55 protein-coding genes (2 of these 55 cut by a window edge) are annotated in these 57,671 nt (G+C 34.4%); 32 read left to right on the top strand and 23 right to left on the bottom strand.

Features of this window, described 5'->3' with window-relative positions:
* On the bottom strand, positions 1-458 hold the 5' portion of the coding sequence (gene yaaA, locus Q1W72_RS02785) for a peroxide stress protein YaaA (protein WP_099715823.1). It extends 301 nt beyond the left edge of the window; only the first 458 of its 759 coding nucleotides appear in the window; it begins with the start codon at positions 456-458; the stop codon falls past the left edge of the window.
* A 171-nt stretch (positions 459-629) separates the two neighbouring features.
* Between yaaA and Q1W72_RS02790 the strand changes: the two genes are divergently transcribed.
* From Q1W72_RS02790 to Q1W72_RS02805, 4 genes are all read left to right on the top strand, one after another.
* Positions 630-1,151, top strand: a complete 522-nt coding sequence (locus tag Q1W72_RS02790; protein WP_099715824.1) for a GNAT family N-acetyltransferase — start codon at positions 630-632, stop codon at positions 1,149-1,151.
* Complete coding sequence (locus Q1W72_RS02795) at positions 1,151-2,431, top strand: MFS transporter (protein ID WP_302137275.1); 1,281 nt, start codon at positions 1,151-1,153, stop codon at positions 2,429-2,431. The genes Q1W72_RS02790 and Q1W72_RS02795 overlap by 1 nt, the downstream gene beginning before the upstream one ends.
* A 26-nt stretch (positions 2,432-2,457) precedes the next feature.
* Complete coding sequence (locus Q1W72_RS02800; protein ID WP_302137276.1) at positions 2,458-3,231, top strand: sulfite exporter TauE/SafE family protein; 774 nt, start codon at positions 2,458-2,460, stop codon at positions 3,229-3,231.
* Positions 3,232-3,294: 63 nt separating this feature from the next.
* Positions 3,295-3,675: an iron chaperone gene (locus Q1W72_RS02805; protein ID WP_302137278.1), complete on the top strand. Its 381-nt coding sequence runs from the start codon at positions 3,295-3,297 to the stop codon at positions 3,673-3,675.
* Positions 3,676-3,699: 24 nt separating this feature from the next.
* Here the strand turns inward: Q1W72_RS02805 and Q1W72_RS02810 are convergent, their stop codons facing one another.
* Positions 3,700-5,232, bottom strand: a complete 1,533-nt coding sequence (locus Q1W72_RS02810; protein ID WP_302137280.1) for a SulP family inorganic anion transporter — start codon at positions 5,230-5,232, stop codon at positions 3,700-3,702.
* A 395-nt stretch (positions 5,233-5,627) separates the two neighbouring features.
* On the opposite strand from Q1W72_RS02810, the gene Q1W72_RS02815 reads away from it, so the two are divergent.
* Both Q1W72_RS02815 and Q1W72_RS02820 read left to right on the top strand, forming a co-directional pair.
* On the top strand, positions 5,628-7,046 hold the full coding sequence (locus Q1W72_RS02815) for an adenosine deaminase (protein ID WP_302137281.1): 1,419 nt from the start codon (positions 5,628-5,630) through the stop codon (positions 7,044-7,046).
* 199 nt (positions 7,047-7,245) lie between these two features.
* Positions 7,246-8,034, top strand: coding sequence for a hypothetical protein (locus Q1W72_RS02820; RefSeq protein ID WP_302137283.1), 789 nt, complete (start codon positions 7,246-7,248; stop codon positions 8,032-8,034).
* Positions 8,035-8,124: 90 nt separating this feature from the next.
* Here the strand turns inward: Q1W72_RS02820 and Q1W72_RS02825 are convergent, their stop codons facing one another.
* Complete coding sequence (locus Q1W72_RS02825; RefSeq protein WP_302137285.1) at positions 8,125-10,593, bottom strand: zinc-dependent metalloprotease; 2,469 nt, start codon at positions 10,591-10,593, stop codon at positions 8,125-8,127.
* 732 nt (positions 10,594-11,325) lie between these two features.
* On the opposite strand from Q1W72_RS02825, the gene Q1W72_RS02830 reads away from it, so the two are divergent.
* On the top strand, positions 11,326-11,925 hold the full coding sequence (locus Q1W72_RS02830; protein ID WP_099715833.1) for a hypothetical protein: 600 nt from the start codon (positions 11,326-11,328) through the stop codon (positions 11,923-11,925).
* Positions 11,926-12,057: 132 nt separating this feature from the next.
* Here the strand turns inward: Q1W72_RS02830 and Q1W72_RS02835 are convergent, their stop codons facing one another.
* Both Q1W72_RS02835 and Q1W72_RS02840 read right to left on the bottom strand, forming a co-directional pair.
* Entirely contained in the window at positions 12,058-13,101 is a 1,044-nt protein-coding gene (locus Q1W72_RS02835) for an RluA family pseudouridine synthase (RefSeq protein WP_099715834.1), read from the bottom strand.
* Positions 13,091-13,714, bottom strand: a complete 624-nt coding sequence (locus Q1W72_RS02840) for a PASTA domain-containing protein (RefSeq protein WP_099715835.1) — start codon at positions 13,712-13,714, stop codon at positions 13,091-13,093. The genes Q1W72_RS02835 and Q1W72_RS02840 overlap by 11 nt, the downstream gene beginning before the upstream one ends.
* A gap of 228 nt (positions 13,715-13,942) precedes the next feature.
* Between Q1W72_RS02840 and Q1W72_RS02845 the strand changes: the two genes are divergently transcribed.
* The 5 genes from Q1W72_RS02845 to Q1W72_RS02865 all read left to right on the top strand — a co-directional run bounded on the left by Q1W72_RS02845 (position 13,943) and on the right by Q1W72_RS02865 (position 17,361).
* Complete coding sequence (locus Q1W72_RS02845; RefSeq protein WP_302137288.1) at positions 13,943-14,917, top strand: D-alanine--D-alanine ligase; 975 nt, start codon at positions 13,943-13,945, stop codon at positions 14,915-14,917.
* A gap of 9 nt (positions 14,918-14,926) precedes the next feature.
* The gene (locus Q1W72_RS02850) at positions 14,927-15,619 is read left to right on the top strand and encodes a DUF421 domain-containing protein (protein WP_099715837.1); all 693 of its coding nucleotides are present in this window, start codon (positions 14,927-14,929) and stop codon (positions 15,617-15,619) included.
* 12 nt (positions 15,620-15,631) lie between these two features.
* Positions 15,632-16,246 carry a zinc-ribbon domain-containing protein gene (locus Q1W72_RS02855; RefSeq protein WP_302137291.1) on the top strand — a complete coding sequence of 205 codons (615 nt, stop codon included), beginning with the start codon at positions 15,632-15,634 and terminating at the stop codon, positions 16,244-16,246.
* The gene (gene coaD, locus Q1W72_RS02860; protein ID WP_099715839.1) at positions 16,247-16,702 is read left to right on the top strand and encodes a pantetheine-phosphate adenylyltransferase; all 456 of its coding nucleotides are present in this window, start codon (positions 16,247-16,249) and stop codon (positions 16,700-16,702) included.
* An 80-nt stretch (positions 16,703-16,782) separates the two neighbouring features.
* Positions 16,783-17,361: an alkylphosphonate utilization protein gene (locus tag Q1W72_RS02865; RefSeq protein ID WP_099715840.1), complete on the top strand. Its 579-nt coding sequence runs from the start codon at positions 16,783-16,785 to the stop codon at positions 17,359-17,361.
* Between the two features lie 174 nt (positions 17,362-17,535).
* Here the strand turns inward: Q1W72_RS02865 and Q1W72_RS02870 are convergent, their stop codons facing one another.
* A complete protein-coding gene (locus Q1W72_RS02870) occupies positions 17,536-18,882 on the bottom strand; it encodes a DEAD/DEAH box helicase (protein WP_282743842.1) in 1,347 nt (448 codons plus the stop codon).
* A gap of 145 nt (positions 18,883-19,027) precedes the next feature.
* Here Q1W72_RS02870 and Q1W72_RS02875 point away from each other — a divergent pair, with 145 nt between their 5' ends.
* Positions 19,028-20,758 carry a M14 family metallopeptidase gene (locus Q1W72_RS02875; protein ID WP_302137294.1) on the top strand — a complete coding sequence of 577 codons (1,731 nt, stop codon included), beginning with the start codon at positions 19,028-19,030 and terminating at the stop codon, positions 20,756-20,758.
* Positions 20,759-20,768: 10 nt separating this feature from the next.
* On the opposite strand, the gene Q1W72_RS02880 is transcribed toward Q1W72_RS02875, so the two are convergent.
* Positions 20,769-21,371 carry an NUDIX hydrolase gene (locus Q1W72_RS02880; RefSeq protein ID WP_099715843.1) on the bottom strand — a complete coding sequence of 201 codons (603 nt, stop codon included), beginning with the start codon at positions 21,369-21,371 and terminating at the stop codon, positions 20,769-20,771.
* A 7-nt stretch (positions 21,372-21,378) separates the two neighbouring features.
* Here Q1W72_RS02880 and pyrE point away from each other — a divergent pair, with 7 nt between their 5' ends.
* Together pyrE and Q1W72_RS02890 are read left to right on the top strand one after the other, a co-directional pair.
* Positions 21,379-22,026, top strand: a complete 648-nt coding sequence (gene pyrE / locus Q1W72_RS02885; RefSeq protein ID WP_099715844.1) for an orotate phosphoribosyltransferase — start codon at positions 21,379-21,381, stop codon at positions 22,024-22,026.
* 28 nt (positions 22,027-22,054) lie between these two features.
* Positions 22,055-22,447 (top strand): SRPBCC family protein, encoded by a 393-nt coding sequence (locus Q1W72_RS02890; RefSeq protein ID WP_302137296.1) that lies wholly within the window; start codon positions 22,055-22,057, stop codon positions 22,445-22,447.
* Between the two features lie 79 nt (positions 22,448-22,526).
* On the opposite strand, the gene Q1W72_RS02895 is transcribed toward Q1W72_RS02890, so the two are convergent.
* On the bottom strand, positions 22,527-23,255 hold the full coding sequence (locus Q1W72_RS02895) for a biotin--[acetyl-CoA-carboxylase] ligase (RefSeq protein WP_302137298.1): 729 nt from the start codon (positions 23,253-23,255) through the stop codon (positions 22,527-22,529).
* A 97-nt stretch (positions 23,256-23,352) separates the two neighbouring features.
* Between Q1W72_RS02895 and rsfS the strand changes: the two genes are divergently transcribed.
* From rsfS to Q1W72_RS02930, 7 genes are all read left to right on the top strand, one after another.
* Positions 23,353-23,724 carry a ribosome silencing factor gene (rsfS, locus tag Q1W72_RS02900; RefSeq protein ID WP_302137301.1) on the top strand — a complete coding sequence of 124 codons (372 nt, stop codon included), beginning with the start codon at positions 23,353-23,355 and terminating at the stop codon, positions 23,722-23,724.
* 19 nt (positions 23,725-23,743) lie between these two features.
* A complete protein-coding gene (gene ftsH, locus Q1W72_RS02905; protein WP_099715847.1) occupies positions 23,744-25,672 on the top strand; it encodes an ATP-dependent zinc metalloprotease FtsH in 1,929 nt (642 codons plus the stop codon).
* Between the two features lie 116 nt (positions 25,673-25,788).
* Positions 25,789-26,391, top strand: coding sequence for an LUD domain-containing protein (locus Q1W72_RS02910; protein WP_099715848.1), 603 nt, complete (start codon positions 25,789-25,791; stop codon positions 26,389-26,391).
* Position 26,392: 1 nt separating this feature from the next.
* Positions 26,393-27,283 carry a phosphatidate cytidylyltransferase gene (locus Q1W72_RS02915; protein WP_302137303.1) on the top strand — a complete coding sequence of 297 codons (891 nt, stop codon included), beginning with the start codon at positions 26,393-26,395 and terminating at the stop codon, positions 27,281-27,283.
* Positions 27,273-27,923: a phosphatidylserine decarboxylase family protein gene (locus Q1W72_RS02920; RefSeq protein ID WP_121341691.1), complete on the top strand. Its 651-nt coding sequence runs from the start codon at positions 27,273-27,275 to the stop codon at positions 27,921-27,923. The genes Q1W72_RS02915 and Q1W72_RS02920 overlap by 11 nt, the downstream gene beginning before the upstream one ends.
* 2 nt (positions 27,924-27,925) lie before the next feature.
* Entirely contained in the window at positions 27,926-28,195 is a 270-nt protein-coding gene (locus Q1W72_RS02925) for an acyl-CoA-binding protein (RefSeq protein ID WP_099715851.1), read from the top strand.
* Positions 28,196-28,284: 89 nt separating this feature from the next.
* The gene (locus Q1W72_RS02930; RefSeq protein ID WP_121341686.1) at positions 28,285-29,058 is read left to right on the top strand and encodes a superoxide dismutase; all 774 of its coding nucleotides are present in this window, start codon (positions 28,285-28,287) and stop codon (positions 29,056-29,058) included.
* A gap of 118 nt (positions 29,059-29,176) precedes the next feature.
* On the opposite strand, the gene Q1W72_RS17025 is transcribed toward Q1W72_RS02930, so the two are convergent.
* Genes Q1W72_RS17025 through Q1W72_RS02940 form a run of 3 tightly spaced genes read right to left on the bottom strand, consistent with a single transcriptional unit; the run spans position 29,177 to position 32,894 of the window.
* Positions 29,177-29,392 carry an alpha-glucosidase C-terminal domain-containing protein gene (locus Q1W72_RS17025; RefSeq protein WP_367881679.1) on the bottom strand — a complete coding sequence of 72 codons (216 nt, stop codon included), beginning with the start codon at positions 29,390-29,392 and terminating at the stop codon, positions 29,177-29,179.
* Entirely contained in the window at positions 29,329-30,981 is a 1,653-nt protein-coding gene (locus tag Q1W72_RS02935) for a glycoside hydrolase family 13 protein (protein WP_302137307.1), read from the bottom strand. Before Q1W72_RS02935 ends, Q1W72_RS17025 begins: the two co-directional genes overlap by 64 nt.
* A gap of 44 nt (positions 30,982-31,025) precedes the next feature.
* Positions 31,026-32,894 carry an alpha-amylase family protein gene (locus Q1W72_RS02940; RefSeq protein ID WP_302137309.1) on the bottom strand — a complete coding sequence of 623 codons (1,869 nt, stop codon included), beginning with the start codon at positions 32,892-32,894 and terminating at the stop codon, positions 31,026-31,028.
* A 275-nt stretch (positions 32,895-33,169) separates the two neighbouring features.
* Here Q1W72_RS02940 and Q1W72_RS02945 point away from each other — a divergent pair, with 275 nt between their 5' ends.
* From Q1W72_RS02945 to hemN, 8 genes are all read left to right on the top strand, one after another.
* Complete coding sequence (locus tag Q1W72_RS02945) at positions 33,170-34,801, top strand: OstA-like protein (RefSeq protein ID WP_302137311.1); 1,632 nt, start codon at positions 33,170-33,172, stop codon at positions 34,799-34,801.
* Positions 34,802-34,867: 66 nt separating this feature from the next.
* Positions 34,868-36,055: an aspartate aminotransferase family protein gene (locus Q1W72_RS02950; RefSeq protein ID WP_099715856.1), complete on the top strand. Its 1,188-nt coding sequence runs from the start codon at positions 34,868-34,870 to the stop codon at positions 36,053-36,055.
* Between the two features lie 316 nt (positions 36,056-36,371).
* Positions 36,372-37,769, top strand: coding sequence for a tetratricopeptide repeat protein (locus Q1W72_RS02955; protein ID WP_099715857.1), 1,398 nt, complete (start codon positions 36,372-36,374; stop codon positions 37,767-37,769).
* Positions 37,769-38,518: a shikimate dehydrogenase gene (locus tag Q1W72_RS02960; protein ID WP_302137314.1), complete on the top strand. Its 750-nt coding sequence runs from the start codon at positions 37,769-37,771 to the stop codon at positions 38,516-38,518. The genes Q1W72_RS02955 and Q1W72_RS02960 overlap by 1 nt, the downstream gene beginning before the upstream one ends.
* Before the next feature lie 328 nt (positions 38,519-38,846).
* Positions 38,847-40,859 (top strand): DUF349 domain-containing protein, encoded by a 2,013-nt coding sequence (locus Q1W72_RS02965; protein ID WP_302137316.1) that lies wholly within the window; start codon positions 38,847-38,849, stop codon positions 40,857-40,859.
* A gap of 142 nt (positions 40,860-41,001) precedes the next feature.
* Positions 41,002-41,349, top strand: coding sequence for a hypothetical protein (locus tag Q1W72_RS02970; protein ID WP_099715859.1), 348 nt, complete (start codon positions 41,002-41,004; stop codon positions 41,347-41,349).
* A 103-nt stretch (positions 41,350-41,452) separates the two neighbouring features.
* Positions 41,453-41,929 (top strand): hypothetical protein, encoded by a 477-nt coding sequence (locus Q1W72_RS02975; protein WP_099715860.1) that lies wholly within the window; start codon positions 41,453-41,455, stop codon positions 41,927-41,929.
* Positions 41,930-42,059: 130 nt separating this feature from the next.
* Positions 42,060-43,424 (top strand): oxygen-independent coproporphyrinogen III oxidase, encoded by a 1,365-nt coding sequence (gene hemN, locus Q1W72_RS02980; RefSeq protein ID WP_099715861.1) that lies wholly within the window; start codon positions 42,060-42,062, stop codon positions 43,422-43,424.
* Between the two features lie 70 nt (positions 43,425-43,494).
* On the opposite strand, the gene Q1W72_RS02985 is transcribed toward hemN, so the two are convergent.
* From Q1W72_RS02985 to Q1W72_RS03020, 8 genes are all read right to left on the bottom strand, one after another.
* Complete coding sequence (locus tag Q1W72_RS02985; RefSeq protein WP_099715862.1) at positions 43,495-44,196, bottom strand: sulfite exporter TauE/SafE family protein; 702 nt, start codon at positions 44,194-44,196, stop codon at positions 43,495-43,497.
* A gap of 73 nt (positions 44,197-44,269) precedes the next feature.
* On the bottom strand, positions 44,270-44,722 hold the full coding sequence (locus tag Q1W72_RS02990; RefSeq protein WP_099715863.1) for a FixH family protein: 453 nt from the start codon (positions 44,720-44,722) through the stop codon (positions 44,270-44,272).
* Between the two features lie 42 nt (positions 44,723-44,764).
* A complete protein-coding gene (gene ccoG / locus Q1W72_RS02995; RefSeq protein ID WP_099715864.1) occupies positions 44,765-46,183 on the bottom strand; it encodes a cytochrome c oxidase accessory protein CcoG in 1,419 nt (472 codons plus the stop codon).
* A gap of 76 nt (positions 46,184-46,259) precedes the next feature.
* The gene (locus Q1W72_RS03000) at positions 46,260-47,159 is read right to left on the bottom strand and encodes a cbb3-type cytochrome c oxidase N-terminal domain-containing protein (RefSeq protein ID WP_099715865.1); all 900 of its coding nucleotides are present in this window, start codon (positions 47,157-47,159) and stop codon (positions 46,260-46,262) included.
* Between the two features lie 18 nt (positions 47,160-47,177).
* Positions 47,178-47,357: a cbb3-type cytochrome c oxidase subunit 3 gene (locus Q1W72_RS03005; RefSeq protein WP_099715866.1), complete on the bottom strand. Its 180-nt coding sequence runs from the start codon at positions 47,355-47,357 to the stop codon at positions 47,178-47,180.
* A 5-nt stretch (positions 47,358-47,362) separates the two neighbouring features.
* Positions 47,363-49,552: a cytochrome-c oxidase, cbb3-type subunit I gene (gene ccoN / locus Q1W72_RS03010; RefSeq protein WP_302137319.1), complete on the bottom strand. Its 2,190-nt coding sequence runs from the start codon at positions 49,550-49,552 to the stop codon at positions 47,363-47,365.
* A 61-nt stretch (positions 49,553-49,613) separates the two neighbouring features.
* On the bottom strand, positions 49,614-49,805 hold the full coding sequence (ccoS, locus tag Q1W72_RS03015; protein ID WP_099715868.1) for a cbb3-type cytochrome oxidase assembly protein CcoS: 192 nt from the start codon (positions 49,803-49,805) through the stop codon (positions 49,614-49,616).
* A gap of 116 nt (positions 49,806-49,921) precedes the next feature.
* Positions 49,922-52,339 (bottom strand): heavy metal translocating P-type ATPase metal-binding domain-containing protein, encoded by a 2,418-nt coding sequence (locus Q1W72_RS03020; RefSeq protein WP_302137322.1) that lies wholly within the window; start codon positions 52,337-52,339, stop codon positions 49,922-49,924.
* A gap of 109 nt (positions 52,340-52,448) precedes the next feature.
* Here Q1W72_RS03020 and Q1W72_RS03025 point away from each other — a divergent pair, with 109 nt between their 5' ends.
* The gene (locus Q1W72_RS03025) at positions 52,449-53,129 is read left to right on the top strand and encodes a Crp/Fnr family transcriptional regulator (protein ID WP_302137324.1); all 681 of its coding nucleotides are present in this window, start codon (positions 52,449-52,451) and stop codon (positions 53,127-53,129) included.
* Between the two features lie 11 nt (positions 53,130-53,140).
* Here Q1W72_RS03025 and Q1W72_RS03030 read toward each other — a convergent pair whose 3' ends face one another.
* From Q1W72_RS03030 to def, 4 genes are all read right to left on the bottom strand, one after another.
* Complete coding sequence (locus Q1W72_RS03030) at positions 53,141-54,589, bottom strand: APC family permease (protein ID WP_302137326.1); 1,449 nt, start codon at positions 54,587-54,589, stop codon at positions 53,141-53,143.
* Between the two features lie 183 nt (positions 54,590-54,772).
* Entirely contained in the window at positions 54,773-55,555 is a 783-nt protein-coding gene (mazG, locus tag Q1W72_RS03035) for a nucleoside triphosphate pyrophosphohydrolase (RefSeq protein ID WP_302137328.1), read from the bottom strand.
* Between the two features lie 81 nt (positions 55,556-55,636).
* Positions 55,637-56,131, bottom strand: coding sequence for a DUF5606 domain-containing protein (locus tag Q1W72_RS03040; RefSeq protein WP_302137329.1), 495 nt, complete (start codon positions 56,129-56,131; stop codon positions 55,637-55,639).
* Positions 56,132-56,220: 89 nt separating this feature from the next.
* The gene (gene def / locus Q1W72_RS03045) at positions 56,221-56,808 is read right to left on the bottom strand and encodes a peptide deformylase (RefSeq protein WP_121341638.1); all 588 of its coding nucleotides are present in this window, start codon (positions 56,806-56,808) and stop codon (positions 56,221-56,223) included.
* A gap of 196 nt (positions 56,809-57,004) precedes the next feature.
* On the opposite strand from def, the gene Q1W72_RS03050 reads away from it, so the two are divergent.
* Positions 57,005-57,671: the 5' portion of an FUSC family membrane protein gene (locus tag Q1W72_RS03050; RefSeq protein WP_302137330.1), read on the top strand. 1,547 nt of this gene lie beyond the right edge of the window; 667 of the gene's 2,214 nt are visible here — the first part of the coding sequence; it begins with the start codon at positions 57,005-57,007; the stop codon falls past the right edge of the window.

Raw genomic sequence — 57,671 nt, forward strand, 5'->3', positions numbered from 1 at the left:
TTAGTAACAATTGGTTTCCAAAACTCATATAAGTTTTTGCTTTCGCCAATGGGTAATTTGGTTCCCATTTCCAGTCGATATGCTTGAATCAAGTCCAATGGTTTTAGCAAGCCATACAAACCGGATAATATTTTCAAACGATCTTGTAAAGCTTCTATCTTTTTTTCAGGAATCGAATACGCGTCTAATCCAATGTAGACATCACCATCAAAAGCATACACTGCCGGACGTGCATTTGAAGTTGTAAAAGGTGTTTTCCAATCTTGATTTCGCTTCCAGTTCAAATCAGCCAGTTTATCTGAAATACTCATTAAATCCGATAAATCAGTAGGCTTTTTTTCTTTTAAAACTTTGTGAACTTGTCGCGATTCTTTTAAAAATAAAGGTTCGGTGTGCAATTGAGTGGGTAACTCTTTTTCAAAATTTAAAGACTTGGCTGGCGATATTACAATTTTCATACACAATGCTCTTTCGAGCTCTTTTTATTAATTCTTTCAAAAGTACTAATTGAAATCAAGAAATCAAGAATCTTTAAATTGATTTGTTTAATAGTGCCATAGATAATGAAAATTGTTCCCTAATTTAATTATTTTTGAGTTGTAAATAAACCAAACAACCTTTCTTTAGCTATGAACCCAATTGAAATTAAAAAAGCAACATTATCCGATTTGGAAACAATTCAAAAGATAAGTATCCAAACTTTTATAGAGACTTTTGCTGCTGTAAATACACCCGAAAATATTGCCAATTATATAAAAGACAGCTTAAATACGGAACAATTAACGGCTGAATTGAACAATGCTAATTCTCAGTTTTATGTAGCGTATTCGAATACAGAAGCTGTTGGATATTTAAAAATAAACTTTGGTGATGCTCAAACTGAAACCATTAACAAAAATGCTTTAGAAGTACAACGGATTTATGTTTTGCAAACTTTTCATGGAAAAAACATTGGTCAGCTGTTGCTTGACGAAGTAAAAAATATTGCACAAAGTACTAACGTTGAATATATTTGGCTGGGTGTCTGGGAAGAAAATCACAGAGCACTTCGATTTTATGCTAAAAATGGATTTGTTGTATTTGACAAACACGTTTTTACATTAGGAAATGACGAACAAACCGACTTGTTGATGCAACTTTTAATCAAATAATGATGAGTACAACTTTATCCCCTGAAACTGAAAAGCCAGTCCGAATCCTGAATGCTGCAGTAATCGTGGCCGCACTGGGTTATTTTGTTGATATCTATGACTTATTGCTTTTTGGAATCGTTCGTACCGACAGTCTAAAAGATTTAGGGATAACCGGTGATGCCATCAGGAATCAGGGAGAATTTTTGATTAGTATGCAAATGTTCGGGATGCTTTTTGGCGGTATTCTTTGGGGAATTTTAGGTGATAAAAAAGGACGGATTTCTGTTTTATTTGGATCTATCTTGATTTATTCTGTGGCCAATATTGCTAACGGAATGGTGACCACCGTTGATGGATATGCGTTCTGGAGATTGATAGCGGGAATTGGTCTTGCAGGAGAATTAGGCGCCGGAATTACTTTGGTAACAGAATCTTTGCCCAAAGAAAAACGAGGTTACGGAACTATGATTGTAGCATCTGTAGGTGTTTCGGGTGCGGTGGTTGCTTATTTAGTGTATCAGATTTTTCAAGATTGGCGTTTGTGTTATTATGCTGGAGGTGTTTTAGGACTTCTTTTATTGTTTTTACGAATCAGTATTTCTGAATCGGGTATGTTCAAAAAAGTACAGGAAAGCGATGAGAAAAAAGGCGACTTTATTTCTTTATTTACCGATAAAAAACGTTTTTCAAAATACATCCAATGCATTCTTATCGGAATTCCGTTGTGGTTTTTGGTTGGCGTGTTGATTACTTTCTCCCCAGAATTTGCCAAAGCATTAGGTGTTCAAGGCTTCGAAACGATTGCCGCAGGAAAAGCAATCGCTTGGTGTTACGGAGGATTGGTTTTTGGAGACATTGCCAGCGGATTATTAAGTCAGTGGCTGAAAAGTCGAAAAAAAGTGATGTACTTATTTCTGACTTTTAATCTGATTATGGTTTTTATGTTCCTCAATGCTTTTGGAATTTCAGCATCCACTTTTTATCTCCTTTGTTTTATAATGGGCTTCTCCGTAGGATATTGGGTCTTGTTTGTCACTATTGCAGCAGAGCAGTTTGGAACAAATATTCGTGCAACAGTAACTACAACGGTTCCTAATTTTGTTCGGGGTTCGTTGCCACTGATTATTATCATTTATGGCTTTTTCAGAGACACTGTTTTTGAAGGTGACATTTTAAAATCGGCAATGATTGTTGGAACACTATTATCGGTAATTTCAATTTTGGCACTTTGGAAATTAAAAGAAACCTTCCATACGGATTTAAATTATTCCGAAAATGAAACGCAATCTTTCGTGTAGCTTTCTTATTTTAAATCTAAAATGAAATGGAATATATCATCATTTGTCTTGCTGCAGTAATAGGTTCCGGTTTGACATTATTTTCCGGATTTGGACTTGGAACACTGCTTGTTCCGGTCTTTGGATTGTTTTTTCCTATCGAAATGGCTATTTTACTTACTGCAATAGTACATTTTCTAAACAATCTTTTTAAATTGTTTTTATTGGGTAAAAGCGCTAATCTAAATGTTGTTTTACGCTTTGGGATTCCTGCTATTATTTTTGCATTTCTTGGTGCTTATGTGCTTTCCTTATTGACAGATATGCAACCGCTAACGGATTATCAAATAGGAAATCACACTTTTGAAATTATGCCAATCAAACTAATTATTGGAATTTTGCTGCTGTTTTTCTCTTTATTTGAAGTCGTTCCTAGTTTGACCAACTTACAGTTTGACAAGAAATACCTTCCTATAGGAGGAATTTTGAGTGGTTTTTTTGGTGGACTTTCCGGGAATCAAGGTGCTTTAAGAGCTGCTTTTTTAATAAGAGCCAATTTATCCAAACAATCCTTCATTGCAACCGGCGTAGTAATCGCTTGTTTAGTGGACATTTCCAGACTAACCGTTTATTCCAAACAAATACTGAACAATCAAAGTCAATTTGATTACACTTTACTGATTCTAGCAACACTTTCGGCATTTATTGGAGCATATTTTGGCAATAAATTACTAAAAAAAGTTACCCTAACAACCATTCAGAATATAGTGACTTTCATGCTTGTCCTATTTGCCGTTTTGTTGATTATGGGAATTATCTAATCCTAAAAAATGATTTTTGCCAATCAATCCGTTCACTAATTTAAGAATGAAAATAAAATAGCTATGACTAATTTCACTGACAATAATAAAGGTAATGCTGTTGACAACTATTTAATTAACCTACCTGAAGAACAAAGAGTTACTTTGGAAAAATTACGAAAAATCATTAAAACAACAGCGCCAGAAGCAGAAGAATTCATTAGTTATAAAATGCCTGCTTATAAATTTCATGGCATGTTATGCAGCTTTGCGGCATTCAAAAATCATTGCAGTTTTTATCCTTGGAATGCAACCACTGTTGAACAATTTAAAGATGAATTAAAAGATTTCAGTTTAGCCAGCGGTACCATCCGTTTTACTACTGAAAAACCAATTCCTGAAGCACTTTTAAAAAAAATCATTCAAGCAAGAATGAAGGATAATTTAAACAAGTCTAAAAAATAATGGAATAACAACAAATCTTAAAGACTAATTGGCAACAATTTTATAAGTAGGATCTTCCAGAATATTTACGTCTATCACGGTATCAGCATTTTTTAATAACGTTCTGCAATCAGCACTTAAATGTCGTACATGAACTGTTTTATTGAGCTTGGCATACCGTTCCGTAATTTTATTCACGGCATCAATCGCACTCATATCGGTAATTTTACTTTCTTTAAAATCAATAATAACTTCATTTGGGTCATTTGCAACATCAAATTTTTCTAAAAAAGCAGTTGTCGATCCAAAAAATAAAGGACCATATATTTCATAATGCTTCACTCCTTTTTCATCCATATATTTCTTGGCTCGAATTCTTTTGGCACTTTCCCAAGCAAAAACCAAAGCAGAAATAATTACTCCAATTAAAACGGCTAAAGCCAAATTATGCAAGACAATAGTTATCAATGCCACAAATACTCCAACAAAAATATCGTGCTTTGGCATTTTATTGATGATTCTAAAACTCGCCCATTCAAAAGTCCCAATCGCCACCATGATCATAACGCCAACCAAAGCCGCCATAGGTAATTGCTCAATTATTGGAGCACCAAATAAAACAATTCCAAGTATCGTCAACGCAGCAATAATTCCCGACAATCGCGCTCTGGAACCAGCCGAAAGATTCACTAAAGTTTGAGCAATCATAGGACATCCTCCCATCCCGAAGAAAAAACCATTCAAAATATTTGCACTTCCTTGCGCAATGCATTCTCGATTTCCGTTTCCTTTTGTCTCCGTAATTTCGTCCACAAGATTCAACGTTAATAAGCCTTCCGTTAATCCAACGGAAGCCATGATTAAAGCATACGGAAATATAATTTGCAGCGTTTCAAGATTTATTGGAATATTCGGAATATGAAATGGCGGAAAACCACCACTTACTGAAGCAATATCACGTACGGTTTTGGTCTCGATTCCAAAGAAAAAAACCAATGCAAAAACCACAATAATTGCTACTAATGACGCTGGAACTGCTTTGGTTACTTTTGGAAAAAAGAATACAATTCCTATTGTCAACGCAACTAAACCTAACATAATCAACATGGGACTTCCAGAAAGCCACTCGCTTTTTCCGTTGACAATGGTTTTGAATTGTTCTAATTGTGACATGAAAATAACAACCGCTAATCCATTCACAAATCCAAACATTACGGGTTGCGGCACTAAACGGATGAATTTTCCGAGTTTAAAAACGCCCACTAAAATTTGTAAAATCCCCGCTAAAGCAACTGCTGCAAAAACATATTCTACCCCATTTGATTTCATTAAAGCGATTAAAACAATCACGGTTGCTCCCGCTCCTCCAGAAACCATTCCGGGTCTGCCTCCCAATATTGCGGTAACCAACCCCATTATAAAAGCGGCATATAAACCTACTAATGGCGGGAATCCAGCCAATATCGCAAAAGAAAGCGACTCTGGAATCATAGTCATAGCGACTGTTAATCCTGCTAAGATTTCTGTTTTATAATCAACAACTTGCTTAAAATCAAATAATTTAAAATATTTTTTCATGCTTTAGATAACTGGATATGTCAATAGTGGTATTGGAATTTCTAAAATAAAAATCCCGATAGAAGTCAATAAAAATAATACAAAACTGTATTAATAAATTGGTGCAAATAGGATTAAATCCAAGTAGTATGACTGAGAAAAAAAATCAAACTCCTTTTTCAGAGAGTGGCAAAAATAAAACTTTTTATTCGATGTGTAAAATAGAAATCGGAATTGCGTAAATTTGGCGAAAATTTACCTTTACTTGAAATGTCACTTAAAATTTATGATTTTGTACCCTAAATAAGTAATATAAATTATAATAAATTGATTTTGAAACTCATACGTTGGTTAAAAAATACTCACTTATTAATTGAAAGATTTAGCAAACCACCCTTTCGATAAAAATTTAAAACATGAAATTAATATATACTTTCCTTTTTATAACGGTATTGAATAGTGCTTATTCTCAAGCTCCAGATGACTATTTTGAAAAGATTAGAAACAACGAAGCGGAACTAACCGCTTTCTTTTCCCAAATGCCAAAAGGAGGCGATTTGCACCACCATTATTCTGGTTCTATTTATGCTGAACCCTTATTACAACGCGCTATTGCAGATAATTTTTATCTCAATACCGAAACGATGGATGTTCAAAAAGAAAGACCTTCAAACGGAAACTGGGAACAATTTTCGACATTAAAAAGCAACGGAACATTAGACGCTTACAAACAAAAAATAATGCAAAAATGGTCTGTAAAAGACTATAATTATGTGGATTACCCATCAGATAAATTGTTTTTTGAATCCTTTATGAAGTTTGAACCGGCCATCAAAGGGAATTTTGGACAAGGTTTATTGGAACTAAAAAACAGAGCAATTTCAGAAAATGTAAGTTATATTGAAACGCAATTATCTACGATTCCAACCACAATGATTACCGATGATTTGACGCAATTCAATTCCAGATTGCGAAAATTGGCTTTGGCAAAAGATGAAAAAGCCATTACTAAGTCGCTTGATTCGTTATACAATTCATTCCTGAAAAAAGATGTTGAGTCCTATGCCACAGCGTTCAACACAAATTTTGTAGCTAAGCTTCACAAAGACCTTAAAATTGATGATAAACAATTTACGATGCGGTATCAAAATTTTGTATTGCGATTCATGGAACCCGTAGATTTATTTAAAAATCTGGTAATCGCATTCATTTCAGCAGATGGAAGTCCGCTGATGGCGGGAGTTAACATTGTTTCTCCGGAAGATGGTGAAACCTCGATGAAAGATTATTGGTTGCACATGATGATGTTTAAATACTGTCATTCCCGTTATCCAAATGTGAAATACACGATGCATGCTGGCGAGCTGACTCTTGGATTGGTGCAACCGGAAGAGCTGACTTGGCACATTGGCGCAGCCGTTTATACCGCAGGAGCAAATCGTATTGGTCACGGAGTAGCTATGGCGTACGAGAAAGATTCCTATAATTTATTGCGCTACATGGCGAAGAAAAGCATTCCTATCGAAATCAACTTAGTGAGTAACGAGTTCATTTTGAAAGTGAAAGAAAGCCGTCACCCGTTGACCTTGTATAAAGAATTTGGCGTTCCCATAGTAATAAGCACTGATGATGCGGGGATTTTACGCACCAATATGACCGAACAATATGTTTTGTTAGCCAAAAGATACAAAGACGTTTCGTATACGGATATCAAGCAATTTGTTTACAACAGTATTAATTACAGTTTTATAAAAGAGACTTCCGTAAAAAAGCAATTGCTTAAAGATTTAGACAGCAGATTTAAGGCTTTCGAAGCTAATTTTCCAATGAAATAAGTCATTTACAATGAACTGATTGAAATTTTTTCTTTCAAAAAAATAAAGTCCCATACTGGGGCTTTTTTTTATGCTTTTGAATTATTTTTTTTCTTATATTTGACAATACCTACTTGATTTACAAACTATTAAATACAAACTGTTTGTAAATGGCATTTCTTTATTTTAATTGTTTACTAACATGATAAATTATTGAAAAATGAGTAGATCTTTAATCTGGTATTTCCGAAGACATCCCTTATTGTACAAAATACGGTTTAGTTTACTTTCCAAAAAAGTCACTTTTGATAGGATTGAAAGTTTTTGTTACAATAACTTAAACAAGACTACTGAAATTCCCGAAATTTATTTTGAACTAAATCCATTAATTTTCGCGAAGAATGAAGCGGCAATAAGTGATCTTGATAAAGCAAAACAAATAGCCGTTTGGTTGAGAAACTATATAAAAGGAGGTCCCGGATTAGGTAAATCCTCCGATTCAACCTTAAGAAAAATGATAAATGGCGAAGGTGGTGTTTGCAGTGATTTTTCTCAAGTCTATAATAACTTCTGTGTCATAAACGATTTAAAAGTAAAAGAATGGGGATTAAAAATAGCGTCAGACGACCCATGTATTAAAGGCGGACATGCTTTTAATGAAATCTATTCCAAGGAATTAAAAAAATGGATTTTAATTGATGTTTCTAAATCAATACTTTTTTATTCCACAAATAAAACCGTTCCGCTCTCCGTTTTTGATCTTATCCATTTAAAAAATGAAAACCAAGAAATTTACTTTTCCAGTTTTAACGAAAAAAATATGATGGACAATAAAAGGATAACCAATTTATATCTTACATCTAATTCTTCTCCTTTTGTGATTACAAATTATCACAATAAAACCTATGATTCTTATCTAAATACACTAAAATTCATGCCAGGTCCTTTCATTCATGGCTTGCTGTTTCTTATTGGGAAAAGTTATTTTTTTGAGTTTCCTGTCCATTAATAAATATATTGCATCACTTATCTCTAGTTATAGCAATAAAAAAATCCGCTCGAAAGCGGATTCTTCATTATAATAGGATACTAAATCGTATTATTTTGGATTTAATATCAAGTCGATTCTTTTAATCGCATCTTCATAATGGTATTTTGTTTCTGCATTTACAGCTTTAGTTTTAGCAACTGATAAAGTAGCTTTTAAAGTTGTCAATTCGCCTCTAACCAATCCTCTCACATCTGATTGCGCCACATTATAATAGTCAGAAGGACGACCTGATTTAATTTCTTCTTTCATCAGGTAACTCATTCTTTCTATATAAGCACGCTGTAAATTTCTTCTGTAAATAGTCACATTCGAACCTAAACCGGCTTCTTTCCAAATTCCTCTTCGCATATCACCCAATAAATCCAACGCTTTATAATTAGCAGTACCCATTATTTCGGCATCCATCAATCGGCCAATGCGCTCAAAACTCATTACACTATTCAAATGTCTGGCTTGTAAATTTCTAAAACGCTCTGTGTAACCGGAGTAATCAATATTTTTCAATGTGCTCACATTTACCAACCATGTTGGAGATGCAAAAGCATTGGCCTGCAACCATTGCATTGCTTCTTGTTGCTTTGCTTTTGGTACAATATCGTAAATACTTCCTTTTTGGTTTGGCTTTTTAGTAGCTTCATAAACACCTCCAACATTGGTCACCACATGCCCTACATACCTGCTCCATACATCCATCATCTCTTTGTACAACTCATCTAAATCCTCGTAATTGTTAGTCACATCACTCGTCCATTCTGGTAAATGTGCCGCTACATATTGCAAGTTTTTAAGTCCGTAAGTACCCGCTTTCATTGAATTATTCCCAATATCTTCCGTTTGTGAAGACGGGTCAAAACTACTGCTTTGTTTCCCGAATTTGTAAATAGGATTTCCAGCTTTTTCCATAATCCATTTGTCTAATGTAGGCACTTCAACTTCTGGTGAAGTCGCATTTGGAATAACTCTGTATCCCCAATTAGTAGCATAATGATCGTAAGGTCCCATTTGGCGTATAAAACGAACGTTTTTATCTCCAGGTTGTGCGATGTAATTAAAACGGGCATAATCCATCAAACTGGCTGCGATTCCGTTTTTCTGTGTAAAATCACCATTTCTATAATTTTCAGTGTCATAAGCGCAACTTGCACCCATATTATGAGGAAAACCAAGAGCATGACCTAATTCGTGAGCGATAACCATACGCATCATTTCACCCATTTCTTCATCACTTGTATTTAATGTTCTTGCTGTAGGATTTGCAGCTCCAGTTTCTAACAAATAGCGATTTCTGTACGAACGCAAATGGTTGTGGTACCAAATTACATCACTCTCGATAATTTCTCCCGTTCTGGGATCAGAAACGCTGGGCCCAACGGCATTACGAGTCGTACTCGCCACATAACGAATTACGGAATAACGGATGTCTTCCGGGCTAAAATCAGGATCTTGTTCTTTCGTTGGTGCGTCTTTGGCGATAATTGCATTTTTAAAACCAGCAGTTTCAAAAGGCTTTTGCCAATCTTCAATTCCTTGTTTGATGTACTTGCGCAATTTTTCAGGCGTAGCAGGATCTAAATAATACACAATAGGTTTTATTGGTTCTACCAGTTCGCCTTTTGCGTAAGCGACAGGATCTTTAGGCTCCAATTTCCAACGACGGATATAAGTTTTGCTGTCTGATTTCAATTCGTTGCTTCCGTAATCGATTTGATTCATCGTAAACCATCCCACACGTGGATCAGCTAATCGAGGTTGCATTGGTTTTTCAGGCAATAAAATCATCGACTGATTCATTTGGATGCTTATCGTTTCTGAATCTTCCTGAACGGGTGGTTTAGAAGCGTTATAGGTGAAATCCTGAATCACTTCAATGTTCATGGGGAAACTTTTCATCGTATTGATAAAACTGCGGGAATCATCCATTCCTTTGACTTTGTAGGTTTCTCTCATTTCTGCCGATAAACCGCTGATGGCTCTCACATCAGTACCATAAAATTTAGTCACATCAATTACCGTATTTGCAGAATCTTTGCTGAATGCCACGATATCAAAAGCAAATAATGTAGGCTCATAATTATTGGATTTCACCGAAATGCTGATAGGCAAACTGTCATTGGCAACCGCACTGAATGATTTTAACTTGATAAGGATTTTATCCTGAAAACGCTGCCAAACTATCAATTGCTCGTTGGTTTCGGAGCCAGCATTTACATATCCGCCACCTAAATTAGAAGGCAGTTTAGATAAACGGCTCACCAAAAGCATGTCTTTATCCAAGTATTTATTAGGGATTTCGAAGAAATATTTTTTATCTACTTTATGTACCGTAAACAATCCTTGGTCAGAAACGGCGTCTTTAGTAATTACCTTGCTGTATTCCTTGATAGTGGTTTCCGGTTTCTTTTCCGGAGGAGGAACGACAGCGGCATTTTTATCTTTTTTCTTTTTGGACTGTGCAAATTGCGTGGTGGGCACAAGCATCGCTGCAGCGATTGCGGTTAAAATGAAAAGTTTCTTCATTTAGTGGTTTTTTAATGGTTAATCAATATCAAAAATAAATTTTAGTGCCAGTAAATTGAATAGTATTCATTGGTTTAACTTTTAATTAACAACCGTTCTATTTCTTGTTGTACATTTCATACTGGAATTAGTAGTAATGTTTTCCCTGAAATGATTTTACAGGACGGATTTAGTTTTAAGAAACAAATATATTTGTGAGAATAATTTGATTATATTTGAGAAATGAATACTGACGGTTATCAGATATAGTTACCAAATTTTGGGTGTATATGTCTAACAGTGTCAGACATATGAAAATTTAGCAGCAACCGCTTTATAACCCCACAAATTGAAAAACATGAACAACTTCCTCAAAATACTAAAATGGGTGAATTACATTTCGATTCCGTTAGGGATATTGAGCTTTTTATACGTGGCAAATTACAAAATCTATATGGGAATGTTGATTCCTGCATATTTTTTTGTGTTTACATTTTTAAATTTGATTGTTATAACCATTGTTAATCGGATTTGTAATAATTCGTCTGTAGATGTTTTTAAAGACTGGAAATGTTTTTTTGCATTGGTGCTTTCGTATTTTCTTATTACACTTACGCTAGCTATTTGGAGTTACTGAAAATACTCAACACGGCAGCTTCTATAACGTATTTTGGTAATAGGCTTAATTTAATCCCAAACTGCTTGTAGCGAGAGAACGTTAGGCGATATTTTAAAAAAAATAACATAATAAAAATGATGAAAAAATTAAATTTTTTGGTTTTAGTATTTGTAACAAATATTAGTTTTAGTCAGAATGTTTTCAAAAATGAAAGTATTGGATTTAGTATTGAACAACCAAGCAAATGGATAAAAGCAAAAGAAGGGCAAACTATTGAAAATTTAAAAAGCAACGTAAAATTAGATGATAAAGTTCTCATTAAATTATTAGAGCAAAATAAAGGAACAATTGAAGTTGTTAGTTTTTTCAAATATCCAATCGAAACAACAGTTGGAATTATACCAACTATTAAAGTTAACTTAAGAAGTAATCCTCATAAAAATTTTGCAGATTTTAGAAAAAGTATTGAAGAAAGTTTAATTGGAATAAAAAAAGTATTCCCTGATTTTAAATATACAAGTGAACCTAATGAGAGCGTAGTCGATGGTAAAAAATGTTTAACTGCCTCTTGTATTTACACACTAACTGGTAAAGGAGGAAGTGCGAAAGTCAAAATTATAGTATATGCCATTCCAGTAAAGGATCAATTTTATCAAGTTACATTAATGGATACCGAAGAAGACAATAACACAGAATTGTTTAAAAAAATTGTCAATACAATAATAATTCAATAAAAAAATCTCGCCCTAATCCGCAAAGTATTTCCTTCTATACGCTAGCAAATGTCTCTGACTTTACGCCCACAACAATAAGCAAAACAAACATAAACCCACAAAAAAAGCCCCAATCCGGGGCTTTTCATATTTTTATTCTTCTTCTTGATCAGTGCCATGGGATTTTGAATAGCCTCTCCATTTCTCAATACAATCCTGAAAATCCTGTGGAAGTTCCGTATCAAAACGCATCATCTCTTTGGTCGTAGGATGCACAAAACCTAATGTTTTGGCATGCAAAGCCTGTCTTGGCAAAGCTTTGAAACAGTTGTCAATAAACTGTTTGTATTTCGTAAATGTAGTTCCTTTCAAAATCAAATGACCGCCATAACGCTCGTCATTAAAAAGCGGATGACCTATGTGTTTCAAGTGCGCACGAATCTGGTGCGTTCTTCCAGTTTCCAATTGGCACGAAATCAACGTTACGTATCCAAAACGCTCCAAAACTTTATAATGCGTCACGGCAGGTTTCCCTATTTCCGGATCAGCAAAAACCGCCATTTGCATGCGATCTTTCAAGTGTCTTGCTAAGTTTCCTTCAATGGTCCCTTTCTCTTCGGCTACATTTCCCCAAACCAAAGCCACATACTCTCTTTCAGAAGTTTTGGCTTCAAATTGCTTGGCAAGATGCGTCATAGCCGCTTCGGTTTTGGCAATTACCAATAAACCCGAAGTGTCTTTATCAATTCGATGCACTAATCCGGGACGTTCACTGCTGTTCATGGGTAAATTCTCAAAATGAAAAGCCAACGCATTCACTAATGTTCCCGTATAATTCCCGTGACCGGGATGCACCACCAATCCTGGCGGTTTATTAATCAATAAAAGCGTAGCATCTTCATAGACAATATCTAACGGAATATCTTCGGGATCTACCCTATTTTCAAAAGGAGGATGAGATAACATAACCCGAACCACATCATTGGCTTTGACCTTGTAATTCGACTTTACCGTAGCGTCGTTTACAAAAATATTCCCTTCGGTAGCAGCGGTTTGTATTTTATTGCGAGTTGCATTTTGAATCAGGCTCATCAAGTATTTATCAATTCGCAAAGGCGTTTGGCCTTTAGGAACTTCAAACCTGAAATGTTCAAATAACTCGTCTTCTAAATCTATTGTATCTATATTATTGTTCATCAACTGGTGTTTCTTCTATTGGTGCAACCAGAGTATCCGCAGCACTTTCTTCTTCTTCATAACTCATTTTTCCGTCTCCTAAAACCAAATCAATTTTGGATGATTTCAAGACTCTGTCCCCTACTTTCAGGTTTCTTCCTTTAAAACGCATTTCCAACACCATATCTTTTCCAAGATTTGGAACATACGTAACCGTTCCTTCCTCAAGACCTAACGCTTTCAAGGTTGGCACCGCTTCACGATATGTTTTTTCTATCAAATCAGGAATTCGCACAGATGAAAATCCTGAAGTATTTATTTTGATATATATTTTTCTACCAACTTTTACCTTCGTACCTGGCGTCGGATCTTGCTCAACCACGCTAAATTGCGGAAAATCACTTCTATAATCCACACTATCCAAAAGCACATAATCTAAATCCAACTCATCCAGCTTTTCTTCTACTTGCTCTTCAGTCAATTTACTCAAATTTGGAACTGCAATTTCATGACCATGATCTGTTGTAAAAGTCAACCAATGCATAAACAAATAGCCCAAAGCGGCAATAATGGCAAGAGCAATTAATACTTGTACTAAAAAGACGCGGCTTGTAAGATACTTACGTAAACTCATAAATTTATTTTTATATGTGGCAAAGATAAAGCTATTTCGTTTCAAAAAAAATGATAATTTTGTTTAATGCTTTTTGAAGCTATTTCCCGCTATTCGTTATAACTTTTTATCCGCCAAAAAGGCTGATAAAAAGGATTTCTCCCGAAGATTCGGGACTATCGGGGCTAGAATCTAGTGCTAAAAACACCTTATTATTTATTCAAACAACTAAGATTAAAACGATACAAAATGAAAAACATTGCCATCATCATGGGCGGATATTCCAGCGAGTATAAAATCTCACTTATCAGCGGAAACGTCGTATATCAATTTCTGGACAAAACGAAATACAAAGGATTCCGAATCCATATTTTCAAAGAAAAATGGGTCTATGTTGATGCTAATGACACTGAATTTCCTATCGATAAAAATGATTTTTCAGTAACTGTTGATGGTAATAAAATCACTTTTGATTGCGTTTTCAATGCCATTCACGGAACTCCCGGCGAAGACGGATTGATGCAGGCGTATTTCGAATTATTACATATTCCGCAAACTTCCTGCGATTATTACCAAGCGGCATTAACGTTCAACAAACGTGATTTATTATCTGTTTTAAAACCATACGGAATAAAAACCGCCACTTCCTATTACTTAAACAAAGGCGATGCTATCAATACTGACGAGATTGTCGCTAAAGTTGGTTTGCCTTGTTTTGTAAAACCAAATAAAGCAGGTTCCAGTTTTGGAATTTCCAAAGTAAAAACCATCGATGAATTGCCAATAGCCATAGAAGTTGCTTACAAAGAAGACAACGAAATCATCATCGAAAGTTTCCTTGACGGCACCGAAGTTTCTGTAGGAGTTATCAATTACAAAGGAAAAGTAATCGTTTTGCCAATTACTGAAATCGTTTCTGACAATGATTTCTTCGATTATGAAGCCAAATATCTGGGTAAATCACAAGAAATTACACCGGCAAGAATTTCGGATGAAATGACCCAAAAAGTGAGCGAAATAGCCAAACGTGCTTACGAGGTACTCAAAATGAAAGGTTTCTCGAGAAGCGAATTTATATTGGTAAACGGAGAACCACACATGTTGGAAATGAACACTATTCCGGGATTAACAACTGAAAGTTTGATTCCGCAACAAGCCAACGCTGCCGGAATTTCATTGGAAGATTTATTTACAAATGCGATAGAATTGGCTTTAAATAACTAACTTCCCATTATGACCGAAATCTTTGAATGGAACCGATTATTATACAATGATTTACCAGAATCCTTTCTATTAGAGGTCATTTTCCGTTCTACCATAATGTTTACAGTTTTATTATTGACATTAAAAGTAGCTGGAAAACGTGGCGTGAAGCAATTATCTGTTTTTGAAACAGTCATCATTATTGCTTTAGGATCTGCAGCGGGAGATCCCATGTTTTATGAAGAAGTTGGAATAATCCCTCCTATAACAGTATTTCTTGTCATTATACTTTTATACCGATTAGTAACGTGGCTGACAGGAAAAAGTAAACGGTTTGAAGAATTTATAGAAGGCAAAACCGAATGTATTATCAGCGAAGGGAAATTTTCAATTGCTACTTTCAAAAAGGAAAGTTTGGCACAAGATGAATTTTTTTCGGAACTCCGATTGAAATCGGTAGAGCATTTAGGACAGGTAAAAAATGCCTTTATGGAAACCAGTGGTGAAATCAGTGTTTTCTATTATGAAGACCATGAAGTTCAACCAGGATTGCCAATTCTGCCTTTTTTATTTAAACAAAAAAGTAAAACGATCCCAACAGAAGGTATTTATTCCTGCACCTTTTGCGGAAATACTGAAAGCCACAAACCAGGAAATGCGGAGTGTAGAGTTTGTGAGAAATCTGAATGGGTCGAAGCAATACAAACACTACGAAAAACCTAATTTAGTCTATTTATGATGGTACTTATAGGAACAAGGGATTCAAAAATAAAAAACGGAAAAATTATAGCTGTTGAATGCCCAAAATGCGAATCAAAAACTTCAATTACTTATAACGTATATTCACGGTATACACATATTACTTTGATTCCAATATTTCCAGTTAGTAAAATTATAGATGTAGAATGTAATAATTGTAAAGAAATATTTGGATCTGAAAATTTATCTGAAGAGATTAAAATAAAACTTCAAAGTGAAAAGGAAATCAATATACTAAAAATACCTATTTGGATGTTTTCTGGACTTATCATTCTTGTGGGTTATATTACTTTTTGGATGTATACTAATATTCAAACAAACGATAAAACAAATGTCTTTATTCAAAATCCAATATTGGGAGATGTTTATAATTTAAAATTTACAAATGGCTATTATTCTACAATGCGTATTGATCAAGTAACTAAAGATAGTGTTTATGCGACCCAAAATGATTACGATGCTTATTTGCCATATGAAGTTGATGAAATAGACAAACCTGAAAATTATACCAATCGAAAAGTAAAATATTCAAAAAAAGATTTAATAATTCTTCATCTAGAAGACGAAATATTTTCAATAACAAGAAACTAAATGAGAAAAGCTATATTTCCGGGTTCTTTTGACCCAATAACATTAGGACATGAAGACATCATCAAAAGAAGCATTTCGTTGTTTGATGAAATCGTAATCGCTATTGGTGTCAATGCCGAAAAAAAGTACATGTTTTCTCTGGAAGACAGAAAACGTTTTATCGAAGAAACATTCAAAAACGAACCTAAAGTTTCGGTGATTACCTATGAAGGTTTGACTATTGATTTGTGTCATAAAATAAAAGCCGATTTTATCCTGCGTGGTTTGCGTAATCCTGCCGATTTCGAATTTGAAAAAGCAATTGCACACACCAATCGCCGTTTATCAAAAATAGAAACTGTCTTTTTATTGACTGCCGCAAGGACTTCATATATCAGTTCCAGCATTGTGAGAGATGTAATCCGCAATGGAGGGCAATATGAAATGCTGGTTCCAGATGCAGTGCGAGTAAAATAATACTTGCCATCAACCAAATATAAATTTGTGAAACGAGGCAATAAGCCATAATTTCGCCTAAAAATAAAAGCCATCAAACAATGAGTATAGAAAGAGAATTAAGCAAGCGTAGCGGATCGAAATGTGAACTTTGTGGTGCAACCGAAAACTTAAAAGTATATCAAGTTTTACCAACCAAAAAAGGTGGACTTGATGAAAGTATTATGGCTTGCAGCACGTGTATCGACCAAATCGAAAATCCGGATAACGTAGATTTAAATCATTGGAGATGTTTGAATGACAGCATGTGGAGCGAACATACCGCGGTGCAAGTGGTTGCGTGGAGAATGTTAAGCCGCATGCGTGCTGCGGGATGGCCTCAAGAATTATTGGACCAAATGTATTTAGACGAGGATACTTTAGCTTGGGCGCAAGCAACAGGCGAAGGTGAAGACGATGAAAATAAAGTAATTCACCGCGATAGCAACGGCGTAATTTTGGAACACGGAGATTCAGTCGTTTTAATCAAAGATTTAAAAGTAAAAGGTTCCAGTATGGTGGCTAAACAAGGAACCGCAGTGCGTAACATTAGACTTGACCATGAAAATGCCGAATACATTGAAGGAAAAGTAGATGGTCAACAGATTGTTATCATTACACAATACGTTAAGAAAATATAGTGGTCAGTGTTCAGTTTTTAGTGGTCAGCGCCAGAAGTTTAAAAAAAGTGTTCAGATTTTAGTGACTTCATTATAACAAAAAATCGTTAACAGTAAATCAAATTTACTGTTAACGATTTTTTATTGTTATACTGTTTTTTTTCTGCTCACTAAAAGCTGAACACTGAATACTGATTACTCCTCTTCCTTCTTAATCACTTTTCGGGCCACTTCAATTTTAAACTTCTTGCCTTTCATTTTTTCGTCTTTAATAGCATGCAGCAAATCTTTCACTTTGTTGAATTTCACGGCTGCAAAAGAGATAAAATCTTTCACTTCGATTAATCCTAAATCGCCTTTTTCCAGTTTTCCTTTTTGGGAAAAGAAACCTACGATATCAATTTTATTCAATTTATTTTTCTTTCCGCCACTGATGTAAATAGTTTGAAATTCAGGTGGTTTTGGCAATGAATTAGCATTTTCTACTTTCAAAACAGTCATACCATAATCGATATAATCCATTTTTTTCTCACTTTCATGAGCAATAATATACGCCGTTCCAGAAGCCAACATACGTGCTGTACGTCCGTTTCTATGAGTGAATTCGTCTTCTTTGGATGGTAAATGATAATGGATTACATGGTTCATTTCAGGGATATCAAGACCACGAGCAGCTAAATCTGTAGTGATAAGATAACTTACACTTCCGTTTCTGAACTGGATTAAAGCGCGTTCTCTTTCGTCCTGATCCATTCCGCCATGATAATACGTGGCGTAAATACCTTTTTCGTTCAAGGTATCGCTGATGCGTTCTGCAGCATCACGATGGTTACAAAAAACAATTGCCGACTGTGATTTCAACGAACAAATCAAGTTGAACAAACTTCCTATTTTGTCTTTTTCTTTTGAAACGACCATTTTCATGGAAAGATTCGTTTCGTCCACGTTTTCTGGAATGAAATCCAAAATAGTCGGGTTTACGACTCTTGTATATCTTGGAATCTCAATATCCGAAGTGGCCGAAACCAAAACACGTTTGTTCAGTTTCGTTAATTTTCCAATGATAAATGACATTTGCTCATGAAAACCCAATTGCAATGATTTGTCAAATTCATCCAAAATCAAGGTTTGAATTTTATCCACACGAAAAGTTCCTCTGTCAATATGATCTGCAATTCTTCCCGGAGTCCCTACTAAAACTGCTGGAGGATTGCTTAAATTCTTTATTTCAGTATCGATGGAATGTCCGCCGTAGCACACATTTACTTTGTAATCAGTTCCCATTTTTTTCCAAACTTGCTCAATCTGTAATCCTAATTCGCGTGATGGAACTAAAATTAAACATTGAACCGATTGGATTTCAGGTTGTAACATTTCTAAAATAGGCAACAAAAAAGCCAAAGTTTTTCCGGAACCTGTTGGCGAAAGCAATAAAACATTATTGTCATTCAGGATCGTATCTTGTGCTACTTCCTGCATTTCATTCAGGCTTTCGATACCTAAATTCAAAAGTATATTGTTGGAATGGTGTTTCTTATTCATTTTGCAAAGGTAATTTTTAATTCTGAGTTATGAATTTTGAATTCTAAATTTTCATTTTTTTAAATCGGGAGCTTCCTTTTCTTACGATCATTTCTATTCCTATCGAAAAAAAGCTACATTTGAAATTCAATTTAAAAACCGAAATATGAGATTTTTCACATTCCTTTTTTTACTATTCTCCATCAACTCATTTGCACAAAAAACGAATAAATACGATACTTTTTTCGAAAAAGGAAATGGAAATCAATCCGCATCCTACCAGGAAACAATCGCTTATTATAAACTCCTGGCAGATGATTTCCCGACTATCGAAATGCAAAAAATGGGCTTGACAGACAGCGGCGAACCATTGCATATGGTTGTTTTTAATCCTGAAAAGCAATTTAATTTTGAAATCATCAAAAAAAACAAAGCGGTAATTCTGCTTAATAACGGTATCCATGCGGGAGAACCGGACGGAATTGATGCCAGTATGCAATTGTTTAGAGATTTGGCTTTAGGCAAAATAAAAGTACCAAAAAATACCGTTATCGTTTGTATTCCTGTGTATAATATTGGAGGTGCTTTAAACAGAAACTCCACTTCAAGAGCTAATCAGGACGGACCGGAAATCTATGGTTTTAGGGGTAATGCCAGAAACTACGATTTGAATCGCGATTTCATCAAGTCAGATACCCGAAACACCAAAAGTTTTGTGGACATTTTCCATAAAATAAATGCCGATGTTTTTATCGATAATCACGTTAGCAATGGCGCAGATTACCAATATAAACTTACCTACATTATGACCCAGCACAACAAATTAGGAACCGTTTTAGGTAATTTTTTAAATACCGAAATGATGCCTGCTTTGGTCAAAGATTTACAAGAAAAAGACATTGAGACCACACCTTATGTCAATGCTTTTCAGGATACTCCGGATAAAGGTTTTGGTCAATTTTTTGAAAGCCCACGATTTGCTACGGGCTATACTTCATTGTTCAATACCATTGGGTTTGTGGTGGAAACACATATGCTGAAAAAATACGCTGATCGTGTGAAAGTAACATACGAATACATGCGTTCCGCAATTGATTTTACGGATGCAAATTATCAAAAAATCAAACAACTACGATTGAAAAATGAAGAGCAGTATAAACCAAAAAAATCGTACCCTATAAAATGGGAAATTGACAGTACAAAAACGATTCCTTTTTCGTTTTTAGGCTATGAAGCCAGTTATAAGAAAAGTGATGTGACATCCGGAAATCGCTTGTTTTATGACCGTACAAAACCATACAAAAAAGACATTCAGTACAGCAAGGAATTCAAATCCGTAAAAGAGATAATCATTCCGGAAGCGTATATTATTCCAAGAGGATTTTGGCCGGTAATTGAATTATTAAAGAGCAATACTATCTCCTATCGCCAACTAAAAAATGATACTATAATTGAAGTGGAAAGCTATAAAATCGCCGACTTTAAAACAACAAGTTCAGCGTATGAAGGGCATTATTTACACCGAAACACTTCGGTAACCGCTAAAATGGAGAAAGTGGCTTTCGTCAAAGGAGATTACGTTATTCCTACTCAGCAAAAAGGAATCAAATATTTATTAGAAACACTGGAACCCGAAGCAATAGATTCTTTTTTCAACTGGAACTTTTTTGACACGATGTTACAGCAAAAAGAAGGTTATTCTGACTATGTATTTGAAGATTCAGCTACGCAGATTTTAAAAGAAAATCCAAAACTAAAAGCCGAATTTGATTTGAAAAAACAAAGTGACGTAAACTTTATCAATAATCCGGAAGCGCAACTGGACTGGATTTACAAACATTCTGTTTATTATGAAAAGGCACATTTACAATATCCGGTATATCGTATTTTAAAATAAAAAAAAGCTCCTATTTCAGGAGCTTTTCTTCTTCAAATAATAATTTTATGTTCTCGTAAGAGTTTTTCAATGCCTCTTTTATTTGTTCCGGATTCATCCAAGCTACCTTTTCGATTCCTTCTTCTAATTGCCCTTGTGGGGTTCCTTCAAAATCAGATTGCATTTCGAACCAATGCGTTATTTTTAATTTATATTTTCCATTACGTCTAAAAACGTGATATGTTTTTTGAAGTTTATGAGATATTGTCAATCCATTTACACCAGTTTCTTCCTCTACTTCACGCATGGCAGTGGCATCAATTTCCTCCCCTTTTTCGATTCCGCCCTTTGGTAAATCCCATTTTCCATTTCTGAAAATGAACAAAACCTCGCCTTTTTTATTGTAAACTAAACCGCCACCAGCTTTGGCAACAGGGATTTTTGCTTTCAAAGTCTTCAAAATAACGCTTTCATCAGGATGATATAGGTAGGCTTTTTGAATTTTATTTTGAAAGATTTTTACTATAAGTTGCTCTATGTCAATACTTTCTAATAAAAACAATTGAAAATCCGTCTCCTTAGAGATGTGATTTGTCAAAAAAAGTGGTTTGTCGTTAACAAAAACTTTATACATTTGTACTATGATTTTTAATAAAGATACAGCCGAAAAAACAGCCGAATTTCTTTTGCAAATAAATGCAATTAAATTGAATCCAAGAAATCCTTTTACATGGGCTTCTGGATGGAAATCGCCTATTTATTGTGATAACCGATTAATCCTCTCATTTCCAGCCGTAAGGAATTACGTCCGGGATGAATTTTCCAAAAATATTGAGAAACAATTTGGTAAACCAGATGTTATTGCTGGTGTTGCCACTGGAGCAATAGGAATTGGAATGCTAGTAGCGGAAAGTTTGGGATTGCCATTTGTGTATGTTCGCCCAGAACCAAAGAAACACGGAAGACAAAACCAAGTGGAAGGTTTTTTACAAAAAGGACAAAATGTAGTTGTTGTAGAAGATTTAATCAGCACCGGAAGCAGCAGTTTACTTGCTGTAGAAGCTTTGCGTGAAGCTGGAGCTAATGTAAAAGGTATGGCCGCCATATTCACGTATGGTTTTGAAGTTGCTGAAGAAAACTTTAAAAACGCACATATCGATTTGTTTACATTGAGTAACTATCAAAATTTATTAAATTTAGCTGTTGCCAAAAGGTATATTACTGAGGAAGAAGAGCAAACTTTAAGAGAATGGAATGTGAGTCCGTCCACTTGGACTATTGAAGTTTAAAACAACCTAATAAATAAATACCACAAAGATGAACTTAGAAAGTCCAAAAGTCAGTGTTCAAAAATCAGCTCAAGAATTATTTGACTTGTTGAGTGATGTCAAAAATTTTGAAAAATTAATGCCTGAAAACATTGCTAAATTTGAAGTTATAGGTGACGATGCTTTTATTTTTGGATTGAAAGGAATGCCAGAAATTAAGCTTAAAATGAAAGAAAAAATAGCTCCAAACAAAATTGTTCTAGGAGCGGCAAGTGATAAACTTCCATTTACATTGATTGCGAACATAGATTCGGTTTCGGACAATTCCAGTGATGTAAAACTTGATTTTGAAGGTGATTTTAATCCTATGATGGCAATGATGATAAAAGGACCAATTGGAAAATTTATCGAAACTTTAGCCGGAAATATGACTAAATTGTAAACAACACATTAAATAAATATAAGAAACCCTTTCAGTTTAAACCTGAAAGGGTTTTTTATTGAATTGTAACAATCAGCCACTAATATAACATTTGAATTTCTTTGATATCAAATTCAGCAACAGTGTCATCTTCAAGAAGAACCTGAAGTTTCCCAACTGAAGAAACTCCTTGAATAATTCCCATAAAATTTTGTTTCATTTGATTTGAAAAAGGCATTGGCAAACCTTTTTTATACAATTTATCACTATAAGCTGACCACAAAACGGCAGCATTGTGTTTACATACCTTCACATTTTTTTCTATTGCGTCACAAATGGAAAAAAGAAGTTCGTCTTTATCAAATTTTGCATTACAAATAACCGCCAAAGAAGAGGCTTTTGGTAAATTTTCGAAATTGGTTTGGTTCACATTTAGTCCTAAACCTACAATAGAAATAATGGTTCCGTCACTTTTGATACTGTTTTCAATCAAAATGCCACCTATTTTTTTGTTGTATGACATTATGTCGTTAGGCCATTTTATACTAAGATTAGGAATCTTAAACGATTCCAAAACTTCAATTACAGCAAGTGAAACCGCAATATTCAGGTTGAAAATCTGACAAATATCCTCCAAAAAATCCTTAACCAAAATACTCATTATTAAGTTTTTACTCGTCTCAGAGGCCCAAACAGCACCCATTTGGCCTTTCCCCTTAGTTTGATTCTCAGCAGTTACAACAGTAAAGTTTTCTAACTCTTGTTTATTCGATAACCCTTTAAGGAATTCGTTTGTAGAATCTATGGCATCGAGTTTGATTAGTTTCATATACAGTTTTTTGTGAAACAGAATTTAATATTGTGTTAAGGTTCAAAAATAATCACAAAAAATGGTAACTTTACAAACTTATATATAAAAATAATTCATGGCGAAAAAGACTATAAATAATGACGTTCTATTGGCGAACATCATTAAGGGGATAGAAGAGGTAAAAGGAAATGATATTGATATTCTTGATTTAAGAGAGATAGACACCGCAGTTTGCGACTATTTCATCATCTGCAATGGTAATTCAAATACACAAGTTAACGCTATAGTCAACTCCATTCAAAAAACAGTATCCAAAGAATTAAAAGACAAGCCTTGGCATGTTGAAGGAACTGATAATGCAGAATGGGTACTAATGGATTATGTAAATATTGTAGTTCATGTATTTCAAAAACACATCCGTGAATACTACAACATCGAAAGTTTATGGGGCAATGCAAAAATAACTACCATTGAAAACAAATACTAAAGAAACATAACTCCTAGTAATGGCTAAAGATAATAATCCAAATTCGAATAAGTTTAAAATAAGCCCTTGGTTAATTTACACTGCAATATTATTAATTTTCTTGTTTATAAGTTTTATAACTGGCGGTTCTAGTTTAAACGAACCAGGTCAATTAACTTCTTCTAAATTTAACGATTATTTAGAAAAAGGCCAGATCGAGAAAGTTATAGTTTACAATAAAACAGAAGCCGAAGTTTTTCTTAATGCTACAGCATTGAAAGATGCAGCACACAAAAAAGTTTCTAAAGACGTTTTTGACAGACCTAACAAAGGTCCTCATTATACTTTTGACATTGGTAACGATCAGATTTTCCAAAACAAACTGGAAAAAGCTGTTGCTGAAGGTAAATTGAAAGATTTTAACTTCTTACCAAAAAATAACTGGTCGGATATTTTAATCAGTTTATTGCCAATCATCATTATTATTGCTGTTTGGATATTCATCATGCGAAAAATGTCTGGTGGTGGCGCTGGTGGCGGTGGCGGACAGATTTTTAATATTGGGAAATCAAAAGCTAAACTTTTTGACGAAAAAACAGATATCAAAACTACTTTTAAAGATGTAGCTGGTTTAGAAGGGGCAAAAGAAGAGATACAAGAAATTGTTGAATTCTTAAAAAATCCTGAAAAATACACTAATCTGGGTGGTAAAATACCAAAAGGAGCTTTACTTGTAGGGCCTCCAGGAACCGGAAAAACCTTATTGGCAAAAGCCGTAGCTGGTGAAGCGCAAGTACCGTTTTTCTCTTTATCAGGATCTGATTTTGTTGAAATGTTCGTAGGTGTGGGAGCTTCCCGTGTACGTGATTTATTCAAACAAGCCAAAGAAAAATCTCCAGCGATTATATTTATTGATGAAATTGACGCAGTAGGTAGAGCTAGAGGGAAAAGCAATATGTCCGGTGGAAATGACGAACGTGAGAATACGTTGAACCAATTACTGACAGAGATGGACGGTTTTGGTACTAATTCTAATGTAATTGTTTTAGCTGCGACAAACAGAGCTGATGTATTAGACAAAGCCTTAATGCGTGCAGGTCGTTTTGACAGACAAATTTTTGTAGACTTACCAGACATTCGTGAACGTGCTGAAATTTTCAAAGTACACCTTGCACCTTTGAAAAAAATTGAAGGATTGGATACTGACTTTTTAGCCAAACAAACTCCTGGTTTCTCAGGTGCTGATATTGCAAACGTATGTAATGAAGCTGCTTTGATTGCCGCAAGAAACAACAAAACTGCAGTTGACAAACAAGATTTCCTTGATGCTGTAGATAGAATTGTAGGTGGTCTTGAAAAGAAAAATAAAATTGTAACTCCTGATGAGAAGAAAGCAATCGCTATCCATGAAGCAGGACACGCAACCGTTAGTTGGATGCTGGAACATGCAGCTCCATTAATTAAAGTAACCATTGTTCCTAGAGGACAGAGTTTAGGAGCCGCTTGGTACTTACCAGAAGAACGTTTAATTGTTCGTCCTGATCAAATGCTAGACGAAATGTGTGCAACTATGGGTGGAAGAGCTGCTGAAAAAGTAACTTTTAACAGAATTTCTACCGGTGCTTTAAGTGACTTAGAAAAAGTTACAAAACAAGCCCGAGCTATGGTAACTGTTTATGGTTTGAATGAAAAAATTGGTAATGTAACCTATTACGATTCAACAGGACAAAGCGAATACAATTTCTCTAAGCCTTATTCAGAAGAAACAGCCAGAGTTATTGATGAAGAAATTTCATTACTAATTGAAGGTCAATACCAAAGAGCGATTCAAATATTAGAAGAGAATAAAGATAAACTAGATCAACTGGCAAATATCTTAATCGAGAAAGAAGTCATTTTTAAAGATGACTTAGAAGCTATTTTCGGAAAAAGAACATTTGATAAAAATCTTGAGGAAGTAGTATCTTAGAAAACATATAAAATATTTAATTATTTTTAAAATCTTAATTCAAAAACTACTTTTGAATTAAGATTTTTTTATCTTTGGACGTTTTCAAATAACAAATTATAGTATTTTACAAAAATATGAGTCTTTTTAGAAAAATTTTTGGTTCTAGCAATCCGGCTTCTGATGAAGATCAAGAAAGTGAATTTAGTAAATCCCATACTGATAATACAACCTCTATAGATGAAAAATTTATCTACAATTTTAAAAAAAATGGTGGTAAATTTTTGTATTGCGAAAACTCTGAAGAAGTAAAAGAACAATTTGAAAACATATTAGAAGAAAATGATTGGTTTGAAAGCGAAGTTTTATGCTATGAACCAAATCTTTTTGGAATGCTTGATGATAACAAACTTACCTACGATAAACCTGTAAATCCTAAGTTTCTTCTTGCAAGTTGTGAAAATTTGATTGCTGAGGAAGGTTCTATCCTTTTTTCATCAAAACAAATTAAACAAAACAAACCTAACGAATTACCTACCAATATTATCATTATAGCGAATACTAGTCAAATTCTTGCTGCAAAAAGCGATGGACTTAGTGCTATAAAAAAGAAATACGAAAGAGATTATCCTACCAATATTACTACAGTAAAATATTTCGAGAAAGCTAAAGAAGAAGATTTCACACAATACGGAAGTTCAGCAAAAAATCTATATTTATTGCTTTTAGAAGATCTTTAAGATGAATGAAACTCTAAAACGAGGTATATCAGGAGCTATTTATATTATACTATTACTCGCTTCTATTTTATATTCTACTGAAAGCTTTTTTATCCTTTTTGGTATATTTCTCATTATTGCAGTTTATGAATTTTGTAATTTAATCCAAATACATAAAGTATTTCCAATACTTTTTGCAACGGCTCTATATTCCATAGTAACTTTAGTAAGCCATTACAATAAAATCACTACTGATACTATTAATCAGGTCTTCAATACCGATTTAGAAATAGCAATCAATATTCAACAACTAGATGTCGTTTTATTGGTTATTGCATTAGTAGTCTCTATAAAATGTATCCTTTTTTTATTTTATGATAACATTCAAAAAATAAGTACTTCATCAAAATACCTTTATTTACTGGGATATATTATACTCCCATTTGTATTTATCACAAAAATTTCATTTGGTATAAATGATTACAATCCAAAAATTATAATTGGATTATTTATCTTAATCTGGACAAATGACACCTTTGCCTATATTGTAGGTAAATCTATAGGTCGAACTAAATTATTTGAAAAGATATCTCCTAAAAAAACAATTGAAGGGTTCTTAGGCGGAATCGTTTTTGCAATTTTGGCAGGTTATTTAATATCTAAATACTACATAAAGGCCAATCCTGAATTCAGCGACAGATCCATACTGATTTGGACTTCTATAGCCGTTATTGTTGGAATCGCAGGTACTATTGGAGACTTAATTGAATCCAAATTTAAGCGTATAGCGGGCGTAAAAGACAGCGGAAGTATAATGCCTGGTCATGGAGGTATACTAGATCGACTAGATAGTGTTATATTTGTAGCACCAATAATATTTTTATTTTATCAAATTTTAAACTATGTTTCATAAAGAAGGAACCCAATCTATTTTATTAGGCACTATTTTCACGGCTGTTGTCCTTTTATTGTCTGATAATTTCATTGACACCAACTGGATCAAAATGGCTATACAAATAGCTACTTTGTTACTTTTGATTATCATTCTGCAATTTTTTAGAAATCCAAAAAGAACAGTGGTAATCAATGAAAATCATATTCTTGCTCCTGTAGATGGGAAAGTTGTAGTTATTGAAGAAGTGTTTGAAAGCGAATATTTCAAAGATAAACGTTTACAAATCTCCATTTTTATGTCTCCAATAAACGTACATGTTACGCGTTATGGATTAAGTGGAATTGTAAAGTTCAGTAAATATCATCCCGGAAAATTCTTGGTGGCATGGCATCCTAAGGCCAGTGAAGAAAATGAAAGAACTACGGTTGTCATCGAAAACAAAACATTTGGTGAAATTCTATACCGTCAAATTGCTGGAGCTTTGGCACGAAGAATCGTCAATTACGCCGAAGAAGGAATGCAAGTAATTCAGGGAACTGATGCTGGTTTCATAAAATTTGGTTCAAGAGTAGATATCTTTTTACCTTTAGGAACACCAGTAAATGTTGTACTGAATCAAAAAGCAATCGGAGGAAAAACTATTATTGCTACAAAATAAGCATGATTGAAAAAGATTTAGATACTCGGTTTTTAGAAGCAGTAGAAATAGCTTCTGAAATGACGCAGGCATCTTTACCTCAAGATGTCCAATTGCGGCTTTATGCTTTTTATAAACAAGCAACTTTTGGAACTTTAGATTTAAAACAAACATCATCATACCATTTGAGAGATGCTTTTAAAACCAATGCCTGGATGCAAATTAGTCATCTAACTCCTGATCAAGCCAAAGAACAATACATTGAAATAATCAACACACTGATCAAAAAATAATACAAATTATGAAATCGCCTTGATTCCAAATCACAAACAGGGATGAAGAATGGCGATACCATATTATGCTAAAAAAATATTGTCTTCATATGAAAAAGCTAAATTTTTTAATTTCTGTTTTATTTTTATTTATCACTTTACTTTCTTGCAACAATAAGAAATTAACTGAAGTTGTTGAAGTCCCTTTACCTACAACCGAACAAACAGTTGCCATCATGGGATCTCCCGATGATGTAAAAGCAGATGAAGGCTCTTTTCAGCTTGAAAAATTGCCTTACGCTTACAATGCTTTGGCACCAAGTATATCAGCTACGACTTTAGAAATGCATTATTCCAAGCATTACCTTACCTATACCAATAATTTGAATAAAGCAGTGTTAGGAACGCCTTTAGAAAATTTGACAATCGAAGAAGTATTGTCAAAATTAGATCCTAACGATGCTGTGCTTCGTAACAATGCCGGTGGATTTTACAATCATTCCTTATATTGGAGATGTATGGCTCCAAAAGCAGGAGGCGAACCAACAAATGCACTAGCTGAAGCAATTAGTAAAGATTTTGGTTCATTTGAAAACTTTGTTACCTTATTCAAAGAGGAAGCTACAAAACAATTTGGTTCCGGTTGGGCTTGGCTTATTGTAGACAGATCTGGAAAACTTCAGGTGACCGGTACTTCAAATCAGGACAATCCTTTGATGCGAAATGCACTTATTCCGGGAACTCCAATATTAGCTTTAGATGTATGGGAACATGCTTATTATTTGGATTATCAGTACCGCAGAAAAAATTATATCGATGCATTTTTCAATGTAATCAATTGGAAAAAAGTAGAAGAAAATTACGATGCTACTTTGATCAAATAACTCACTAAATTCAAACTAAAAAAAATGCTGATATAATTTATATCAGCATTTTTTTATACAATAAACTATTCTTTTAGACTTCCTATTTTAACTGAGTCTTACTAAATATTTCAGACAATTAACGAATACTATTGCTCAGCACAACAATATCCATAGGTTTTATAGTCAACTTTTTGATTCCTTTTTTAGTAAAAACATCTTTGTATTTACCTTTATTCAAAATAGGATTCGTGAAGTTAACATTTTTATCACTTCGATTAATGATTACAATTACTTCTTCATCACCCAGTTTACGACTAAATGCATATATTTTTTCGGCATCATTTGTTGCAATCGTTGTGTAATTCCCACTTTAATAGCTTTGTACTGATTGTGTAAACTAATGATTTTTTTATACCAATTAAACAAATCCGTATCGAAGTTTACTACATCTGCTTCGTGTTTACTTTGGTCGGGATTGAATATTTCCGGGTTATACTTTTTGTCATTCCATACCATCGGTTTACGACAATCAGGGTCATTACCACCCCACATACCTGCTTCATCACCATAATAAATCATTGGCGAACCTAAATATAATATTTGAAATGCAGCTATAAGTTTTTGCTTTTTCAATTGTTGTACAGTGGGTTTTCGAGCAATATAATTAGTATTATTACTTTTCTGGCTCCAATTAAAATACGCTCCCCAGTCACTAAATTTCTTCCCATCTGGGTTTGCAACCGCACTACCTATTCTAGTAGCATCATGGCTTCCAACCAGATTTTGCATATTCATTGCAACTCCTTCTCCAAATCCTTCACGCAATTCCTTCAATTGAGTATCAAATTGGGTAACAGAAATCCCTTTTGCATCTTGCACAAAAAAATCATGTACTAGGAAAGAAAAATTATAATTCATCGTAGCGTCAAATTCGTCACCGCTTAAATAAGGTTTTGTTTTTTCAATAGGATCAACTAATTCCGCCGTCAAATAAGCTTCGCTGTTAATTGATTTTACCAATTTTCGCCAATCTTTCCAAAAAGGATGTGCAATACAATACGCTACATCTAATCGCCAACCGTCAATTCCGTATTGAGCTCCTTTGTTCATAGGATTCATCCATCGTTTTGTAGCGTCAAAAATATATTGTTTTGGCCCCGAAACAATTCCTGTGTTATCCTCTTTAAACTCTGGTAACGTTTTTATACCAAACCATCCTTGGTATTCAAACTTGGTACCTTTTACAGCATCTTTCCAACTGTCAACCATGAACCAATCTTTGTAGGCTGATTTTTCTTGTTTTTCCTCCACATCACGAAAAGCAAAACTGTTTACTCCCAAATGATTGAAAACGCCATCAAAAATGATAAACATTTTACGTTTATGCACTTCATCAATAAGTTTTAGCGCCAGTAAATCTGCTTTTGTCCAAACCCATTTTTCTGGATTTAAAGGGTCTTCATTTGCAATTAATTTTTTATCACCTTCAGGATCTGGTCCAAATGATGGATCAATATGATGGTAGCACAATGCATCATACTTATGAGAAGAAGGCGCCCAAAAAACAGGATTCATATAAATAGCATTAATGCCTAATGATTGCAGGTAGTCCAACTTATCAATAACTCCTTGCAAATCTCCACCATAGCGTCTGCGTTGAAGATTGTAATAAATATCTTTACCATTTTTCTTTTCGTAAGGCTGCAATTCATACCAATCGCTTGTCCAGGGATGAATTTGAAAATCAGAAGTTATATCAAAAGGATATGCACCATCTTGATCATTCACTTTTGGATCGTTTGAAGGATCTCCATTATGAAACCGATCCGGGAATATTTGATACCAAACTACTCCTTTACTCCAATTAGGCGTAAAATCTTTTTGTGCAAAGGTTACCAAGGAAATTAAAAACAGTAAACAAATTGTGAATATTTTTGTCATTAAAAATGAGTTTAAAGATTTAAAAATTAATTTTAAAGAATGTCTTACAATTGATAAATAAACGATTCCGAAGGTGCGATTGTAATTTGTACTTTTCCTTCACCATTCAAAACTTTCAGTTGAACGGAACTTTTATTGTATAACTGATCTGTTAATGTGTAATTTCCATCTTTCAAATTCCATTTTTGAATGATATCTGAAGGAATTTTCAATTCGAAATTGCTAGTGGTAAGCCAAGAAAAATTAGTAACAACGATTAGTTTTTGAGTATCAGACCAACGTGTGAAAGCATAAATTCCAGGATCGTAGCCTTGAGTAGTTTGGCGATTTAATGTTTGAATTTCTTGGTATTTCCCCATCAAAGCCGGGCTGTTCAAAGAAAAATTCAATACTCTTTTGTAAAAATCACGCAACTCTTTTTCATCCTGCGATAATTGACCGCCATCAAATTTCCCTCCATTCATCCAACGCTGATGATTCGGAACTCCAATATAATCAAAGATTGATGTTCTGGAATGAGTTCCAAATCCTGCATTCTCATTTCCGGCCTCTCCTACTTCCTGACCAAAATAAACCATCGTAGGCGAAGTGCTTATGGTTGTTGAAACCACCATCAGAGGTTTTCCTTTTTGCGGTGTTCCCGCAAATTCCGGGCTAGCCAAACGCTGTTCATCATGATTGTCCAAAAAATGCAACATATGATGCTCAATATCTGCCATTCCGTTTTGTATGTCTGATAATCCATCAGGTAAAGATCTTCCTTGAATAATATCTTTTAATTTATCATAGGTTTCTACTTTATCATATAAATAATCCATTTTACCTAAATGAATGTAATTTCTATATTCCTTAGGATTGTAGACTTCGGCTAATAAAAAAGCATCCGGATTATTTACTTTAATGGCTGAATTCATATAACTCCAAAATTCATACGGAACCATTTCGGCCATATCAAATCTAAAACCGTCAACCCCTTTTGCGGTCCAATACAAAGCAATGTCTTTGAATTTATCCCAAGAATCCGGAACATCTTTTCCTTTCCAAAAATCGAAATGTTCCTGATACGATTTGGTATCAAAACCAGCCGGAAGTTCCGGGAAATCTTTAGAGCCATCCGGACGAATTCCGTAATTTACTTTTATGGTTTCGTACCAGTCATTCTTATCAGGTTTGGCTAAACGAGAACCGTTTCCAGTCCATTTTGCGGGACTTTCTTCAAATTTACCATCAATTAAAGGATTCTTTTCTCCATTTAACGGTTTATCCGTATCGGGAATTTCAAAGTGCGTATTTGGAATATAATAAAAGTTATTATCTCTTTTGTATTCAACAGTTGTATCATCATCAGCTCCAAAATCTCTAACACCTGCCGGATTACTTTTTCCTTCGTACTTACGTGCAATGTGATTCGGAACAATATCAATAATCACTTTTAATCCCGCTTTATGAGTTCGCGCAATCAAAGCTTCAAATTCTTGCAAACGATTCGCAGGATTTACGGCTAAATCTGGATTTACATTGTAGTAATCTTTTACGGCATAAGGAGAACCTGCACGCCCTTTTACCACTTCCGGGTCATCATTGGAAATCCCAATATCCGAATAATCGCGTATCAAAGCATGATGCGGAACTCCGGTATACCAAACATAAGTAACACCAAAATCCTTTATTTCCCGTAACGCTGTATCCGTAAAATCGTTGAACTTCCCTACTCCATTTTCTTCAATGGTTCCCCAAGGTTTATTGGTAGTATTTTTATTTCCGAATAATCGGGTAAAAACCTGATATACAACTTCTTTCTTATTAGAGACTGACTCTTTCTGTTCTGCGTTCATTTTTAAATCTTTTGTTTTACAAGCTGTTGCCAAAAGCACCACGCTTATCCCTGCAACAATAGTTATTTTTTTCATCATATAAAATTATATATACCGATTTCAATTCTTTTGATAATAAAATGAGTATCAATTTTTAAATTTAATATTTTTTAAATAAAAGAAGTCTATATCGTTTGAAATTAAATAATTCTGTACACATAAGCAGAAACTACATCGAAGGAGTAAGGTCATTTGTTAATAACTTTAAAGAGAGACAACAATAGCTTTTACCGCCTTTTTGACTAATTATAAATAAATCCTAATATAGATTAGGATTGTTTCCTTTTTCATAAATTTGACAAAAATTAAATCCATTGAAGAAATCAATATTTTTCCTTCCTTATTGTTTGATACTGCTTGTTACTAATTTAGTTTTGGCGCAAGCCCCAAAAAAAATTATTGTAGAAAACTCTGATTTTGCTGATGTAAACCAGGTAGAAATTCCGGATGCATTATTACTTATCGGAAACGTACGTGTCAATCATGATGGCGTAGTGATGACCTGTAATAAAGCGTATTATTTCCAAAAGGAGAACTACATCAAGGCTTTTGGAAATGTACAGATGGTGCAAGGAGACACTTTATTTCTAAACAGTAAATACGCGGAATACAATGGAAATGTAAAAAAAGCATATGCTTCCGGTGATGCTGTAATGAGTTCTCCAGATGCGACTTTAACCACAGAAATAATTAATTTTGACCGAAATACCCAAGAAGTATTTTACGATACGCCAGGGACAATTACCAATAAAGACAACACGCTAAAAAGTAATTCAGGAAGATATTATGTAAAACAAAAGAAATTCCAATTCCTGACTGCGGTTACCATCACAAATCCAACGTATGTAATCAAATCAAATCACTTGGATTATTTTAGTAATTCCGGACATTCCTATCTTTTTGGGCCATCAACAATTACCAGTAAAGCCAATTATATTTATACCGAAAAAGGGTTTTATGACACCAAAAAAAATCTCGCACATTTCCTGAACAAATCCTACATCCGATACGATGATCGGGTGATTAAAGGCGATAGTTTATATTATGACCGCAACCGTGAATTTGCATCGGCAACACGCAATGTAAAAATAACGGATTCCATCAATCGCGGAATCGTAAAAGGACATTATGCCGAAGTGTATAAAAAACTGGATTCGATGTTTGTGACCAAAAGAGCTGTTGCCGTGAATTTTGTCGAAAATGACTCGGTTTACATCCACGGAAAAAAATTAATGGTTACCGGAAAAGAAGGAAACAGAATTATCAGAGCGTTCAATAATGTCCGATTTTTTAAAACTGATATGAGTGGCAAATGTGATTCGATTCATTCGAGTTCCAAAACAGCTTTGACAAAAATGATTGGAAATCCGATACTTTGGAACGCAGAAAACCAAATCACAGGTGATGTAATGCATCTTATAGGCAATAATACCACTCAAAAACTAGATTCACTCAAAGTGCTCAACAATACGTTTATAGTCTCCAAAGACACCCTGGGAACCGGCTATAATCAGGTCAAGGGACAAAATCTCTATGGCAAATTTGAGGAAGGAAAACTCCATGATGTTGATATTGTAAAAAATGCGGAAGTCATCTATTATATGCGGAATGAAGCACAAGAACTCATTGGCATCAACAAAAATGTGAGTAGTAAAATCAATCTTATTTTAGAAAAAAATGAGATCGAAACCATTACCTTTTTTCAGCAAGTAGATGGCGAAATCTATCCTGAAAAAGAGTTGCCGGAGAACGCAAGAAAACTGCGCGGATTAGTCTGGCGAGGCGATGAACGAATAAAATCCAAAGACGATATTTTTCCGCCTGAAGAAAATGAAGACAATGATAAAATAGCGAAAGCAACCGAGGCCGCTGAAGCCAAAGAAGATATTCCTATGAAAATCAGGAAAGAAACCCTGAATTACGATAAGAAGAAAGGGAAAAAATAGTGTTCAGTCGCAGTATTCAGTTTTTATGAAAACGACTAAACCAATAAACGATTAAACAAATAAATTTTGAATACCGATTTCTTAAAATACCAAGCGCAAACCTCACCGTATCCATTGGGTATGGAAGTTTCACACGCTGTAGGTTCTTATATTTACGATACTAATTCTAAAAAATACTTGGATTTTGTGGCTGGAGTTTCCGCTTGTGCATTGGGACACCAACATCCAAGAGTCAATCAAGCCATCAAAGATCAGCTGGACAAATATTCTCATGTCATGGTGTATGGGGAATATTCCCAAAGTCCGGCGGTTCAATATTGCAAATTATTAGCCTCGCTCCTGCCTGCAACTTTAGACAAAACCTATTTGGTCAATTCAGGAACAGAAGCCATTGAAGGCGCGTTAAAACTCGCCAGACGTACCACAGGAAGAAGCCAATTGATTTCATGTCACAATGCATATCACGGTAATACTATGGGGTCTATGAGCGTCATGGGATTTGAAGAACGCAAACAAATTTTTCGTCCGTTGATTCCTGATGTTGATTTTATCACGTTCAATAACGAAGATGATTTACAAAAAATAACGACTAAAACCGCAGGAATTATCCTGGAAACCATTCAAGGTGGTGCCGGATTTATTCAACCACACAATGATTTCCTTAAAAAAGTGCGCGAGCGCTGTACCGAAGTGGGTGCGATGATGATTCTTGACGAAATCCAACCGGGTTTTGGGAGAACCGGAAAACTTTTCGGATTTCAAAATTATGATGTCGTTCCTGATATCGTGGTAATGGGAAAAGGAATGGGCGGCGGAATGCCTGTAGGTGCTTTTACGGCTTCATCAACAATAATGGATTTGCTAAGTCATGATCCAAAACTAGGTCATATCACCACTTTTGGAGGTCACCCTGTCATTGCGTCAGCCTGTTTGGCGACTTTGCAGGAAATAACTGAGACCAACCTTATGGCCGAAGCCATGGAGAAAGAAAAGCTATTCAGAACACTTTTGGTACATCCTTTGATAGAAGAAATAAGAGGAAAAGGATTGATGCTGGCAGCAATGACAAAAAGTGCCGATATAACAAACGAAGTGATTCTCAAATGTCAAGACAAAGGACTTATTTTATTCTGGTTACTGTTTGAAGGATGCGCCATTAGAATAACACCTCCTCTAACCATTTCTGAAGAAGAAATACGAGAAGGTTGCAGCATCATACTTGAAGTAATGGATGAAATGATGATTGAAGAATGATGATTAACGTCCCGAAGCGTCGGGATTGATTTCAGAAGTAACAACACTGATTACATATCAAATAGATATTCAAAACAATTATTAAAATTGGGAGCTATTTACTTCGTCAGTTCGCTTCGCTCGTGTCCTGCTATCCGTTATAATCTTTTATTTATTGGCAGCAAAAAGTAAAAGGATTTCCACTCTTATCAGGGCTAGGCATCCGTTTAAACCAAAGCTTTTTTGTTAATTAAATTGTTCACAACAATTCTAACTTTCCCTCACAGTACACGCACGATTACCTAAATTTATTTAGGCCAAATTAAAAACACACAGTATGCAATTAAGCAACGAAGAAGAAGACTATAACTTATCCCTGTCTAAATTTGAGTCCATGTTGAAAACCAACAAAGTACTCTTTTTTGACTCCGAAGAATTTGAAGAAATTATTCTTCATTATCTCGATATGGGTAAGGCCGCTTTGGCAAAAAAAGCTCTGAAACTGGCATTGGAACAACACCCAAAATCTACCGGACTAAAATTAGTTCAAGTGGAAATGCTAGTCTATGATGACAAACTCGAATTAGCCGAAAAGCTATTGAATGAGTTGTATGCCATTGAACCAACCAATGAAGAAATTTACATTCAAAAAGCCAATATCTGCTCTAAAAGAGACCAACACGAAAAGGCCGTTGAATTATTAAAAATAGCTTTAAAATATACAGATGATTATGCCGATGTCTATAATTTAATAGGCATGGAATATCTTTTTATGGACAATCTTGAAATGGCAAAAGAAAGCTTTATCAAGTGTTTAGAAGAAGATTTGGAAGACCAATCAGCGTTGTACAACGTTGTATATTGTTTTGAGTTTTTAGATCAAAACCAAGAAGCGATTACCTATTTGAAAAAATACATTGACAAGAACCCCTACAGTGAAATCGCCTGGCATCAACTGGGTCGTTTGCATTATGGAGTTAAAGAATATGAAAATGCGATTCGTGCCTTTGATTATGCCACTTTAATTGATGATGAATTCCTTGGTGCTTTCATGGAAAAAGCAAAAGCTTTTGAGCGATTAAAAAAATACGATGAAGCCATTGAAAGCTACAGCAGAACCATCGAATTAGATGATGCGACTTCGTATGCTTTACTTCGAATGGGAAAATGTTATGAAAAACTGGGCAATAAAGCATTAGCATTAAAATATTTCAATCAAACCGTGCATGAAGATCCACTTTTAGACAAAGGTTGGATTGCCATTACTGATTTTTACGTTCGTCAAAAAAATTACCAAAAAGCGTTATTTTATGTCAACAAAGCATTAGCTATTGACAACCAAAATCGTTTGTATTGGAAGCGTTTTGCGACTATCAATAAACAAATGAACTTCTTTGAAGAAGCTGAATTTGGATACCGAAAAGCGGTTGAGTTTGGTGATTATGGCTTAGACACTTGGTTATTCTGGGTGGATATTCTTCAGTTTTTAGGAGAATTTGAAAGCGCTATACAAACGTTATTACAAGCTTCAGAGTATTTTCCGGAAGAGAATGAAATCGAATACCGTTTGGCTGGATTGTATTTTATGTTAACTGATAATACAAAAGCAAAATTCCATTTGAGCAATGCCTTACGATTGAATTTTGATAATTACATTCTTTTAGAAGATTTATTTCCAGTAGTTTGGGCAAAAAAAATGGTGCAGAATTATATTGCAAAACATAAAAAACAATAATGGTTGACATAGTTAGAAAACGCTTTGGATTATTAGGACGCAACATTAGTTATTCATTTTCTAAAGGATATTTTACAGATAAATTCAATAGTGAGAACTTTGCAGGTTGTACCTATGAAAATTTTGATATTCCCGAGATAAGTGCTTTCCCGGAGGTAATTAAAAACACTTCGGATTTAAAAGGATTGAATGTTACCATACCGTACAAGGAAACTGTAATTCCATTTTTGGACAAATTATCTAAAAAAGCAGAGCTAATTGGTGCTGTAAATACTATCAAAATTACTAAAAAAGGCAAGTTGAAAGGCTACAACACGGATTATTATGGTTTCAAAAAATCATTAGAACCGTTATTGGAACCGCACCATAAAAAAGCCTTGATTTTAGGAACAGGAGGCGCTTCTAAAGGAGTCGCTTTTGCTTTGGACGAGCTTGATATTCCGTATACTTTTGTTTCAAGAGAAGCCAAAGAAAATGCAATCGACTATAACCGAATCAACGCAACGACATTTGACAATTACCAAATCATAATTAACTCGACTCCGGTAGGAACAAGTCCTAATGTGGAAGCGTTCCCATTAATCCCGTATGAGTATTTCACGGAGAAGCACATTGCTTATGATTTGATTTATAATCCTGCTGAAACGCAATTCCTTAAAAAAGCAAAACAACATGGAGCACAAATCAAAAATGGTTTGGATATGCTCATTTTTCAAGCAGAGAAAGCTTGGAAAATTTGGAATAAATAATCTAAATTCGGAGTTAACTTCTTACACGTATTCAAGTACGTAAAAAACCACTCTTTTGGAGTGGTTTTTTGTTTGCAATAACATATCGAACTCGAGAAAAAAATTTATAATTAAAACCCCAGAACCCTAGCCCTGATGGCAGCGGCATCCTTTTTTGTTCGTCTTTTCGGCGAACAAAAAAGATACAGCGAACAGCTGGAAATTGCTTCAAAAAGAGCTGATTCCTAACCTAAAACGACTATAAATAGAAGGATTTATTTTGAAATTTCATGCTCCTTTACTATCTTTCGTGTTCGATAAAAAAATAGAAACCTTACACATTGAAAAAATGTTAGAAGAAAAGAATGATAACCTGCTTGAGGCAGATGGAAATTTAGAACACAATTCTGTTGAATCTACTCCAATAGAACCAGAAGTTTTGGAAACGGAAACTAGTGACACTGTTACTAGTATTCCTGCAGAAGATAATGCTGTAACTCTAAATGATGAAGAGTTGCTAGCTAATGAACCTATTACAGAGACTGAAAACCAGACTGTGCTAGATGCTATTGCCGAGACAAATGCTGCCGAAAGTGAGGACGAAACGTTGAAGGAACGTCATGAAATTCCAATGCAGGATTATGATACCTTATCACTTGAAGAACTGGTAGACGAGCTGAAAAGTTTAGTTTCCAATGAAAAAGTAATGTCGTTTAAGGAGCATATTGAAGAAATCAAAAAAGCATTTTTGGCTAAATACAACCACCTTCTTGAAGAGAAAAAAGAGAAGTTTTTAGCAGAAAATCAAGATCCAAATGAAGAATTTCAATATCATTCTCCACTAAAAACAAATTTTGATAAATATTATTCTCTTTTTAGAGATACTAAAAATACCCATTTCAAGAGTTTACAAACGAATCTAAAAACAAATTTAGAAAACCGTTTGGCTATTGTTGAGGAATTGAAAGAGTTGATTAACCCACAGGAAAACATCAAAGACACTTTAAAACATTTTAATGATTTAAGAGAACGATGGAAAACTGCCGGACCAATTCCGAAAGATAAATACAACCACGTTTGGAACAATTTTCATTTTCATGTTGAAAATTTCTATGATTACCTGCATTTAGACAGAGAAGCCAGAGATTTAGATTTCAAACATAATTTAGAGCAAAAACAAAAAATTGTAGCGCGTGTTGAAGAATTGGTGAATGAAGCCGATATCAACAAAGCATTCAGAGAACTGCAGGATTTACATAGAATTTGGAAAGAAGACATTGGTCCTGTTTCCAGAGAACATCGTGATGCCATTTGGAACAAGTTTAGCGATTTGACCAAACAAATGCATGATAAACGTGAAGTTTTGTTCGAAAATCAAAGAGGAACAGAACTTGAGAATTTAGAAAAGAAAAAAGAAATTATTGCCAAGATTGAAGTTTTGGCTACTGAAAAAGTAAATGCACACACTCAATGGCTTGCTCAAATAGAAAAAGTGGAAGCGTTGCGTACTGCTTTCTTCTCTGCAGGAAAAGTGCCATCGGATGTGAATGAGGAAACTTGGGCTGGTTTTAAAACTGCTGTAAGAAATTTTAATTCTTTCAAAAATTCGTTTTACAAAGACATTAAAAAAGATCAAAACGACAATTTAAGCAAGAAAACGGCTCTTGTGGCCAAAGCTAAAGAATTGCAAGAAAGTCTTGATTTTGCTGCGACTACTCCTATCATGAAACAAATTCAGGATGAATGGAAACAGATAGGACATGTGCCAAGAAAATATTCGGATAAAATCTGGAAAGAATTTAAAGATGCGTGCAATCATTATTTTGATAAGTTAAAAGAGCAAAAGAATGAGGAAAACGGTGAAGAAGTAGAAGCCTTTGATAATAAAAAAGCCTACTTAGAAACTTTGAGAGAATTTCAATTGACAGGAGATCACAAAACAGATTTGGATGCAATCAAATTGCACATCGAAACCTGGAAAAACTTTGGAAAAGTGCCTTTCCCAAGAAGACATATTGAAGGGAAATTCAATAAAATCCTAGATGCTCTTTTTGAAAAATTGAGTTTGAGCAAAAAAGATACTGATATGATGCGTTTTGCTAATAGAATGGATCATTTATCAGAAAGCAATGACACTCGAAAACTGGACAACGAAAAGATTTTCTTAATGCGTAAAATTGATGAAGTGCAGAATGAAATTTTCCAATTGGAAAACAACATTCAATTCTTTACCAATACCAGAAATGCAAAAAAAGAAAACTCTATAGTATTAGAAGTTCGTAAAAACATCGCTATTCACAAAGAGAGCCTTGATGTTTGGAAAGAAAAACTAAAACAACTGAGAAATCTTAACCAAGAGTAAATCTTAGTTAACGTTAAAATAGAAACCTCGATCTTAAACAGTTCGAGGTTTTTTTATGGAAAAAACCATCTGATTCTAAACTTTAACTTTCATTTATTAGAAAAAGTTATATAAATCGGGTGACAAATTTTAAATTTGTAAAATGAATTGTTTCCGAAAAACACTTGTTTTTATTGGGCTTTTAATAGCTTTTTTATTTGCTTTTAGTGCAAGTGAAGCTCCTGTTCATATAACTCAATTGGAAAAATCCAGTTCTTCCGTTTCTGTTGACAGCATCCATTCTTTAGATTTTATACAACCTCAAGTAAGCAATCCGTTTACTTCCTATCATAAAACTCCGGATTATGCGATTGCAAAATATCTGGAAAATTTTCTGATTGCAATTCCGGATTTTAAAATTAGCACATTCTTTATTCGTTTTGCGAAACAAGACATCAATCGATGTGAGATGGTTTCGCTCCTACTCTTTCCTTTCCATTTTTTTTGGTGATTTGAAGCACTGATTACACAACTTATATTTCCTTTTGAATTGATTCCTTTGTGGGTTTTCGGTTCAGATTATCATGCTTTACAAATAACTAAAAAATAAAAAAATGGATACATCCGTAACAATAATTGGTCTGGCACTAACTTTTATAATTGCCATTCCTCTTTTCTATGTGATTCGCTCAAACTCTATTAACAAAACAAAAATCAAAAATATAAAAACCAAATTCAGCCAAAACAATCGCTTTAATTTTGAATTGACAGAAACACAAAACAAAAAAGTTTTGGCGTTAGACGAAAAAAACAAAGGATTTCTTTTGATTGATTTTAATGCAAAAGAAGAAGTTGTTTCTTTTGTTGATTTAAATACAATTCAATCTTGCAAACTAGTTCCAACTACGGAAAATAATAGTGATACGATTCTAAAAATTGAATTTGAATTTCAATACAAAGAAGCTAAAAAAACAGAGTATATTTCATTTTACAAAATTGAAAATGATCAAATAGGTCAAGTTTGTTTGTATGAAGATCATCAACTAGCCAAAAAATGGGCAAAAATGATTCAGGATTGTATAACCGTTTAAGAAACTGATTTGTTCTGTAAAAGAGGCTTTTGAAGCCTCTTTTTTTTGGAAAGGTTCTCTCGATATGATAATTATCATTTTAATATTTGAGTGGTCGTTCTACTTTTGATTAACGTTAAATGACTCTGCCATGAAAAATTCTTTAATTCAAAAATACAATGTTCCAGGTCCCAGATACACCAGTTATCCAACGGTTCCCTATTGGGATGAAACTGATTTTTCAGATGAAATTTGGGCTGAAACGCTAAAAAAATCATTTATAGAAAGTAATACTTCAGAAGGAATCAGTTTATACATTCATTTGCCTTTTTGCGAAAGCTTGTGTACTTTTTGTGGTTGTAACAAGCGTATTACCAAAAATCATGGGGTTGAAAATCCGTATATAGAGGCCGTTTTAAAAGAATGGACATTATATTGTAAAATCCTGGGAGAGAAACCAATCATAAAAGAGATTCATTTGGGCGGAGGAACTCCCACATTTTTTTCTACCAAAAATTTAGAGGATTTAATAAACGGTATTTTTTCTCATGCGAATAAAGCCAAAGACTATGAATTTAGTTTTGAAGGTCATCCGAATAACACTTCACACGAACATTTACAAAAGCTTTACGATTTAGGTTTTAGAAGAGTAAGTTTTGGTGTTCAGGATTACTCCGAAAAAGTCCAAAAAGCAATTCATCGCTTGCAGCCTTTTCATAATGTGGCAAAAGTTACATTTTGGGCCAGAGAAATTGGGTATACTTCCATAGGTCATGATATCATTTTTGGATTGCCTTTTCAGGAAATAGAGCATGTTATTGATACGATTGAGAAAACAAAATCATTACAGCCCGACCGTTTGGCATTTTATAGTTACGCGCATGTTCCTTGGATTAAAGGAAATGGACAACGCGGTTTCAACGATGAAGACATTCCAAAAGATGATAAAAAGAGAATGCTGTATGAAACCGGTAAAAAACTATTGTACGAAAACGGGTATCAAGAAATAGGAATGGATCATTTTGCTTTGGAAACAGATAGTTTGTATAAAGCTTTTAAAGATGGAACATTGCACCGTAATTTCATGGGCTACAGCTCATCAAAAACACAATTGATGATTGGATTGGGAGTTTCTTCCATCAGTGACAGTTGGTACAGTTTTGCACAGAATGTAAAAAATTTAGAAGATTATTATCAAATATTAGAATGGAATAAATTACCGATTTTCAGAGGACATTTATTGACTGATGAAGACCTCATCATCCGAAAACACATTCTGAATTTGATGTGCCAATTTGAAACTTCGTGGAAAAACAAAGAAGGTTATTTCAACGAAATTCCAGACGTATTAATTCAATTGAAAGAAATGGAAAATGATGGTTTAGTAATCATTAAAAACAATAGCATTGTCGTTACAGAAAAAGGGAAACCTTATGTTCGAAATATTTGTATGGCATTTGATTTACGTTTGAAAAGAAAAGCTCCAGAAACCGAATTATTTTCGATGACAATCTAATATTTCACAATCTTACAAAATAAAAAAGCACGCTGAATGGCGTGCTTTTTTATACAAAACTATTAGAATATTAATGACAATTAGGATCAGCTTGAATAAATAAACTCATATTTGACGGGGAAATATAAGGAATTCCCAATCCCAATCCCCTTAAAATAAATAAGCAACCAATACATACCGCTACATAAGGAATCGCTTTCTGAATTCGGTTTCGAATGGGCACTGTTAAAAACGAATTTATATACACGACGCTGCTCATCATAGGAACGGTTCCTAATCCGAATAAAATCATATACAAAACGCCCAAACTCTCACTTTGCATGGCGATAGCACCAAACAAAGCTACATAAACCATTCCGCAGGGTAAAAAACCATTCAGTAAACCAATCGTGAACAGGGATTTGTAACTCTTATTTCTAAACTGACTTCCTAACGCCGTTTTGATTTTAGAAATTAATTTAAAAACTGGTTTTGAAAAATTATATTTCGCAAAAAGTTTGTCTGGAATTATAACTATCAGAATCATGGCAACACCAATGAATATGGATAAATTCTGTTGCAAACCGGCCATAAAAAAACCTTTTCCAAGCAGTCCAAAAACAAAACCTATTGTAGCATAAGCCGTTAATCTTCCTAAATGATAGGTAATGATTTGAGTCGCTTTTTTGGTCTGATTCGTTCTGTCTACGGGCAACATCATAGCAATAGGACCGCACATACCAATGCAGTGAAAACTACTTATTAAACCGAAAATGAAGGCAGTATAAAGCATTTTTTTAGTCTAATGTCATAAAGCCTAAAGTCATAAAGCCAATTGATGGACTTTCTGACTTTTGACTTTAAGACTAATTGATATATATCGTTTCTTTAGACAAATACGATTTTCCATCATATTGCCATTCCATATTAATGTCCCATCGACCGCCTGCCAAACTTTTTTTAGGTATGAGCAAAGTAGTAGCATCAGATAGTGAAATTGGAATTTCAAAATCTAATTTTTTGTTAGACGGTCTGTAAAGGGACACTTTACCTTTGATGTTTTTTGGAACAAATACTTTTGGGAATACTATTTCAACTCCATTTGAAACACTATTTATTGTTGGCTTTTGAGCCAAATCTGCAACATTTTGAACACGAGTCATTTCATCTCCAAAATGTGCATCATGTTTATAATATTCATCTACAACTAACTCGTTGTCATATTTTGAATCGGATTGTACCGTAAAAACAAAATACAAAATGAAGGTTATAAACAACCCAAAAGCGATTACGATTCCTGTTCCCCAGCTAATTTTCATGATCTATTTTTTTATAAATTCTATTCCCAACTTAAAAGGATATTAATCAAAACTACGCGGACTCAAAAAGTTAGTGGTAGCAGTTTCAATTTTTTCATCCCCATTATAAACCTCAATTTTCAGTTTTGTTTTATCACTGTCCAATAAATTTTGGTTGATTTCAACAAACAGCGTTCCACCATTCATACCTTGTTTAGGCACTTTTAAATCTTGCTTCCCAACCACTTTTAAAGTTCCTTTTATACCCACCAACTTGAAATGAATATCATTAAAATCAGTATTGGTTTTATTGATGATTTTAAAAGTATAAATGTTACTGATATTTTCGCCTTTGTGTTCGAATAACTGACCCGGAAGCCTCAAAATACTGGCTTCAACATCAGAACGTAAAAACAATAATCCAATCAAAATACCTGTCAAAATAAATAATACGGCTGAATAGCCTTTCATTCTAGGCGTAAACTTGAATGTTACTTTTTTCTCAATTTCATCTTCAGATGCATATCGAATGAGTCCTTTGGGTAAACCTACGCTATCCATAATCGTGTCACATTCATCAATACAAGCTGTACAATTGATACATTCCATCTGAGTCCCGTTACGGATATCAATTCCGGTTGGACAAACATTTACACATTGCTTGCAATCGATACAATCGCCTTTTCCCGTTACGCCTCTATCTTCTTTTTTATTAAATTTTGCCCTACCCACTTCTTTTTCGCCACGAACAAAATCGTACGCCACGTTTATCGATTTATCGTCTAATAAAACACCTTGCAATCTTCCGTAAGGACAAGCTATAATACAAACTTGTTCTCTAAACCACGCAAAAATAAAATAGAAAACTCCGGTAAAAATCAATAATGAAATCAAAGTGCTTAAATGATTTTCTGGTCCTTCTTCAATCATTAAAAGCAACTTGTCGCTACTGATAAGATACGCCAGAAAAACATTGGCAATAAAAAAAGAAATGATTAAGAAAATTGTCCATTTAAAGGCTTTTTTTCTGATTTTCTCTGCATTCCATTCCTGTTTTTCCAAACGAATCTGAGCACCACGATCACCTTCAATCCAGTATTCTATTCTGCGGAAGACCATTTCTAAAAAGATGGTCTGCGGACAAATCCATCCGCAAAATATTCGTCCATAAATCACCGTAAAAAGGATGACGAAAACGACACCAATAATCATAAAAAGGACAAACAGATAAATATCCTGAGGCCAAAATGGAAATCCGAAAATATTAAATCGTCGCTCCAATATATTGAACATCATGAACTGGTTCCCATTTATCTTCATAAAAGGATTTGCAACAAGTACAATCAGTAAAAAATAACTAACCCATTTCCTGTAATCATAAAACTTTCCTGAAGGCTTTTTAGGGAAAATAAATTTTCTGTTTCCTTCTTCATCAATCGTCCCGATGGTATCTCTAAAAGCTTCGTCTGGTAATTTTGACATTTCTTTTTATTTAAAACACAAGTTCAAAATAATTATTAAAATTCTTAAGCTAAATAAAAACGTGTGTTTCTAATTGTTATTTAACTGCAACAGTAACATTTTCTTCTACCCAAACTTCGCCTTCCGCAGCTTTAGCATCTGGTGGATTGCTTCCTTTCAAGGATAAAATGTAGCTGGCAACTTTTTGCATTTCTTTAGGTTTCAATGTTCCTTTCCAGGAAATCATTCCTTTTCCGTCACGTCCTCCATTTACCAGCGTATGAAATACATTTTTTATTCCGCCACCTAAAATCCATTTCTCATCCGTTAGATTTGGTCCAATTTGTCCTCCACCGTCAGCTCTGTGACAAGCAGCACAATTGGCAGTAAAAATTTCTTTTCCAGCAGCTAAATCCGCAGGATCTGTCAACAAGGTCACCGTTTTTTCATCCATTAAATCCGGAGCAGTTTTCATATATTCCGCAATATCTATTTTGGCTTGAGCAACTTCTTTTTTAAGTTCCATTTCTTGATTATCAGCTCCTAAAACTTCATATCGCACCATATAAACAACGCCAAAAAGAATACAAGCGTAGAATAAATATACCCACCAAGGCGGCAAATTGTTATCTAATTCTTTGATGCCATCGTAATCGTGTTCTAATAATAACTGATTTTCATTTGCTAAAGGTTCGGTTTTAGTCAATTTTTCCATCAGCTTTTGGTACCATTCACTATCCTTGAAACTCAAATCATTTGCTTCATTTAATTGGTTTTTTTGTTCCTCGGTCAATAAATGATAGGTAATATTGTCAACTGCCTTCATCGTGATTTCTATCGCTATCAAAAGGAAAAGGAACACGAATAAGAATACAGAAACCATTGGAAATTTTATAAAAGCAGGTCTGTCTCCTGAGTCTATGAAATATTCCATTGCCATCATGACAGCAAAGAAAATAACAGGTACTCTAACGTATACTGGAATTAATTTTTTCATTTTCTAAATTTTAAAAAATTATACTATTTGATTGTCTCTCAATGGAATTTGACTCAATTCATTTATCGTTTCTTTCTTATAAGAGAACACCCATAGACCGAGGCCCACGAAAAAGACGAAAAAAATTAATAATGATAAGATGGGATATATTGCCACACCTTCTATCGTTTCCATATTGTGTTTTATTTGTTCGAACATAACTTTTATTTTTTAGCAATATCTTTTACTTTAATATCTGTTCCAAGTCTTTGCATATAAGCAATCAAGGCAATGATTTCCCTTTCATTCATTGGAACAAATTTTTCTCCTCTGGCTTCGGCTTTTTTCTTGCTTTCGTCATAACTTTTCACAAAGTCAGGGTCATTTTTCAAGTTTTCTTCAATTGCAATCGCTTGTTTTCTTAAATCATCTAAACCACTAGCAATCTGAGCTTCAGTGTAAGGAACTCCAAGCGTAACCATGACCTGCATTTTCTTTTGAGTCAAAGAAACATCCATCGGTTTATTATCAAACAGCCATTTGTATCCTGGCATAATGGAGCCTGCGGATATACTTTGCGGATTCCAAAAGTGGTTAAAATGCCAATTGTCATTATACTTAGCACCCACTCTTAATAAATCCGGACCAGTACGTTTTGAACCCCAAAGAAATGGATGATCGTATACAAATTCCCCAGCTTTAGATTGCGGTCCATAACGTTCCACTTCACTACGGAAAGGACAAACAGACTGTGAGTGACAACCTACACAACCTTCACGAATGTATAAATCACGTCCTTCTAATTCTAATGGAGAATACGGTTTTACACTTGCAATGGTTGGAATATTGGATTTAACCATAATCGTAGGAACAATTTGGATAACACCACCAATTAAAATAGCAACAGTTGCCAAAATGGTTAACTGAATCGGTTTTCTTTCTAACCAAGGATGAAATTTCTCTCCTTTTACTCTTCCTGCACTAATTTTCAATAATTCAGGAGCTTCAGCCAATTCATCTTCAATTTTAGAACCTGCTCTAACCGTTTGGATAATATTATACACCAAAGTAAACATTCCAATTAAATAAAGGGTTCCACCAATAGCTCTCATCCAATACATCGGCATGATTTGAGTTACTGTCTCAAGGAAGTTCCCGTAGGTTAAAGTTCCGTCCGGATTGAATTGTTTCCACATAGATGCTTGTAAAAAACCGGCAACATACATTGGAATCGTATATAATATAATACCTAAAGTACCAATCCAGAAGTGAAAATTAGCCAACTTAACTGAGTACAAATTGCTTTTGGTCATTCTAGGAACCAACCAATAAATCATACCAAAAGCCATAAATCCATTCCAAGCCAATGCGCCAACGTGAACGTGAGCAATAATCCAATCCGTGTAATGCGCGATAGCATTTACATTTTTTAAGGATAACATCGGACCTTCAAAAGTCGCCATTCCGTAACCTGTAATCGCTACCACAAAGAATTTCAAAACGGGCTCTACACGCACTTTATCCCAAACCCCTCTCAAGGTTAAAAGTCCGTTTATCATTCCACCCCAAGATGGCGCAATCAACATAATAGAGAAAGCCACTCCTAAATTTTGAGCCCAGTTAGGCAAAGCAGAATATAATAAATGGTGAGGTCCAGCCCAGATATAAATAAAGATTAATGACCAAAAGTGAACAATTGACAGTCTGTAAGAATACACGGGACGATTCGCCGCTTTTGGAATAAAATAATACATTAATCCTAAAAAAGGTGTAGTCAAGAAAAATGCAACCGCATTATGACCGTACCACCATTGTACTAAAGCATCTTGAACTCCTGCATATACCGAATAACTTTTCATTCCAGAAACCGGCAATGATAAACTATTAAAAATATGCAAAACTGCCACAGTAACGAATGTTGCCAAGTAAAACCAAATCGCAACATATAAATGGCGCTCTCTACGTTTTATAATAGTTCCAATCATATTGATACCAAAAACAACCCAAATTAATGCAATCGCAATATCTATTGGCCATTCTAATTCGGCATATTCTTTAGAAGAACTATAGCCTAATGGTAATGATATAGCTGCAGCAACAATGATTAATTGCCAACCCCAGAAATTAAGATTACTCAAAAAATCACTGTACATTCTGGCTTTTAACAATCGTTGCAACGAGTAATAAATACCCGCAAACATTGCATTTCCTACGAAAGCAAAAATAACTGCATTAGTATGTAAAGGTCTTAATCGACCATAACTCAACCACGAAATACCATCAGTAATATTTGGAAAAAGGAACATAAAGGCCAATGTAAGCCCTACTAACATTCCTACCACTCCAAAGACAATGGTTGCGTAAATGAATTTTTTTACAATTTTGTTGTCATAATAAAACTGCTGCATTTCCATATTTATAATTATTTTTAAAGTTGTTTATTATTTGTTTTGTTGAAAGTCATAAAATTGAATATTACAAAGTCGTTGAACTTTTGGTTTTCGGTTTTTTAGCTTTCGACTGAATTAGCTCATCGTCAAATAACATTCTGACTGATGGTGTATAATCGTCGTCATACTGACCTGTTTTTACTGCTCGTATAAAAGCAATAAAGAAACCAATGGCGACTATTATACTGATGGAGATTAATAAATAAATGACACTCATACCTTAATTTGTGTTAACAAAGTTACTTTGACGTTTTGGAGTAAAATATGACATTTGTCATACTTATCGATATCTGTTAAATTTATGTGAAAGCGCAACTCAAAACGTATACAATTCTATTTTTTATTTGCATAATAACTACTCATCACAGTTACAAAACTCACAATCGTTATTGTGCTCAACGGCATGATAATAGCTGCAACTAAAGGCAATAAATTACCTGTAATGGCAAACGATAATCCTACCACATTGTACAGTAACGACAGTGCAAAACTCATTTTGATTGTCGTTATGGAATTCTTGGATAATTTCAAGAAATAATTCAATTTTTGAAACTCGCTGGCATCTAAAATAGCATCACAAGCCGGTGAAAAAACATTCACATTCTCAGAAATTGAGATTCCAACATTGCTTTGCGCCAAAGCTCCGGCATCATTCAATCCATCGCCAACCATCATTACATTTTTACCTTTGTCCTGCAAATTTTTAATGAATTCTAATTTTTGTTCTGGTTTCTGATTAAAAATCAATTCCGTGCCTTTCGGCAAAAGTTGTTCAAGAGTGTCGCGTTCACCTTCATTGTCACCAGATAAAACCTTGATTTGATAGGTCGTGTTTAAGTTCTTGAAAAGCTCCTCAAGTCCTTCTCTATATTGATTATTAAAAATAAATTTCCCGTAATAAAGATCATTTATCTTGATATGAACCGACGTTTGCTGAATGTTATTACCTTCTGTTTTATCTACAAAAGCTGCAGAACCTATTTTAATTTGGTGACCAAAAATCTGAGCTTGGATTCCTTTTCCCGTAATTTCTTCAAAAGCATCTATCTTCAACTTTTTGGTGTCATTTTCTGATTTATTTTGTAAAATTGGAATAGGCAAATAATCATACAACATCCTGCTCAAGGGATGATTTGAAGCGCGCAATACATTTTTTATCAGCAACAAATTCTCGTCGGAAAGAACGGCTCCTTCATAGAAAATATTCGATTTTTTATTGGTGGTAATCGTTCCTGTTTTATCAAAAACAATCGTATCAACTTTTGCTAATTGCTCAATAACCAAAGCATTTTTGAGATAGAATTTCTGTTTTCCTAAAATACGCAATACATTCCCAAAAGTGAATGGTGCCGTCAATGCCAAAGCACAAGGACAAGCCACAATTAGTACAGCTGTAAACACATTGAAAGCGGTGTTGGCATCAATAAAAATCCAATAGCCGAAGCCTGCAAAAGCAATCAATAATAAAATAGGTGTAAAATAACGGCTGATGCGATCGGTAATCGTTTTGTGCTTTTGCATCACATTTTTTTGGAACACATCATTACTCCATAATTGCGTCAAGTAACTTTGGGAAACAGAATGTAAAACTTCCATCTCGATTACTTTCCCTATTTGTTTTCCTCCAGCAAATACTTTATCACCAGAATGTTTCGTAATAGGAATTGCTTCTCCCGTGACAAAACTATAATCGATTTCGGCTTTTTCCGAAATTAGAATCCCATCAACCGGTATGAGTTCTTGGTTTCTGATGAGTAGTCTGTCACCTTTTTCCACTTCGTAAATAGCCACACTTTCTTCAGACAAATCAGAATTAATTTTAGTGATTGCGATTGGAAAATAGGATTTAAAATCCCTTTCGAAACTCAAAAAACTATAGGTTTTGATTTGGAACATTTTCCCCAAAAGCATAAAGAAAATCAATCCGGTTAAGCTGTCGAAAAAACCGGAACCGTAATCCATGACGATATCAAACGTACTTCGCACAAACATCACAACTATTCCTAAAGCAATAGGAATATCGATGTTCGCTCCCGAAACTTCGGGATTGGTTTTGATACTTTTATACGCCGAAACATAATAACCACTCGCCGAGTAAAAGAAACTGGGTAACGCTAAAGCAAAAATCAACCAGCGAAAAAAGCCACGGTATTGGTCTAACCAATATTCTTTCACTTCAAAATATTCCGGAAACGAAAGCAACATGATATTTCCGAAACAAAAGAAAGCAACACCCAGTTTATACGTTAAACTTCTATCGACATTATTGCTTCCCGTTTCATAGTTTTCTAAACTGATGTAGGGTTCATAACCGATGGAGCTCAACAAATAAACAATCGTTTTAATAGAAACCACTTCTGGATTGAAAGTGATTCGGACTCTTTTTTCAGGGAAATTAACCTGAGAAGTGCTTATTCCTTTTTGAAGACGCTGTAGATTTTCCAAAATCCAAATACACGAGCTACAATGAATATGAGGAATGTTAAGTGAAATAATTGCGGTTGAATTTTCTTGAAATTCCAAAAGTTTGGATACAATACTTTCATTGTCTAAAAAATCATATTTACCATTAATGTCTTGCGGGGTTGCTCCAGGGGATTTTTCAAAATCATAATAACAAGTCAAATCATTCAGCCTAAAAATTTCGTAAACGGTTTTACAACCATTGCAACAAAAATTTTTTGTGTCAAAAATAATTTTTTCTTCTACTATAATATCTAACCCACAATGGAAACAGTTTTGTGTGTCCATAACTTTGCTCATTTTACCTTGAACAAAGGTCATTAATCGAATGAGTTAAAAATATGATATTTGTCATATTAAATAGTTAGTTTTGTAATACAAATAAATCACAAACAATATGAGCAAATGCGAACAATGTATCGTCAGAGAATTTAGCTCTTTAAAAGCACTTACTAAAGAAGAATTACTAAAACTTTCTGACTGTAAAACATCCCATATCATTAAAAAAGGGGAGGTTATATTTGAAGAAGGAGAAAATGTAAATGGTATTTATTGTATAAAAGATGGTGTTTGTAAACTGACTAAACTCAGTGCAAATGGTAAAGATCACATTGTAAAACTGGTTACAAAAGGTGAATTACTGGGACAACGTTCTATGATTAGTGATGAACCGGTAAATCTAAGCGCCGTAGCTCTTGAAGACATGCAGGTTTGTTTTATTCCAAAGTCAGAAGTGATGGGATACTTTGATAAAAACAATCAGTTTTCAATGAATGTGATGAAAAGTATTTGCGGCGATCTAAAAGATGCCGATGATCACATGGTAAATTTAGCTCAAAAAACAGTCAAAGAAAGATTAGCCGAAACGCTTCTTTATCTAAATGATACTTTTGGAAAAAACGAGGATAACTCTTTAAAAGTACAACTTTCAAGAGACGAATTAGCCAGTATAATTGGCACTGCCACTGAAAGTTGCATCCGTTTACTATCTGATTTTAAAAAATTAGGACTTATTGAATTGAATGGCAAAAAAATCATTTTAAAAGACATCAACAAACTAAAAAAATTAGCAGAGTAACTAAGTTTGCGTTACTCTTTCTTTTTCATTACAAAATAATACACCGGAATTCCCAACGCCACAATACACAAGCCTAAGCCCGTATTGAACGTGTCATAAATCAATAAAGTGAGACAAATTGCCACTGTAACCACAATATAAAGTGCTGGTACAAATGGATACCCAAAAGCTTTATAAGGTCTATCTGCATTAGGTTCTTTTTTTCTAAGGATAAATACGCCCAGAATTGTCAAGATGTAAAACAATAATGACGCAAAAGTAGCATACGTCAATAAATCCCCAAATTTTCCTGAGATACAAAGCACACAAGCCCAAATACATTGCACCCACAGCGCTTTGGCTGGAACCTGATTTTTATTGAGTTCTGTAGCTTGTTTAAAAAATAATCCGTCTTTTGCCATGGCAAAAAACAATCTTCCTCCGGAAAGAATCAAACCGCTATTGCAACCAAAAGTGGAAACCATGATAAGCCCAGCCATTACAAAAACACCTAAATTTCCCATAATCATACTTGCAGCCGCCGCTCCTACCCTGTCGTTACCAGCAAACATGATTCCGTTACTGGCAATATCAGCAGCGTTTGGAGTTCCCTGCATTGGCAACAAAGCCAAATAAGCAACATTTGCTAAAACATAAATGATAGTTACAATTAAGGTTCCAAGAAACAAACTTCGGGGAATATTCTTTTTGGGTTCTTTAATTTCCCCTGCAATGAAAGTGACATTATTCCAGGCATCACTAGAAAATAAGGAGTTAATAATGGTTGCTCCGGCAGCACCCAAAATAGCCATTCCTGCTAATTTTGTAACAGTAATTGTCCCATCAGGATTCACAACCGTTTTACTGGCTTCCCACATATTTGCAAAATTATTGGACAAAACATCCGTTTGTAAACCAACATACAATCCTAAAACAATCAATGCAAAAAGCGCAATTAATTTAGCCGAGGTAAAAATCAACTGAACGGTTTTTCCGCTTTCGACACCTTTAGTATTAATATACGTGAGCAGTATTATACTAAAAATAGCCAACACTTTTTGATACGAAAAAACAAAACCAGTACCAACCGTAAAAAGAGTTTGGTCTAAAACAGGAAAGAAGATAGCGGCATAATTAGCGAAAGTAACCGCAATCGCAGCGATAACTCCCGTTTGAATTACCGTGAAAACAGTCCAGCCATACAGAAAAGAAACTAATCTTCCGTACGCACGTTGTATATAAACGAACTGTCCGCCCGCATTGGGCATCATTCCTGCCAATTCTCCATAACTTAATGCGGCTGCAACCGTGATTAATCCCGTTACTAACCAAATCACCAATAACCAAGCAGCAGAACCAATATCTCTTGCCATGGCAGATGTTACAATGAAAATTCCAGATCCTATCATGGAACCAGCGACTAAACTGGTGGCATCTATTAATCCTAAAGAACGTTTTAACTCGGTTTTATTTTCTGACATTGGATAATTTTATAAATGATGGTAATTTAATTATTTAATACTGAATACTGAACACTATAATTTCTTCGCTTCTTCCCAAAATTGAGTTATTTGGAAATCATAGATTTCCAATTCCTATTTATTAGGAAGACGCTTCGCTTCTTCCCAAAATTGAGTTATTTGGAAATCATAGATTTCCAATTCCTATTTATTAGGAAGACGCTTCGCTTCTTCCCAAAAAACATCCATTTCAGCTAAAGTCATATCCATTAAAGGTTTTCCTAATTCTCCGGCTTTACTTTCCAAATATTGAAAGCGTTTTATGAATTTTTTATTGGTGCGTTCCAAAGCATCTTCGGGATTTACGTTAAGAAATCGGGCGTAATTTATCATCGAAAATAAAACATCCCCAAATTCAGCTTCAATTTTATCTTGATCACCTGCTTTAACCTCAACTTGCAATTCTTCCAATTCTTCTTGAACCTTATCCCAAACCTGATGCGATTCCTCCCAATCAAAACCCACTCCTTTTACTTTATCCTGAATTCGGCTTGCTTTTACTAATGCAGGTAAACTTCTTGGAACACCTTCCAGAACAGATTTTTTACCTTCTTTGAGCTTTAGTTTTTCCCAATTCTGCTTTACTTCTTCCTCGTCTTTTACCACAACATCACTATAAATATGGGGATGACGGTGAATTAGCTTTTCACAGATTTCATTACAGACATCGGCCATATCAAAATCGTCCGTCTCGCTTCCTATTTTGGCATAAAAAACAATATGCAATAACAAATCCCCAAGTTCTTTTTTGACTTCGTTTAAATCATTGTCTAAAATAGCATCACCTAATTCGTAGGTTTCTTCAATAGTAAGATGACGCAAGGTTTGCATGGTTTGCTTTTTGTCCCAAGGACATTTTTCTCGCAAATCATCCATAATGTCTAATAATCTTTCGAAAGCTTGCAGTTGGTTTTGTCTTGAATTCATCAGAAATGGTTTTTGGTAAAAATAAAAAAATCCTGTTCAGAAAAATAGCTGAACAGGATTAAATATTATTTTAAAGTAAAATTACTCTTTTTTAGCTTTTGCTTTTTTAGCAGGAGTTTTAGTTTCTGTTGCAGGAACTTCTTCAGCAACAAGTTCTTCAGCAGCTGGTGTTTCTTCAGTAGCAGCAGGTACTTCATCAGTAACTAATCCTTTTGCTTGCAACATATTATACCAGTTTAAAACTTTTTTGATATCCGAAGGATACACTCTTTCTTCATCATAATCAGGTAAAATTTCTTTGAAATAAGCTGTCAATGTAGCATTGTCTTCTTTATGTGAAATTGCTTGACCTTTGTTTTCCTTATCAGCAATTTTTTGCATGATTTCAGCTAATGGTTTTTCGCCTTCATACGTATAAATTGAAATTTCCGATAATAAACTCACATTACTTTTTAAGTTTACTGTGATTTTTTTTCCATCCAATAATGATTCAGCAACAAACCCAGTACGTGTTTGCACTCTTAATACATATAAACCTGGTTTCCCAGAAATGGCTAATATTTTTTCTAAATTCATGTTTTGTGTAATTATTATTAAGAATTTGACTTATTTATTTTTTCATTTAAAACCAAAAATCATACCAAGATAAAGCTGTAAAAGCTGTTTTATCTTCCTTTTTTAGCAAAAAATTTCATTCGGTAATCTTGGAATGTTTTTCCTTCCAAAATGTTTTTCAATTTCTTTTGAATCAATCGTTTTTTTAATGACGAAATTTTATCTGTGAATAATACTCCTTCAATATGGTCGTATTCATGTTGGATTACTCTGGCGATTAATCCATCAAAAACTTCGGTTTTCATTACAAAATCCTCTTCGCAATATTCAATTGTTATGGTTGGATTTCTATATACATCTTCTCTAACGTCTGGAATGCTCAAGCAACCTTCATTAAAACTCCACTCTTCACCTTCTTCTTTTATCATTTTTGCATTGATAAAAGTTCTTTTGAATCCTTTTAATTCTTTTTGTTCTGTGTCTCCTAATTCTTCATCATCGCTAAAAGGCGTCGTATCGATTACAAATAAACGAAGTGCCATTCCTACTTGAGGTGCGGCAAGTCCAACACCATAGGCATTATACATCGTTTCGTACATATTAGCAATCGTTTCTTTCAAATTAGGATGCTCTGGTGAAAGAACCTCGCCTACTTTTCTTAAAACTGGATCACCGTATCCTATAATTGGTAAAATCATTGTTTTTATATTAAGTATTATCTACTATAAACTGAAATAAGTTTCCCTTTAATTCAGTGTGCAAAAATAGTAAAAAAATAGACAATGAATAATCCTGTATTGATAATTCGCGTTTTTTTACCATTTAGGCAAAAACAGGGCAAATTATTCTTTGAATCAGTCACTCAATTCTTACCTTTGCTTGTAATCCAATTGTATGATTTACAAAATCCGAAAATTTACCGACAGCACTTATTTCACTAATGCTCTAAAAGTAACAATAGCAGCAGTTATTCCGGTTGTAGTACTTTCTTTTTTAGGCAAATTTGAAATAGGTTTTACCATCGCTTTAGGTGCTTTTTTCACTTATCCAAGCGATATTCCCAGCAATCTAAAACATAAAATAAACGGTATTCTGGTTACGGCTTTACTTGTTGCAGGTGTCAATTTGTTAGTGAATATTGTCTATCCTTATTCCTTGATTTTCTATCCTTTTTTGGCAATATTAATTTTTCTGATTTCGATGATTTCCGTCTATGGACAACGGGCAACAATGGTCTCTTTCTCTGCGCTAATTTCAGTTTCATTGGCGTTTGCAAGTATCAATACCGGTTGGGCAATGGTCCAACACTCCCTTTTAATATTATTCGGAGGATTATTTTATCTAATGATTTCCCTCATTTTTCATTATGTAAGACCTCATCGCTATGTTGAATTACAAATTGCAGAATGCATTAAACTTACGGCTAAATATTTAAAATTAAGAGGCGATTTATGGACAATTGATGCTGATAGAAAAGCAATTATTGAAAAACAATTACACCTTCAGGTAGAACTGAATACCATTCGACAAAACATAAGAGAAGTATTGATTAGCAGTCATA

This window comes from Flavobacterium sp. ZE23DGlu08, from assembly GCF_030505335.1.
GTDB lineage: Bacteria > Bacteroidota > Bacteroidia > Flavobacteriales > Flavobacteriaceae > Flavobacterium > Flavobacterium algoritolerans.

What these genes read in the sequence shown, in the direction of transcription:
- Q1W72_RS02790 (WP_099715824.1), top strand. Translation starts at nt 630, where the DNA reads ATGAACCCAATTGAAATTAAAAAAGCAACATTATCCGATTTGGAAACA.
- Q1W72_RS02795 (WP_302137275.1), top strand. Translation starts at nt 1,151, where the DNA reads ATGATGAGTACAACTTTATCCCCTGAAACTGAAAAGCCAGTCCGAATC.
- Q1W72_RS02800 (WP_302137276.1), top strand. Translation starts at nt 2,458, where the DNA reads ATGGAATATATCATCATTTGTCTTGCTGCAGTAATAGGTTCCGGTTTG.
- Q1W72_RS02805 (WP_302137278.1), top strand. Translation starts at nt 3,295, where the DNA reads ATGACTAATTTCACTGACAATAATAAAGGTAATGCTGTTGACAACTAT.
- Q1W72_RS02810 (WP_302137280.1), bottom strand. Translation starts at nt 5,232, where the DNA reads ATGAAAAAATATTTTAAATTATTTGATTTTAAGCAAGTTGTTGATTAT.
- Q1W72_RS02815 (WP_302137281.1), top strand. Translation starts at nt 5,628, where the DNA reads ATGAAATTAATATATACTTTCCTTTTTATAACGGTATTGAATAGTGCT.
- Q1W72_RS02820 (WP_302137283.1), top strand. Translation starts at nt 7,246, where the DNA reads ATGAGTAGATCTTTAATCTGGTATTTCCGAAGACATCCCTTATTGTAC.
- Q1W72_RS02825 (WP_302137285.1), bottom strand. Translation starts at nt 10,593, where the DNA reads ATGAAGAAACTTTTCATTTTAACCGCAATCGCTGCAGCGATGCTTGTG.
- Q1W72_RS02830 (WP_099715833.1), top strand. Translation starts at nt 11,326, where the DNA reads ATGATGAAAAAATTAAATTTTTTGGTTTTAGTATTTGTAACAAATATT.
- Q1W72_RS02835 (WP_099715834.1), bottom strand. Translation starts at nt 13,101, where the DNA reads ATGAACAATAATATAGATACAATAGATTTAGAAGACGAGTTATTTGAA.
- Q1W72_RS02840 (WP_099715835.1), bottom strand. Translation starts at nt 13,714, where the DNA reads ATGAGTTTACGTAAGTATCTTACAAGCCGCGTCTTTTTAGTACAAGTA.
- Q1W72_RS02845 (WP_302137288.1), top strand. Translation starts at nt 13,943, where the DNA reads ATGAAAAACATTGCCATCATCATGGGCGGATATTCCAGCGAGTATAAA.
- Q1W72_RS02850 (WP_099715837.1), top strand. Translation starts at nt 14,927, where the DNA reads ATGACCGAAATCTTTGAATGGAACCGATTATTATACAATGATTTACCA.
- Q1W72_RS02855 (WP_302137291.1), top strand. Translation starts at nt 15,632, where the DNA reads ATGATGGTACTTATAGGAACAAGGGATTCAAAAATAAAAAACGGAAAA.
- coaD (WP_099715839.1), top strand. Translation starts at nt 16,247, where the DNA reads ATGAGAAAAGCTATATTTCCGGGTTCTTTTGACCCAATAACATTAGGA.
- Q1W72_RS02865 (WP_099715840.1), top strand. Translation starts at nt 16,783, where the DNA reads ATGAGTATAGAAAGAGAATTAAGCAAGCGTAGCGGATCGAAATGTGAA.
- Q1W72_RS02870 (WP_282743842.1), bottom strand. Translation starts at nt 18,882, where the DNA reads ATGAATAAGAAACACCATTCCAACAATATACTTTTGAATTTAGGTATC.
- Q1W72_RS02875 (WP_302137294.1), top strand. Translation starts at nt 19,028, where the DNA reads ATGAGATTTTTCACATTCCTTTTTTTACTATTCTCCATCAACTCATTT.
- Q1W72_RS02880 (WP_099715843.1), bottom strand. Translation starts at nt 21,371, where the DNA reads ATGTATAAAGTTTTTGTTAACGACAAACCACTTTTTTTGACAAATCAC.
- pyrE (WP_099715844.1), top strand. Translation starts at nt 21,379, where the DNA reads ATGATTTTTAATAAAGATACAGCCGAAAAAACAGCCGAATTTCTTTTG.
- Q1W72_RS02890 (WP_302137296.1), top strand. Translation starts at nt 22,055, where the DNA reads ATGAACTTAGAAAGTCCAAAAGTCAGTGTTCAAAAATCAGCTCAAGAA.
- Q1W72_RS02895 (WP_302137298.1), bottom strand. Translation starts at nt 23,255, where the DNA reads ATGAAACTAATCAAACTCGATGCCATAGATTCTACAAACGAATTCCTT.
- rsfS (WP_302137301.1), top strand. Translation starts at nt 23,353, where the DNA reads ATGGCGAAAAAGACTATAAATAATGACGTTCTATTGGCGAACATCATT.
- ftsH (WP_099715847.1), top strand. Translation starts at nt 23,744, where the DNA reads ATGGCTAAAGATAATAATCCAAATTCGAATAAGTTTAAAATAAGCCCT.
- Q1W72_RS02910 (WP_099715848.1), top strand. Translation starts at nt 25,789, where the DNA reads ATGAGTCTTTTTAGAAAAATTTTTGGTTCTAGCAATCCGGCTTCTGAT.
- Q1W72_RS02915 (WP_302137303.1), top strand. Translation starts at nt 26,393, where the DNA reads ATGAATGAAACTCTAAAACGAGGTATATCAGGAGCTATTTATATTATA.
- Q1W72_RS02920 (WP_121341691.1), top strand. Translation starts at nt 27,273, where the DNA reads ATGTTTCATAAAGAAGGAACCCAATCTATTTTATTAGGCACTATTTTC.
- Q1W72_RS02925 (WP_099715851.1), top strand. Translation starts at nt 27,926, where the DNA reads ATGATTGAAAAAGATTTAGATACTCGGTTTTTAGAAGCAGTAGAAATA.
- Q1W72_RS02930 (WP_121341686.1), top strand. Translation starts at nt 28,285, where the DNA reads ATGAAAAAGCTAAATTTTTTAATTTCTGTTTTATTTTTATTTATCACT.
- Q1W72_RS02935 (WP_302137307.1), bottom strand. Translation starts at nt 30,981, where the DNA reads ATGACAAAAATATTCACAATTTGTTTACTGTTTTTAATTTCCTTGGTA.
- Q1W72_RS02940 (WP_302137309.1), bottom strand. Translation starts at nt 32,894, where the DNA reads ATGATGAAAAAAATAACTATTGTTGCAGGGATAAGCGTGGTGCTTTTG.
- Q1W72_RS02955 (WP_099715857.1), top strand. Translation starts at nt 36,372, where the DNA reads ATGCAATTAAGCAACGAAGAAGAAGACTATAACTTATCCCTGTCTAAA.
- Q1W72_RS02960 (WP_302137314.1), top strand. Translation starts at nt 37,769, where the DNA reads ATGGTTGACATAGTTAGAAAACGCTTTGGATTATTAGGACGCAACATT.
- Q1W72_RS02965 (WP_302137316.1), top strand. Translation starts at nt 38,847, where the DNA reads ATGTTAGAAGAAAAGAATGATAACCTGCTTGAGGCAGATGGAAATTTA.
- Q1W72_RS02970 (WP_099715859.1), top strand. Translation starts at nt 41,002, where the DNA reads ATGAATTGTTTCCGAAAAACACTTGTTTTTATTGGGCTTTTAATAGCT.
- Q1W72_RS02975 (WP_099715860.1), top strand. Translation starts at nt 41,453, where the DNA reads ATGGATACATCCGTAACAATAATTGGTCTGGCACTAACTTTTATAATT.
- hemN (WP_099715861.1), top strand. Translation starts at nt 42,060, where the DNA reads ATGAAAAATTCTTTAATTCAAAAATACAATGTTCCAGGTCCCAGATAC.
- Q1W72_RS02985 (WP_099715862.1), bottom strand. Translation starts at nt 44,196, where the DNA reads ATGCTTTATACTGCCTTCATTTTCGGTTTAATAAGTAGTTTTCACTGC.
- Q1W72_RS02990 (WP_099715863.1), bottom strand. Translation starts at nt 44,722, where the DNA reads ATGAAAATTAGCTGGGGAACAGGAATCGTAATCGCTTTTGGGTTGTTT.
- ccoG (WP_099715864.1), bottom strand. Translation starts at nt 46,183, where the DNA reads ATGTCAAAATTACCAGACGAAGCTTTTAGAGATACCATCGGGACGATT.
- Q1W72_RS03000 (WP_099715865.1), bottom strand. Translation starts at nt 47,159, where the DNA reads ATGAAAAAATTAATTCCAGTATACGTTAGAGTACCTGTTATTTTCTTT.
- Q1W72_RS03005 (WP_099715866.1), bottom strand. Translation starts at nt 47,357, where the DNA reads ATGTTCGAACAAATAAAACACAATATGGAAACGATAGAAGGTGTGGCA.
- ccoN (WP_302137319.1), bottom strand. Translation starts at nt 49,552, where the DNA reads ATGGAAATGCAGCAGTTTTATTATGACAACAAAATTGTAAAAAAATTC.
- ccoS (WP_099715868.1), bottom strand. Translation starts at nt 49,805, where the DNA reads ATGAGTGTCATTTATTTATTAATCTCCATCAGTATAATAGTCGCCATT.
- Q1W72_RS03020 (WP_302137322.1), bottom strand. Translation starts at nt 52,339, where the DNA reads ATGGACACACAAAACTGTTTCCATTGTGGGTTAGATATTATAGTAGAA.
- Q1W72_RS03025 (WP_302137324.1), top strand. Translation starts at nt 52,449, where the DNA reads ATGAGCAAATGCGAACAATGTATCGTCAGAGAATTTAGCTCTTTAAAA.
- Q1W72_RS03030 (WP_302137326.1), bottom strand. Translation starts at nt 54,589, where the DNA reads ATGTCAGAAAATAAAACCGAGTTAAAACGTTCTTTAGGATTAATAGAT.
- mazG (WP_302137328.1), bottom strand. Translation starts at nt 55,555, where the DNA reads ATGAATTCAAGACAAAACCAACTGCAAGCTTTCGAAAGATTATTAGAC.
- Q1W72_RS03040 (WP_302137329.1), bottom strand. Translation starts at nt 56,131, where the DNA reads ATGAATTTAGAAAAAATATTAGCCATTTCTGGGAAACCAGGTTTATAT.
- def (WP_121341638.1), bottom strand. Translation starts at nt 56,808, where the DNA reads ATGATTTTACCAATTATAGGATACGGTGATCCAGTTTTAAGAAAAGTA.